This window comes from Novispirillum itersonii subsp. itersonii ATCC 12639, from assembly GCF_000381985.1.
Classification (GTDB): domain Bacteria; phylum Pseudomonadota; class Alphaproteobacteria; order Rhodospirillales; family Rhodospirillaceae; genus Novispirillum; species Novispirillum itersonii.
This window is the reverse complement of sequence record NZ_KB907338.1, coordinates 401,692-457,089: the sequence shown is the minus strand read 5'-3', so window position 1 is coordinate 457,089 and position 55,398 is coordinate 401,692. Positions and strand designations below refer to the sequence as shown.

The following is a 55,398-nucleotide window of genomic DNA, read 5'->3' as shown; positions in this document are numbered from 1 at the left end:
CCCAGCCCGATCACAGCCGCATCGCGGCCCGGATTGGCGGCCTTAACGCCGGTGGTCACACCGTTAAGGGTCTGGTTGGTGACAAAGCCGGTATCACGCAGGTCATGTTCCCACCGCAGGCTGACGTCGGGTTCCAGCTGCACACCGCTGTCGGTGGTGAAGGTCTGGCTGACCTTAAAGCCCAGCCCGGTGCTCAGCGCGTGGTGGGTGGCATCCTCGACCGACAGGTTAAAGCCATCGGCCCCGGTTTCGGTATAGGCATTGCTGTGAATCATGTCATAGCGCAGCGACACCGACGGCTCGACCGTCAGATCGCCCATCTTGGCCCGGTATCCGGCCTCGATGCCGGTGCCGATGTCGATGGCGTTGCTCTTGCTGCTCGCCACCAGCTCTGAAGCGCCATTGACGACCGTGCGGTTGCCTTCAAACATGTTGTAGGTGGCACCGATGTCACCGGTGACAAACCACGGGCCGGGGGTCCAGTCGCCATAGACGCTGGCGTGATAGCTGTCCGCCGTCGTCCCGCCGGAATTCTGCCGCCCGGTGATGTCAGAATAGCCATAGCCGACCGCGACACCGACCCGGGTGCTATCGGTCACCGGCAGATCGGTACCGACCAGCGCCCCGCTGGTCATGCGCTTATAGCCGGGGTTGGTGCTGTTGCCGTAGTTGGTGCTGTAGCCGCCAAAGGCGCGGGCCCACATGCCATGCCGGTCATTCTGATAGCCTTCACCGGTCGACACCCCGTCCTCGCCGCCGTCAGCCGCCGAAGCAACGCCGAACGCGACATCGCTGAAACCGCCGGACTGGTTGAAGCTGAGGGAGTTCAGGCCGCCGGCCGCCTTCGGGGCAATGCTGCCGCCACCGGCGCGCAGCGCACCCAGACGGCTGCTGATCACCTTGCCAAAGGCCCGGCTGACATCAACCGCACTGGTCGGCATATTGGCATTGGGCTTGCCTTCGTTGCTGACCGGCAGCGTGACCGAACAGACCCGGCCATTGATGGCAATACACCCCGGGCCATCAAAGAACAGCGTAACGGTGTAAGGATAGACGCCCGCAGTGGTCTGGTTATACGCCACCAGCACGCTGTAAGTCTGACCGGCCACAAGGTTCAGACCGGAGAAGCTGGAGGTGTTCCCGCCGGAAAAATTGCTGACAAAAAACTGTGAGATCGGCGTTGACGGCGGGAAGGTCGCGGTCGGGGTAAAGGTCCCGTTCAGGAAAAACGTGGTGTTGACCACACCGGTCGTCGTGGACGTCGCGCTGTAAGACCCTGACTTACTTGCCGTGAAAGAATAAAGGGAATAAATCCACTTAAAACTGCTGCTGTAGGACGAGATATTGGTGTTGGTCCCGCTGATGATCGACGGCGCATAGGTCAGCGTGGTCGAAGGGCTGCCGACAAAGCTATAGCTTTCCGCCCCGGCCGGCGCGGCAATGGCCGACAGCGCAAGCACCGGCAGGGAATACACCGTAGACCGCAGCAGCAGCTTCATCCCCAGATCTGACCCCACAGCCTGCGTGATTTTTTTTCATTTCCGTACTTTCAATTAATAAAAACTGATACGCCGCTTCCCTCTGCCTTATTCTTGCCTATAAGCGATTCCAGAGTGAGATAAAAGACTTGAAATAATATGACTTTTATTTTGCACACGAATTAAAGTAATCCATGCTTTAATTCCCTTTAAAATTGCAGGACTTTATTAATTCATTCGATATACGACTTAAGAACTAAGTTGCTTCAGTCCACTGTCAGACCCTTTTAAAGGCCTCCTCCGCATGAGCCCCGCCCTCCGCCGTCTGCCGCCGCTGAATGCCCTGCGCGCCTTTGATGCCGCCGCCCGCAGCCTGACCTTCCGGCAGGCGGCGGAGGAACTGGGGGTAACGCAGGGGGCGGTGGCCCAGCAGGTGCGGGCGCTGGAAGCACAACTGGGCGTACGACTGTTTGACCGCCTGCCGCGCACGCTGGCGCTGACCGAAGCCGGGCGGGCCTATGCCGCCACCCTGCGCCGGGCCTTTGACCTGATTGCCACCGCAACGGCAGAGCTGAAGCCGGAACCGCAGCACCTGACCATCAGCGTCACCCCCAGCTTCGCCAGCCGCTGGCTGATCCCCCGCCTGCCGGCCTTCACCGCCCTGCACCCGGATATTGACCTGCGGATTCTGGCCAGCGACCGGGTCAGCACCTTTCAGGGCGATCAGGTTGATCTGGCGGTGCGCTACGGGCATCCGCCGTTCGCCGCCGGGCTACAGGCAGATCTGCTGTTTGATCAGGCGCTGGTGGCGGTGGCCAGCCCGCTGCTGCTGGCCCGCCTCGGCCCGCCGGATACGGCGGCGGATCTGGCCCGCTACCCGCTGCTGCACGATGCGCATAACGTCTGGCCGCAGATGCTTGATCAGGTGTTCCCCGCCGGGACCCCACCGGCCCCGCACAACATCCGCTTTAACCAGACCGCGCTGGCGATCGAGGCGGCGGTGGCCGGGCAGGGTCTGGCGCTGGCCAGCCACTTTTTTGTCAGCGATGACCTGCGCGACGGTCGCCTGAGCCGGGTGTTTCCCGGGGCTGAGGTGCGGACCGGATCAGACTTTTACGTCATCAGCCCGCGCCGCCCCCGCCACCCGACCCCGGTGGCCGCCGTGCGCCAGTGGCTGCTGGCCGCCGCCGGGCGGGCCTGAGGACCGGGCCAGAAAAAAGGGCCAAAAAAAGGGGCAGCGTCTCCACTGCCCCTTTCCGTCACAGAGTAATCAAGCACAGGTCAACAAAGACCGGCTTATTTTTCAAACCAGATCTCAACGCGGCGGTTCTTACCTTCCGCAACGTTATCCTTGGTCTGCACCGCCAGCGTGGTTTCGCCCAGCGCCTTCAGATCCAGCGCCTTGGTGGCAACGCCCATCTTTGCCAGTTCGGCGGCAACCGCCTTGCTGCGCTTTTCAGACAGCGCCTGATTGGTCTTGGCATTACCGACCGTGTCGGTGTGACCGGCCAGATAGATGTTGATCGGCTTGTCGGCGGCCTGTTCCTTGGCGACATCAGACAGCACCTTCAGCGCGGCCTTATCCAGCGTCGCCTTGCCGGTGGCGAAATAGACCACATAGCGCATGGTCATCTTCGGCTTGGCCATCACCGGCTCCGGCTTCGGCACGCACAGGGCAACCGCCTTGTCGTAGTTGCCTTTGTAGGTGGCGATGTCGTTGGTCTGCCAGCCTTCCTGCAGCTGCTCCATCCAGTGTTCAAACGACACCTGAGCCTTGGCGCAGGCCTCGGGGGCATCCTTCGGGGCCTTGGTGGCCAGCGCGGCCATCAGTTTAGCACGGGCGGCGGTGACGTCGGCGTTGCCGTCCAGCCCGCGTTCCTTCGGCTCCTGCGGGGCCGGGGCCATGCCCATCGCCGAGGCGCGGGCGCGCTCGGTGAAGTACTGCACCGACGACCAGTTGCCTTCATTCTTCTCGAAACGGGCGCTGTCGAGGTAATTGGCCTGCAGGGCGGTGGCAAAGGCATCGCCCGTCCCCTTCATCCCGGCCACCCCGTCGATATCCCAGTTATCAGCGCAGCCGCTGAGGGCGAGAACAGCCGCACCGGCGACAGACCACGCAATGAGTTTTTTCATGATCGGGATTTCCCCTGCTGTTAAGTGTGCCTGATGACAAACGACAGTGCCGGTCGGTGCGCGCTCATCCCCCCCTACGGGGCCCTGCTGACCCACCCACAGCACCCCGGTGCGCCAGCGGTAAAAGGCTACGCCCCTTACCCCACAGCGGAAAGCGGATTGGCCGGTATATCTCTGGGCTGAAATATTTGCGGTCGCGGTCGGCAATCATCCGCCTGCCATCAACCGCAGACCGGCATCTTTCCGCCGGTCCGGGGCCTCTGTTGCGCTGCAAAATCCGGTGCAACCCCGCCAGAACTGTGTCATTTCGCCCTAAAGCGCACTGTTGGCACCGGGTTTGCTGACAGTGCCTTCCCGAGTATGCCCCGCCACAGCACGCCAGCCACAGCAAGCCAGCAACAGCAAGAACGCGGGGACCAACCACACCGGGAGAGGAACCCCATGCCCGAAGCCGCCACCGGCAGCACCGCTGCCACCGCAGACGCCAAAACCGCCACCCCCGCCACCCCGGATGTCACCGTCGCCACCCGCCTGAAGTCGATCTTCGGCGGATCAGTCGGCAATCTGGTGGAATGGTATGACTGGTATGCCTATTCCGCCTTCGCGCTGTATTTCGCCAAGTCCTTCTTCCCCGCCGGGGATGCCACCGCCCAGCTGCTGAATGCCGCCGGGGTGTTTGCCATCGGCTTCATCATGCGCCCGATCGGCGGCTGGCTGATGGGGGTCTATGCCGACCACTTTGGCCGCCGGGCCGCGCTGTCGCTGTCGGTGCTGCTGATGTGCGCCGGGTCGCTGATCATCGCCCTGACCCCCAGCTATGCCACCATCGGCATCTGGGCCCCGGCGCTGCTGGTGTTTGCCCGGCTGGTGCAGGGGATCAGTCTGGGCGGCGAGTACGGCGCCAGCGCCACCTATCTGTCAGAGGTCGCGACCAAAAACAGCCGTGGCTTCTATTCCAGCTTTCAGTACGTCACCCTGATCATGGGGCAGCTGACGGCGCTGGCCGTGCTGCTGGTGCTGCAGTTCTGGCTGCTTGACACCCATCAGCTGGAAAGCTGGGGCTGGCGTATTCCGTTCGTGATCGGGGCCTTCTGTGCCGTGGTGGCCCTGTGGCTGCGCCGGTCGATGGTCGAAAGCGCGCATTTTGAGGCCGCGCGCGAGGCCCGCGCCGCCAGCAAGCCCAGCATGCTCAGCCATATCAAGGGTCTGGCCCGGCATCCGCGCGCCGTTGCCATGGTGGTCGGCCTGACGCTGGGCGGCACCGTCGCCTTTTACACCTACACCATTTATATGCAGAAGTTTCTGGTCAACACCGTTGGCCTGACCAAAGACCAGTCCACCCTGATCTCGGCGGCGGCGCTGTTTCTGTTCATGTGCCTTCAGCCGGTGTTCGGCGCGCTGTCTGACCGCATCGGCCGCCGCCCGCTGCTGATCGCCTTCGGCGTGCTGGGCACCCTGTGCACCGTGCCGCTGCTGACCGCCCTGTCGGGCACCAAAGACCCGGTCACCGCCTTCCTGCTGCTGATGGGCGGTCTGGTGATCGTGTCGGGCTACACCTCGATCAACGCGGTGGTGAAGGCCGAGCTGTTCCCGGCGGAAATCCGGGCGCTGGGCGTGGCCCTGCCCTATGCCGTCACCGTGTCGGTGTTCGGCGGCACCGCCGAATACATCGCCCTTTACTTCAAGTCGATCGGCAGCGAGAGCCTGTTCTTCTGGTATGTCACCGGCTGCATCGCCGTGTCGCTGCTGGTGTACATCGTCGGCCCGGATACCCGGAAGACCTCGCTGATTGACCGGGAAAGCCATTAAGCTCTCCCCCCCCCGATCCCAACCCTGTACATCCCCCCTCCGCCCGGTGTAAGCCAGCGGGGCAGCGGCCCGGAGGCACCCCGCCTGCCGGGCCGCCGCATCTGTTGCCCCACCCCGGTTTCAGGACGTCCCCATGCCAGCCCTGTCATCGCCGTCAGCACCGCCTGCCCGCCCCCGGCGCCGGGGCACCCACGGTCCGGTGGCCCGGGGTCCGGTCTGGCGGCGGGGTCTGGCGGCATGGCTGGCTGTGATCCTGCTGGCCGCCACCGCCGCCTATCTGCTGGCCGACCGTCATGGCCGCCGCCAGACCGAGGCGGTGGCCCGCGACCGCCTTGTCAGCCTGTCGCAGACTTTCCGCACCACCATTGACCATTTTGCCGGGCTGCCCGCCCTGACCGCCGCCGCCGGGCCGGTCACCGCCCTGCTGACCGCGCCGGGCAACCGGAACCGGCAGGACGCCGCCAATGCCTTTCTGGAACGGACCGCCCGCGCCATCGGCGCACAGGCGCTGTTTGTGATGGATCCGTCCGGCATGGCGCTGGCGTCTTCCAACTGGGCGGAGCCGACCACCTATGTCGGCCACGACTACAGCTTCCGCCCCTATTTTCTGGATGCTCTGAACAGCGGACGCGGCCGCTTTTTCGGGGTCGGCGTCACCACCGGCCTGCCCGGCTATTTTCTGTCGGAACAGGTGCCCGGCCCGGCCCCGGACCGGCCACTGGGCGTTCTGGTGCTGAAGGTTGACTTCTCGCTGCTGGAATCAGCCTGGGCAGGCGGCGACACCACCGTGCTGCTGAGTGACGGCGACGGCGTGGTGTTTCTGACCAGCGACCCCGCCCTGCGGTACCGGGCCCTTGACCCGCTGGCCCCGCAGGCGGCGGCCTCTCTGGCGGCAGAGCAGCGCTACGCCAACAACCGCCTTGGCCCGCCGCTGGATCTGGCCCGCGATGTGCCGCCGGGGGCCCGGGTCTCGGCCCCGGTGGATGGCACCCCGTGGACCCTGACCGTCATCGCCCCGTGGCAGAACCGGGGCCCCCTGCCCGCCGCCGCCGCCGCCCTGACCGCACTGGCCGGGCTGGTGCTGGCGCTGCTGACGGTGGTGCAGCGGCAGCGCCGCGCCCGCCAGCAGGCAGAACGGGATACGCTGGCCGCGCTGGAACAGCGGGTGCAGGACCGCACCGCCGCCCTGACCGCCGCCACCGCCCGCCTTGAGGCCGAAATTGAAGACCGCCGCCGGGTCGATGCCGAGCTGCACCGCGCCCGCGACGGGCTGGTACAGTCCGCCAAGCTGGCGGCGATGGGGCGGGCGTTCTCCGGTCTGGCGCACGAGGTCAACCAGCCGCTGGCCGCCCTGCGCACCTATCTGTCCTCCACCCGCCTGCTGATTGACCGGGGCGACAGTGCCGCCGCGCTGGCCAACATCAGCACCATGGACGGGGCCGTCGCCCGGCTGTCAGCCCTGACCGCCGACCTGAAGCACCTGTCACGCCGCAGCGACGACCGGCGGCAGGCCACCGATCTGGTGGCGGTGGCAACCCGGGTTGCCGGTCTGCTGACATTCCGGCTGGCCGATGACGGGGTGGCGCTGGCCCTGCACGCCCCGGCCCCGGTCTGGGCCGCCGCCGATGCCGCCCGGATGGAACAGGTGGTGCTGAACCTGCTGATGAATGCGATTGATGCGGTACAGGGCACCCCGGACCGCACCGTCACCCTGTCAGTGACCGAGCAGGCCGGGCAGGCCCGCATCACGGTGGCAGACCCCGGCCCCGGCCTGCCCGCCGCCGCCGCCGATCACCTGTTCGAGCCGTTTTTCACCACCAAGCCGGTCGGGCTGGGGCTGGGGCTGGCGATCTGCTATGGCATTGTCAGCGACCACGGCGGCACCCTGTCGCATGAGCGGGCGGACCGCCCCGGCGGCGGGGCGGAGACCCGCTTTACCGTCACCCTGCCGGCCCTGCCCCCCGCGTCCCTCACTTCAGCCTCTCTCGCTTCAGCCTCTCCCCCTGTTCCCGCTGCGGAGGATACGCCGTGACCTCTCCCGATCCGTCCTCCTGCGGTCATGTTCTGGTGGTTGATGACGATGCGGTGCTGCTGGCCGGTCTGGCCCAGTGGCTGGGGCTGTCGGGCTTTACCGTCACCGCCGTACCGTCTGCCGCCGCCGCGCGGGAGGCCCTGCGCCACACCCTGCCCGACGCGGTGCTGACCGACCTGCGGATGCCCGGCGAAGACGGCATGGCCCTGCTGGCCGCCCTGCGCACCAGCCATCCCGGCCTGCCGGTGGTGCTGCTGACCGGCCACGGCGATGTGCCGCAGGCGGTGGCGGCGCTGAAACAGGGGGCCTTTGACTTTCTGGAAAAGCCGCACCACCCCGACCGCCTGACCGCCACCCTGCGCAATGCCTGCACCCAGCACCGCCTGACCCGCCGGGTGCAGGATCTGACCGTTCCCCCCGCCACCGACCCGCTGGCGGCCCGCCTTGCCGACGCGCTGTGCGGCCAGTCCGCCGCCATGGTGCGGCTGCGCGCGGCGGTCAAATCCCTGCTGCCCCTGCCGCTGGATGTGCTGCTGCGCGGCGAAACCGGCACCGGAAAAGAGGTGGCCGCCCGCGCCCTGCACGATTTCGGCCCCCGCGCCGACCGGCCCTTTGTCGCCATCAACTGCGCCGCCTTACCCGCCGAGCTGATTGAAAGCGAGCTGTTCGGCCACGAAAGCGGGGCCTTCACCGGCGCGCGTGAGGCCCGGACCGGCAAGTTTGAGGCCGCCAACGGCGGCACCGTCTTTCTGGATGAAATCGAAAGCATGCCGCTGCCCGCACAGGCCAAGCTGCTGCGGGTGTTGCAGGACCGCACGGTGGAACGCATCGGCGGCAACCGGCGGGTGACGCTGGACCTGCGGATCATCAGCGCCGCCAAGGATGACCTGCGCGCCGCCGCCGATGCCGGGCGGTTCCGGGATGATCTGTATTACCGGCTGGCCGGGTTCGAGCTGGATCTGCCGCCGCTGCGGGACCGTGGCGACGATATCCTGCTGCTGTTCACCCGTTTTGCCGCCGCCGCCGCTGCCCGCGCCGGGCTGCCCGCCCCGCCGCCGCCGGGCACCGCCGCCATCACCGCCCTGCTGGCCCACCGCTGGCCCGGCAACGTGCGGGAGCTGCGGGCACAGGCCGAACGTTACGGGCTGGGCTTAGGGCTGGGCTTAGGCCTGAACACCGGCCCGGAGCCTGACACCGCCGCCGGACTGGACGCCCTGATGGACCAGCACGAACGCCGCCTGATCACCGCCGCGCTGGACCGCAGCGGCGGTTCCGTCGCCGGGGCGATGGAGATCCTGCGCCTGCCCCGCCGGACCCTGAACGAGAAAATGCGCCGCCTCGGCATCGACCGTAAAGGCGGGGCCGGGGGATAAGGTCCCCCTGTCAGGCCCCCCCCTGTAAGGCCCCCTCCTGTCAGACCGATGGGGGCTTCAGGGCCAGCAGATCCAGCGCCGCCCTGATCCGGGGGCGCAGATCCCAGCCCGGCAGCGGCTCGCGGTGGCGGATGGCGATCTGGCGCAGCGGCTCGGCAATCACCATCGACAGGATCAGATCCGCCGCCATCGCCGGATCAGCGCAGGCAATCACCCCCCGCGCCTGATGGCGGGCCAGCCAGTCCGCCAGCAGGGCGCGGGACCGCTCCACCCCTGACGTGGTGTATACCGCCAGCAGACCGGCCCGGGCCGGAACATCATTGACCAGCAGCCGGAACAGCCCGACCGCCTCGGCGGTCAGCACCCGCCCGGCGATCAGCATCAGGCCGTCTTCCAGCGCCTGCAACGCCGCGCCGGTCTCCGCCGCTTCCGCCGCAAACGCCTGCGGAAACTCCGCCGTCCAGCCGTCGAGGATCAGGGCCACCAGATCCTCGCGGTTGGCGGCAAAGCGGTAGGCGGTCTTCTTCGCCACATTCGCCTGCCGGGCCACTGCCTCCATCGTCATCGCCGGGTAGCCCTGCGACAGCAGGATCTGTGTCGCCGCCTGCACGACCTTCTGCCGCAGCACCGGCTCCGGCAGGGCCGGACGGCCACGGGGTCTTCCAGAAAGATCTGGGTCGGGGAGATCTGGGGCGGGCAAGGGGGATGGGGGCTGCACAGCATTCTCCGTTTGACAGATCAGCGGCGGGGATGATAGCCGTTATTTAGGAAACGCACAAAGTTTCCTAAATAGGAGACCTCTCATGACTCACTTCTCCCCCACCCCTTCAGACCCCGCCCGCGCCGGAATCGCCTTTGCCGATGACCTGCTGCGACCGGCCCCGCTGCGCCTTGAAGCCGGGATTTCCCGGCTGGACAGCGGGGCGCTGGTGGTGGCGATGCGCACCGACCTGCACGGCTGCAAGGGCCGGATGCTGGAATGGTGGTTCAAGCAGTTTGACACCACCGAACATCTGAAGTGGTGGCACCCGATCGACCATCTGGAGCACCGGGGCTGGGACCGGCACTGGCAGAAGGGCCGCTCTTACATCGGGGCCACCATCCGCGCCGTGGAATCACTGGGGGATATTCCGCCGGTGGCGGCTGTCATCAAATTTCATGACCCGGAAGAGGTGTTTGCCCCGGCGCTGTACCGGCAGGCGGTGGCCGATGGCCATGTCTCAGCCGCCGTTTATGCCCGTATCGGCTTCGGCGATGATGTGCCGCTGACCGAAAGCGGCGACCCCGCCGACCAGATGGTACATGTGGTGCGCGATACCAGCTATGGCGCGGTGCTGCGCAGCCGCTTCATTCTCGGCCAGACCGCGGCAGAGACCGGGCACACCCTGCCCGACGCCATCGGCTTCGGCCTGATGCAGCATTGCTATGCCGAGTTTACGTATCTGTCAAAAGTGCTGCCGTCGCTGTACTGGGCCGACCCGGCCAACCGGGCGGATGTTCCCGTGCTGTGGTGACCCCACCGCCGACGGAACAGGGGCGGCAGGCGCCGGATCAGGCCGGGGCCCCCGGCACGGCCAGCGCCTGCCCGTCTTCCGCCGCAAAGCCGGAGCCAAAGCGTCAGAATCACTTGCCGCTATGATGGTACAGCTCCCAGCTACCCGAGATACCATCCCACAGGGTAAACGACCGGAACCGCCCGGCAGCCCGGGCCTGCTCCATCCAGTCTTCTGCCTCGCCGAGAGTGTCAAAAGCAGCGGAGGCATCGCCCTCTCCATTCGGATCAGCAGGATCAGGGCTGACGAAGCAGGCAAGGCAGAATCGCTTCTCGGTGGTTGTCCAGACATGAGCCATAATCAATCCTCCTTAAAATATAAATAATAGCTGTGAATATAAGGTGTCGTCAGAGGGACAGTACACCTCTTAACAATAGCATTATGAGCCACAAGTCCCCACCCTTGGGGATCTTTTACGGTCACCTCTTATTTAAAATCCGGCACGGCCAGCGCCTGCCCGTCTTCCGCCGCCCGCTGCCCGGCCAGCGCCAGCACCCCGGCTTCCAGCCCCTGCCCCTGCCACGGCGGCATCACCGCCAGATCCAGCACCGACAGCGTGCCCGGCCCGTCCTGCACCACCAGTCGCCCGGCCACATCCCCGGCGACCTCAATCACCCAGACCTCGGCCCCGGCGGCGGCAAACTGGTCGTGCTGCTGATAATATTGCCAGGTCAGAAACTCCGGCCGCTCGGCCTCCGGCATTCCGGCGGCGGCCATCTCCTGCCAGCGGCCAATGATGTACAGGCCGCGCAGCACCCCTTCATCCGCCCGCTCTTCCGGGCGCAGGGTAAAGACGGGGGCGGCGGTCCGGGGCATGCGGCAGGCCTTTGCTGATGCAGAAACACCCCCAGCATGGCCGAAAACCGACCGCCGGAGCAAGCGGAGACCTCCGGGCTTTAATTCAGGCCCCTGTGAGGGGGCGACGCCCACCCGGCCAGCGCCGTACAGCCATCGGTGGCGGCATCCTCTGCCGCCGCCCATGCCCCGGCACGGTCCGCCGTCTGGCGCAGGTGATCCGTCAGGCGTTCCCAGGTGTCTTCCGGGCCGGGGGTGGAATGGGCGTAGTACAGGGGCGGGGCTGACGGCATGGGCGGCGGGGCTTTCACCGAAGACAGGATACAACCTTAAATACGCTATCCTGCCCCTGCCCCCGCCTCAACCACAGTTGATGTGTGATGGCCGTCTCATGCATAAAGTGCGTCCATCCTGATATACAGACGAACCAACAGCGCAGCTCTGGATTCCGTAATGGCCGCTCCGTCCTCCACCCCCTCCATCGAAGATATCCTTGATGCCCGGCTGGCGGATCAGCGGGCGATCCTGCTGCGCGCCCATACCGACCCGGCGTTCCGGCGGGCCCTGCTGGCCAACCCGGCGCGGGCCTTGCGCGATGCGTTCGGGGTCACCCTGCCCCCCGGCCTGACGCTGGATGTGGTGCAGGAAACGCCGTCCCGGTCCGTACTGGTGCTGCCGCTGGAACTCAGCGGCCTGCCGGTGGCGGAACTGTCGGATGATGATCTGGAAGCCGTCGCCGCCGGAGCCGCCGCCAACCTGCGGGCCCCGGTGGAAACCCTGCCCGGCCTGACCAAACGCTGAGCCGCCACCCTCTGTATCCCCCCACACCGGAGCCCCCGTGATGACCACCGACACCCGCGCCAAAGCCGCGCCGCAGACCCAGACCCTGCCCGACGGCGAACTGTCTGACCGCGATCTTGAGGCGGTCTCCGCCGGCAGCCGCGCCAACTGCTCCGAGCCGCTGGACCCCAAAAACGCCAACAACAGCAGCGACTTCCGTAAACGGACCTGAGGCCAGTTAAAACAAAAGCCAGCCCCGCGAGGGGCTGGCCTGATAAAGCGATGCCGGAACAGCGGTCACAGGACCTCCAGTTCCTCCACCTGCGCGCCTTCGGGGTTGTTCATATCCACCCGCAGCAGCGTCTTCCTGCCGTCGGGATCCTCGCGGATCACCAGCTCCGGCTCGGAACAGCGGGCGGCACTATAATAGATCGGGTAGCCCGCCCGCAGCAGGGGGCGGGGCTCTTCCACCGGGGTGGTGTCCAGCTCTTCCTCGATCGGGAACACCCCGTCGTCGCCGTCCTCATCCCACATATCAAACAGATTACTCATGATGCCCCCATCATCCGCGCTGAAACCATCGCCTGAAACCATGGCTGAAACTATCGCCTGAAATCCTCAGTTGATACGGGCTGCACCGCAGGCCGGATCTCTTCCGGCCGGTGGCAGACCGGCCCGGCGCAGATCCCCCCGCCCCCCGGCGGCGGGATCACCGCACACGCAGTGCAGCACTCTCAGGGGTAGAGTGTCAAGACAGGCTGTTCCACTAAAATGAAAGATCCTGTCCGCCCGGTCAGCGGTGGCCGGATCACCGCCGCTGACCGGGCCCATCAGTCGCATGACTGCATATTAAAGCGATAAACGCGGTCAGGCCCCCGCGAACTCGACGATGATCCGGCGGTTCAGCTTGCCCTTCTTCTCCATCTTCACCACCCGTACCGGGCCGATTTCGCCGGTGGCCCGCACATGGGTGCCGCCGCAGGGCTGGAAGTCCACCGCGTCCCCGATCCGAATCACCCGCACCCCTTCCGGCGTCACCGGCGGCTTGACCGACATGGTGCGCACAATGTCAGGGTTAGCCTGTAACTCTTCGCCGCTGATCCATGATGCCGTCACCGGGTGATCGGCGGCGATCAGGGCATTCAGCTTTGCCGTCAGCTCATCCTTATCCGGGGCGGTGTCGAGGTCAAAGTCCAGCCGGGCTTTCTCCGCCGATACGCTGCCGCCGGTGACCGGGGCATCGACCAGCGAACACAGCAGATGCAGGCAGGTATGCAGCCGCATATGGCGGTGGCGGCGGTCCCAGTCGATCCGGCAGGTCAGCGCCGTGCCCACCGGCGGCAGCGCGGCCCCGTCTTCCGGCACATGCACCCAGTCGCCGGTGCCCCGGTCCTTCAGCACGGTGACAACCGCGGTGCTGCCGCCCTGCCAGACCAGCACCCCGCTGTCGCCGGGCTGGCCGCCGCCTTCGACGTAAAACACCGTGCGGTCCAGCACCAGCCCGGTCAGCGGGCCCTTCGGGGTCTCAAGGGTGGCATGGGCCAGCACGGTGGCGGCACATTCCGGCGCATAGGGGTCTTCACGGAACACAGCAACGGTTGCGGTCATCTGGCCTTCCTCCCGGCGATGATGGACACATCAAAACGACTTAACACCTTTTGCGGGAAAATTATCCGCGCTTTACGACTTTGTCCTTGCCGGGGGACAGCATATCCTGTCATCACGGCAGGACGATACTGACTGATCCCCGCCAGCGACGGAGACCCCGGTGCCTCATTCCACCCTTCCTGCCACCGATGCCCCGCCGCTGGATGCCGCCACCCTGATGGACATCATCACCCTGCAGGGCGACATTGCCCGTCTGGGGCCGGAACTGGGATCGGTGATGGCCCTGGTCACCGACCGCATGCTGACCCTGACCGGGGCCAGCGGGGCCGTGATTGAACTGGCCGAAGACGGCCAGATGGTTTACCGCGCCGCATCGGGCATGACACAGGGGCAGCTGGGGCTGCGTCTGGCGGCGGGCAACAGCCTGTCGGGCCAGAGCGTGCGTGACAACAGCATTCTGTGCTGCGATGATTCCGAGACCGACCCCCGCGTCAACCGCGACGCCTGCCGCGCGGTCGGCCTGCGGTCGATGGTGGTCGCCCCGCTGACCCACGGCAGCGCAGACCACCCCGACGTGATCGGGGTGCTGAAGCTGGCCTCGCCCGATGTTGCCGCCTTCACCGACCGCACCACCCACATTCTGCGGCTGGTGTCTGATATGATCTCGGCGGCGATGTTTCATGCCTCGCGGTTTGAGACCAGCCGGTTATACCACATGGCAACCCATGATGCCCTGACCGGCCTGCCCAACCGCGCCCTGTTCCATGACCGGCTGAGGCAGGGGCTGGATCAGGCCCGCCGCACCTCTGCCGCGCTGGGGGTGCTGATTCTGGACATGGACGGCCTGAAGACCATCAACGACACCCACGGTCACGCCGCCGGGGATGCCGCCCTGCGCGCCGCCGCCACCCGCATCCGCGAGGCGGTCAGCAGCTTTGCCGCCGCCGCCGCGTCCCCGACCGTTGCCCGGCTGGGCGGGGATGAGTTCGGCATTCTGTCTGCCCCGCTGGAAGACCCGGCGGTGATACAGGCCAAGGCCGACCGGGTGGCCGAAGCGCTGGAGGCCCCCTTCCACTTCGGCGATACCCCCCTGCCGCTGGGGTGCAGCATCGGGCAGGCGGTGTTCCCGCACGATGCCGACATCCCCGATGCCCTGATCCACACCGCCGACCGGCGGATGTACCAGCACAAGCGCCGCCGCAAGGGCGACACCCGCTAAGACCCGGCGCCTAGGTCGCGTGGCGCCGCGCCCGTTTGGCGTTGTTGCACTTGGGGCAGGCGGGTACCAGATTCAGCAGGTTGTTCAGCGCCAGTTTGTGGGCTGTGCCCCCGCCATAATGCATCTCGATCAGGGTCAGGACCGTCTTGCCGGTATCGGTCAGGCTGTACCGCGCCGTCAGGTTGGCGGTGTGGGCTTTCTCCCCCCACGCCGCCCCGAAGATCCGGGCCTTCACCGGCACCCGCGTCAGCCCGCCATGCAGCCCGAGGATGGCGTTGATCTGGGTGTTTTTATGCCCGTGCGCCATCTGGGTGGTCAGCTGCACCCCGGCCGGCGTGGTAAAACTGTGAAACAGCTTCAGCACACTCAGGCCCGGATACGCCTGCGGCTTATGGTGATCGACCTGTATCAGTTCCTCCGGCAGGATGATGCCGCAGTAATGACAGGGATAAGTGACCAGCCCCGCTGTCGGGCCATTGGCAATTGCCCCGCCTGCCGTCATGAAGGGAACCTGCCGGGTATCCTGATGGTACAGGTACTGCCAGACGCCATTGGTTTTGACATCTTTGTGGTCGTAGAAAAACAGCGCCTCCATCGCCGTCAGCAGGGTAGACGCCCCTGCCTCGCTGATAATCCCCCGGTCGCTGATCCCGTCATTGAACCCGTAATGGGGACCGGCGGCCAGAACCCCCCGCACGATATTGACATGCAGCGGATCCATCCCGACCCGGTCCCCGTTGACGGTCCGCAGGCGCTTGGCAGACCCCGGGCGGGCGTAACTGTTTGCAAGATCGACAGGAGTAACCATCGCTTCCTCCATTGACACCAATGGAGGCTTATATGTCAAAAATCAACCGGTGGTCGCTTTTTGACGCAAAGATCGACCGGCAGAGAGAATTCGCGCCGCCCTTACCCCTGCAACACCTGCCGGAACAGGCTGCTGTCGGCATTGCCGCCGGACAGGATCAGGCCGATCTTCTTCCCCCGGAAGCGGTCAGCATAGCGCAGCAGCGCCGCCAGCGGCACCGCCCCGGCCCCTTCGGCCACATTGTGGGTATCGGTGAAATAATGCCGCATGGCAGCGGCGATCTCGTCATCATTGACGCTCAGCACCCCGGCGGAACGCTGCACCAGCGCGCTGACCACCTGCGGCACCGGGCTGCGGCAGGCCACGCCGTCGGCGATGGTCTCGGCCCGGTCGGAACAGACCACCTGCCCGGCCTGCCATGACAGACCATAGGCCGGGGCCCCGTCCGCCACCACACCGTAAACCTCGGCCTTAACGCCCAGCGCGTCCCGCGCCGCCAGCACCCCACAGACGCCGGAGCCCATGCCGACCGGCACCAGCACCGCATCCAGATCCGGCGCCGCCTCGAACAGTTCCAGCCCATAGGTTGCCACCCCGGCCACCAGCCACGGGTGGAACGACGGGATCTTGTGCAGGCCGCTGTCGCGGGCCATGCGGTCGGCAATCTCCGAGCTTTCCTGCACGTCGCGGCCCTCGATCACCAGCTCGGCCCCCAGTGCCCGCATCAGGGCGTTCTTTTCCGGGCTGTTGCAGGTCGGCACCACGATCACGCAGCGCAGCCCCAGCGCCTGCGCGGCGCGGGCCACCGACTGGCCGTGGTTGCCACGGGTGGCGGTGATGATGCCCGGCAACCCCGGCTGTTCCGCCAGCAGGCGGGCCAGATAGACAATACCGCCCCGCACCTTGAAGGCCCCGGTGGGGTTGTGGTTCTCGTGCTTGACCAGCACCTCGCAGCCGGTGCGGTCATTCAGCAGCGGCCACGACAGCAGCGGCGACGGCTGCACATGCGGGCGCACCAGCCGCATGGCGGCGGCAATCTCGCTCCAGCACGGCAGGCCATGCGGCGGCAGGGGCTCCGCCGGGCGGGTCTGCATCGCCACCGGCGACGGCAGGGGGGAAGAAACGTGCAGGGAAGTCATCACACGGTCACCTTACCTTCAAGATACAGAACAGCGTCGCCAGCAACCTCGGTACGGTCACCGGTGACACGGCAGTACAGGGTGCCGCCACGCGGCGAAACCTGACGGGCGACCAGATCGGCCTTGCCCAGACGTTTGGCCCAGAACGGGGCCAGCACCCGCTGGATGGAGCCGGTCACCGGATCTTCCGGGATGCCGCGCTCCGGCAGAAAATACCGGCAGACGTAATCGCCGGTGCCGGTCAGGGGGTCGGCCCCTTCGGCGGTGACGCAGACCGCCTTGGTGCCCAGCGACCCGATCCGTTCCAGCAGCGGGGTCAGCGCCCGCACCCGGGCCGGGCTGTCCAGCACCACCAGCAGATCGCCTTCGCTCATCCGCTGCACTTCCAGCGCCCGCGCCCCAAGGACCCGGTCAATCCCTTCCGGCACCGTCCGCACCAGCCGGGTGAACGACGGAAAACTCATCACGCTGCGCCCGTCGGGGCCACGCACCACCGTCACATCCCCGACCTCGCGGGTATGAAAGGTGATGGTCTGCGCCGCCGGATCAAGGCGGTTAAAGATCACCCATGCCGACGCCAGCGTGGCATGGCCGCACAGCGGCACCTCCACCGCCGGGGTAAACCAGCGGATGTCATACCCGCCATCGGCGGCAGGCACGAAGAAGGCGGTTTCCGACTGGGCATTTTCCGCCGCCACGGCCTGCATCACCGCATCTTCCGGCCAGGCTGCCAGCGGCATCACCGCTGCGGCATTGCCGCTCAGGCGGGTCTGGGTGAAGGCATCAACGATATACAGCGGCTGATCGGCCAGAACGGCAGTGGTCATCCTGCAAACTCCAAAATAAAACCCTGTTCAGGGAGGCCCCCGGGCCGACTGGGCCATTGAGGCCCCGCGCGACCATTCGCGCGTAAGCCAAGCGGGCGGACGCCCGCGCCCGGCGTGTGAGGGGCTAAACAGACAAGACTAAATTCCCACCTGACAGAGGCCGGTCATAAACGGCACCGCGTATCCGGCAATCTCGATCCGGTCACCCAGATCGCGGCAGTACAGGGTGCCGCCGCGCTTTGACAGCTGCCGCGACACCAGCACATCCCGGCCCAGCCGCTCACGCCAGAACGGCACCAGAAACGTGTGGATCGACCCGGTCACCGGGTCTTCCGGCACGCCCCGCCCCGGCTGGAAGTTCCGGCACACAAAATCACAGCCCCACGGGCCATCGACCCCGCCGGGGGCGGCAGCCGTGACCATCATGCCGTTGCTGAACACCCCGTTGCGGCCCAGCGTCGGAATACGGTCAATCTTCGGGGCGAAATCGCGCACTGCCTCCGGCCCGTCGAGGACCAGCAGAAAGTCCGCCGCCCGCACCGCCCAGACACTCTGCGGGGTCAGCCCGGCCACCGCCTCCAGCTCCGGGAAGGTCTGGGACGGGTGGTATTCCGTCACCGGAAAATCCATCACCAGCCGCGCCGGATCGGCGGCATCGCGGCGCACCGTCAGGTCCCCCATGGTCCGGGTGCGGAAGGTGATGCTCTGCGCCGCCGGATCAAGGTGGTTGAAGATCACCCATGCCGACCCCAGCGTGGCATGGCCGCACAGCGGCACCTCCATCGCCGGAGAAAACCAGCGGATCTCATAATGATCCTCCCGCCGGACGAAAAACGCCGTCTCTGACACGCTGTTCTCAGCGGCAATGCGTTGCATCAGGGTTTCCGGCAGCCACCGGTCCAGCGGCATCACCGCCGCCGGATTGCCCGACAGCACCTCGTTACTGAAGGCATCAACCTGATACAGCGGAACCCCGGACATTGTATTACCTCTTTCTGCAATCTGGCCAGATTGTCTTACGTTACACGCACTTTAAGCCGGTCTTTCTGGGGCAGAACAAAGGACTGCGCACTCCATCCCCGCCAGAACCCGCCTTAATTGCCTTACCTGACAGAGCCTACGTCTTGCAAATTGTCATGGTCAACGGTAACATTGTACGCATGACAATATGGATGCCCGATCTGTCCGCCGCCGCCGGTCCGCACAGCGACCGCCCGCTGGCCACCTATAAGGCGATTGCCGACGCCATCGGCAGCGCCGTGGCCGATGGCACCCTGAAACCCGGCGACCGGCTGCCGACCCACCGCGATCTGGCGTGGCACCTGAAAGTCACCGTCACCACCGTCACCCGCGCCTATCAGGAAGCCCGGCGGCGCGGCCTGATTGATGGCGAGGTCGGGCGCGGCACCTTTGTCCGCGACCCCGAAGACACCATGGCCGCCGCCCCCAACAGCCTGCCCGCCGCCAGCGCCCGCCCGGTGATGGACACCCCGGAAGACGGCGGCCCGGTCAACCTAAGCATCAACTGCCCGCCGCTGACCCTTCAGCGCGAGGCTCTGGCCCACACGCTGGCCGACATCAGCCGCAGCAACATGATGCAGCAGCTGTTATCCTATCAGTACGAGACCGGCATGCGGGAACACCGCGAGGCCGCCGCCGACTGGCTGGGGCGGGTCGGCATCCACGCCACCCCGCATACCGCCCTGCTGACCTGCGGGGCGCAGCATGCCAATTCCATCGCCTTCACCACGCTGGCCCGCCCCGGCGAGGTGATCCTGACCGAGCCGACCACCTACCCCGGCACCAAGTCGATGGCCGCCCAGCACGGCGTGCGGCTGGAGCCGGTGGCGGTGGATGAACACGGCCTGCGCCCCGACGCGCTGGACGAAGCGATCCGCCACCACGCCCCACGGGCGCTGTACACCATGCCGCTGCTGCACAACCCGCTGGCCTACGTCACGCCGGAACACCGCCTGCGCGAGATTGCCGCCGTGCTGGCCCGCCACAGCCTGCCGGTGATTGAGGATGACGTGTATGGCCTGCTGGTGCCCGACCGCCCGCCGCCGCTGAAATGCCTGCTGCCGGACCTGACCATCTATGTCACCGGCACCTCAAAAAGCATGGCCCCGGGCCTGCGGGTCGGCATCATGGCAGTGCCGGAAATGATGTTCAGCCGCATGGCCGCCGGGGTGCGCGCCAGCTGCTGGATGGTGCCGCCGGTGATGGGCGAGGTGATGCGCCGCTGGGTACAGGATGGCGTGGCCGACGCCATCACCGCCGAACTGCGCCGCGATGTGCAGGAACGCCGGGCCGAGGTTGACGCCCTGTTCGCCGAGGCCACCGCCTTCGCCCCGCATGTGGAAACCCCGCAGGGCCACCCTTACAGCTATCATCTGTGGCTGCCGCTGCCCGCACCGTGGCGGGCGGAAAGCTTTGTCGCCACCGCCCAGCGCATGGGGGTGCTGGTGCTGCCGGGCGAAAGCTTTGCCGTCGGCCGCCACCGCCCGCCCCCGGCCATCCGGCTGTGCACCGGCACCGTCGGCGGCCTGACCCGCCTGCGCGACGGCATCCGCCTGCTGGCCCGCGCCGTCACCAGCCAGCCGGAAGACCTGATGGCGATGGTTTAGGGGCAGGGCGTGTCGCTACCGGAAGGCGTCGATCTCCAGCCCGAAGCGCTTCAGCTTGTCGTACAGGGTCTTGCGCGGCACCTGAAGCTCTGCGCTGACAGCGGCGACGTCGCCGTGGTGGCGGCGCATGCTGTCGGCGATCAGGCGGCGTTCAAAGCCATCCACCAGCTCCGCCAGACCGGCCCCGCCCGCGCCGCTGACCGCCGGGGCGCCCCCCGAAACAGCACCCCCTGAAACAGGGCCCCCCGAAACAGCATTCCCGGGCAGCAGCGGCAGGCCGAGGATTGCCCGTTCCGCCAGATTGCCCAGCTCCCGCACGTTGCCGGGCCAGCGGTGGCCCAGCAGCACCTGCCGTTCAGCATCGGACACAAACGGCGGCACCCGGCCCAGCCGGTTTGCCGCCTGCGCCATAAAGTGTTCCAGCAGCAGCGCAATATCCTCTGGCCGGTCCCGCAGCGGCGGAATGGTCAGCGGCACCACATTCAGGCGGTAATACAGATCCTCGCGGAAGGCACCGGTCCGCGCCAGTTCCGCCAGATCGACCTTGGTGGCGGCAACAAAGCGCACATCCAGCGGCACCGGCTTATTCGCCCCCAGCCGTTCGACGCAGCGGTCCTGCAACACCCGCAGCAGCTTGACCTGCAACGGCAGCGGCATGCTTTCGATCTCGTCGAGGAACACCGTGCCGCCGTCGGCGTATTCCAGCTTGCCGATGCGCAGCTTGCCCGCCCCGGTGAAGGCCCCGGCCTCGTGGCCGAACAGCTCGCTCTCGAACATGCTTTCGGGGATCGCCCCACAGTTCAGCGCCACAAAGGGCCGGTCGGCGCGGGCGGAAAAGCGGTGCAGGGCACGGGCGACCACCTCTTTCCCGCTGCCGGTTTCGCCCAGCACCAGCACATCGGCCCCGGTATCGGCCACCTGTAAAATCATCCGCTTCAGCGCCTGCATCGCCGGGGACCGGCCAAGGATCAGGCTGTCGATGCCGCCGTCATCCTCGCCCAGCGCAGACCGCAGGCGGCGCACCTCTGCCGACAGCCGCCGCCGCTCCAGCGCCCGACGGACGGTGGCGGTCAGGCGTTCTGACGCAAACGGCTTTTCGATGAAGTCATAGGCCCCGTCGCGCATTGCCGCCACCGCCATGGTGATGTCACCGTGCCCGGTCATCAGCACCACCGGCAGGTCGGGGTCCAGCCCCTGTGCGGCGCGCAGCAGGTCAAGGCCATCCATGCCCGGCAGCCGCACATCGGTGATCAGCAGATCCGCCGGGGCCGCCTTCAGGGCCGCCAGCGCCGGTTCCGCCGCCGCAAAGGCCAGCACCGGCAGATCGGCCAGTTCCAGCGCCTGCTCGATGCCAAGGCGGACCGCGTCCTCATCCTCAACCAGCAGAATACGCGGTGCGGTGTCAGTCATGGGCGGGCAGGTCGAGTGTGAACATCGCCCCTCCTTCCGGTCGGTTGTCGGCCTTTATCTCTCCGCCATGGTCCTGCACGATCCCGGCGGAAATGACCAGCCCCAATCCCAGTCCCTGCCCCGGCGGCTTGGTGGTGAAAAACGGCTCGAACAGATGTGGCAGGCTGGCGGCGGCAATGCCCGGCCCGCTGTCCAGCACCCGCACCCGCACCCGGCCCCCGTCGCGGGCGGCCTCCAGCCGCACCCACCGCTGTGGCTGGCCGTTGACCGCATCCAGCGCGTTGCCCAGCAGGTTGACCAGCACCTGTTCCAGCCGCACCGGATCAAAACGGACGCACAGGGCCGGGTCGATCGCCGTTTCCACCGTCACCCCCAGCCGCCGGGTTTTCTCGGCCAGCAGGGCCAGACTGTTGCCAGCCGCCACCGCCAGCCGCACCGCCTCGGGCCGGTTCTCCGACCGCCGGGCAAAGCCGCGAAGCTGGGCGGTGATGCGGGCCATCCGCTCGGTCAGATCACCGATCAGGGTCAGGTTTTCCGTCACCCGGTCCGGCTTGCCCCGGGCCAGAAAGGCGGCGGCGTTGTCTGACAGGGTGCGCAGGGCGGCCAGCGGCTGGTTCAGCTCGTGGGCGATGCCGGTCGCCAGTTGCCCCAGCGCCGCCAGCTTGGCCGCCTGTACCAGACCGTCCTGTGCCCGTTGCAGATCACTGTTGGCGGCCACCAGTTCCGCCGTGCGGGCGCTGACCTGCTGCTCCAGATCATGGGCGGCCTGCTGCAGGGCGGCCCGGGTGGCCCGCTCCGCCCGGGCGGTCCGGCGGCGCTGGCGCACCAGCAGGGTCGCCAGCGTCAGCAGCAGCACCGCGACGGCACCGCCGCCCCAGCCCAGATGCCGGGCATGCAGCACCGGGGCCATATCGGTCAGCAGCATCAGGGTCCAGTCGGTGCCGGGCACGGTCCGCGATACCGCCAGCAGCAGCGGGGCCCGCGCCCCGCCGATCCGCAGGGCGGTTGCCTCCTCCTGCGCGGCGGGCACGACAGAAGCCCCGCGCACCACCTCCAGCGCCCGCAGGTCGATGCGGTCATACTGGCGGGTGGCCTCCAGCCGTTCCCGCAGCCCGTCAGACAGCGGATCAAGGGTCCGGAACGCCCAGTCCGGCACCGATGACAGAATGGTCACCCCGTGCCCGTCGCGGACCAGCACCCGGTCGGCGGCCTGACCCCAGGTCCGTTCCATTGCCGCCAGCGAGACCTTGACCACCACCACCCCCACCGCCCCGTCAGGGCCGGGGATCGGGCGGGCGAAATAATAGCCCGGCGCGCCGCTGGTGGTGCCGATGCCATAAAAGCGGCCATAGCCTTTGGTCAGCGCATCCCGGAAATAGGGACGGTAGGCAAAGTTCATATCCACAAAACTGCCCGGCCCGCGCCAGTTGCTGGCGGCATGGGTGGTGCCCTGCGGGTCAATAGCATAGATGGCCGCCGCGCCGGACACCTCGGCCACCTGCTCCAGATAGGCATTGGCCTGCTGCCGCAACGCCTCATCCTGCGGGTGGGCCAGCATCTGACGCAGCGTGGAGGAATAGGCCATCACCGCCGGAAGGGTCTCGTAGCGCGCCAGCTCGCTGCGCAGCCCTTCGACGTAGATATCGCGGCGCGGCCCGGCCTGTTCCAGCAGTTGCGAAACCGCCAGCCGTTCCGCCAGCAGCCCGGTGACCGCCGCCGCCAGCACCGCCAGCACGACCGGGCCGAGCCAGATCAGAAAACGCCGCATCAGAAAAAACAGGGCAGCCCCCTTTGCACAGACAGACCCCCGCCGCCGGGTCTCGTCCGGGGCGGGGGTCTGCAGAACACGGTTATCCCAACCATAAACGACCCACCGGGTCAGGCCAAATCATTCCGCCGGGGCGGGAACCGCCTGCCCGGCCTGAGCCGGAGCCTGAGCCGGGGCCGCAGAGGCAGGAGCAGACACCGCCGCCGTTTCCGTATCCGGGGTCGGGTTGGCCAGCTCGCGCCTCAGGGTTTCCTCGTTCAGCGCACCTTCCCACTTGGCCACCACCAGCGTGGCAACGCCGTTGCCGATCAGGTTGGTCAGGGCCCGGGCCTCGGACATAAAGCGGTCAACGCCGAGAATCAGCGCAATCGACGCCACCGGAATATGCCCGACCGTCGCCAGCGTCGCCGCCAGCACGATAAAGCCCGATCCGGTCACCCCCGCCGCCCCTTTCGAGGTCAGCAGCAGCACCACCAGAATGGACAGCTCCTGCCAGATGGTCAGGTCGGTGTTGGTGGCCTGCGCCAGAAAGATCGCCGCCATCGTCAGATAAATACAGGTGCCATCCAGATTGAAGGAATAGCCGGTCGGCACCACCAGCCCGACGACAGACTTTTCCGCCCCCAGCTTCTCCAGCTTGCCCATCAGGCGCGGCAGCGCACTTTCAGACGAGGACGTCCCCAGCACGATCAGCAGCTCTTCGCGGATGTAGCGGATAAAGCGCCACACCGAAAACCCGGTCAGGCGGGCAACGGTGCCCAGCACCACAAAGATAAACAGCAGGCAGGTGACATAAAAAGCCGCCATCAGCTGCCCCAGCGACAGCAGGGTGCCGACGCCGTATTTACCGATGGTGAAGGCCATTGCGCCAAAGGCCCCGATCGGCGCCACCTTCATCAGCATACCGACGATCTTGAAAAACACGACAGAGGCACTGTCGATCATGTGCAGCAGCGGGCGGCCCCGTTCGCCCATCGCATGCAGGCCGAAGGCAAACAGAATGGCGATAAACAGCACCTGCAGGATCTCGCCGTCAGCAAACGCCCCGACCACGGTGGTCGGGATGATGTGCATCAGGAATTCGACCGTCCCCTGTTCCTGCGCCTTGGCGGTATAGGCGGCAATCGCCTTGGTATCCAGCGTGGCGATGTCCACGTTCATCCCGGATCCCGGCTGCCACAGATTGACCACCAGCAGGCCGATCACCAGCGCCGCCGTGGTCAGCACCTCAAAATAAATCAGCGCCTTCAGGCCGACCCGGCCAACCTTCTTCATGTCTTCCATCCCGGCGATGCCGTGGACGACGGTAAAAAAGATGATCGGGGCGATCAGCATCTTGATCATTTTGATGAAGGCATCGCCCAGCGGCTTCATGGCGGTGCCAAGACCGGGGTAGAAGTGCCCGAGCCCGATACCGACGGCAATCGCCACCAGCACCTGCACATACAGGCTGTTATAGAATTTCTTCGGCTTGGCCACCGCTGCGGTGCCACCGGTCATAGTCTGGGCCACGTCGCCTCTCCCGTTTTTACCGTAGATCCGCCCAGACGGTTCGGGCGGTTTAGCGGCGCTATAGGCATCCGGCGTGCCAACGGCGGGCAGAACAGGCAGCATCAGCTAATGTTTTGAAACAAAAAGGCTTCGCAGGCGCAATAAAATCAGGCTCCGGGCTGGGTTTTTCCGGTTTTCCGGAACCGCGGCGGTGATTATTCCGGAATTTCAGACAGTCGGCAGCATCCCGCACAGGCCCTGATGGATGGCGGCGGCAAGCGCCGGATCCGTTCCGTCCGCCCGCCACAGGCGGATCTGTACCGGCGGCAACGGCGGCAGCCCGGTGGCCTCCGGCAGCGGCTGGCGCAGGCAGCAGGCCGGTAAGGCGGTGACGGCCAGCCCGGCAGCCACCGCCGCTTCCACCGCCGCCACGCCGTCGGCCTCCACCGCGATCTGCCAGCCCAGCCCGGCCCGGTCCAGCGCCGCCAGCATCTGGGTGCGCATCACGCAGCCATCGGGGAACAGCGCCAGCGGCAACGGCCCACCCCCGGCAGACCGGCCCAGCCAGCGCAGCGGCGTTTCCGTCACCGTCAGCCCATCCCCACCCGGCCCGGCCTGCAGGCCCAGCACCAGATCGACCCCGCGCCCCAGCGTCTGCCGCAACAGCCCGGTGGGGCCGGACACCACCCGCAGCAGCACATCCGGCAGGGCCTGCCGCAGCCGTGTCAGCGCGGGCAGCAACAGCGCCCCGGCGACTTCATCCGGTGCCCCGATGCGGATCTGCCGCACCGGCACCGCCGCCCCCCGCACCGCGCGGCGGGCCTGTGCCTCCAGCTCCAGCAGGCGATCGGCGAAAGGGCGGAACCGCTGCCCCGCCACGGTCAGCGTCACCCGGCGGGTGGTGCGCTCCGCCAGTGCCACGCCAAGGGTGTCTTCCAGCCGCTGCATCTGCTGGCTGACGGCGGCCTGTGTGCGGTTCAGGCGCTCTGCAGCCTGCCGGAACGACCCCGCCGCCGCCACCGCCAGAAAGGCCCGCACCAGATCAAGATCCAACGGCTTTTCAGTCATTTTATTATCACTGCGATAAAATTAATCAGATTTTCTTATGTATTGAAACGCCGTATCACCGCAGAGGCAAGCCCTTTTGCGCAGGAGACAGACCATGCCCAGCCCCAGCCCCGACCATCGTGTGTGTTTTGATTTTGCCATCACCTTCAGCAACGGCGGCGGCCTGCAGGGGCAGGACTTCCGGCTGGATATTCCCGGCGATGATATTTCCGACGCGGATCTGGCCGAATACATCGTCCGCGATCTGCGCCTGCTGATGGTGGGCGATGTCAAGATCCTCAACAAACGGATCCTGACCGAAGCCCACAAGCGCCTCAAGGCCCCCTGAAAGATTCAAGAGCAAGGATGTCAGCGAAGGGGACCAAGACAAAACGGGGCGGCCCGGCGGCTGCCCCGTCTGTTTTTTCAGCCTTCAGCCCCGCCGGAGCAGGAGCCTGCCCTCACCCAGCCGCAAGTTTGCGGTCAGTCCGACCGACAACCGTGGTTGAGGCACTGCGCACCGGGGCTTCCGCCAGCACCGCCTTCACCCCGGTATCTTTCTGCCAGCGCGCAATACGGGCAGCAGCGCGATCGGCGGCACCGACCATCAGCTCAATCTGTTTATCCCTCGGCAGTATCGCGGTCATGACAGTCCACTCCAATCTACATAACGTTAGTCTAAGCCTGCCCTCAGGGGCATTCAAGGGCCTTGCCATTTTCAAAAATCCAGATCCGCAACCCCTGATAGGGATCGCAGCGCCCGCCGATATACCCCTTTGAGGTCATCACCATCGCCAGACAATCATATTTCGTCAAAGCCTTGTCAGGCAAATTCGGCTGCATTGTCATCATGGTGATGCGCCGTGGCTGAGCCTTGGACAGCACCATACTCACGGCCTCGCAGATCACTCTAAGGATCATTGCCCGCTGAACCGGATCAGAGATCAGCCTGCGGGTCTCCCTGCCATCCGAGAAATAACGGTCGTCATCATCGCCGCCGCTTTCCACCAGATTAAACACCAGTTCATAACCATCGGGGGCAAAACCGGGCTCCGGAGACAGGCAGACGAAAACAGACAGAACTGCTTTCGTCTCCTCATCTACCGCGACCGGAATCCGGACGATAAATTCTCCATCCAATAATGTCAGTCCGGTGGCAGAAACCTGCCATTCCGGCGTCAGGACTGAAACATATGGCATACCGCACCCCACATCCATGGGATGCGTTCATAAAATAATTCCCGCTGTCATTCAAGACAGCACTGCCCCCTATACCCCCATCAGCTTCCGCACATGGGCGGCAACGCAGGCGGCCAGCGCGACAATGTCGTAGCCCCCTTCCATCACCGACACCACCCGCTCCTCGCAGCAGTCGGCGGCGACCTGCATCAGCTCTTCCGTCGCCCAGACAAAATCGGCGACGGTCAGGCGCATGTTGGCCATCGGGTCACGGCCATGGGCATCAAACCCGGCGGAAATGAACAGGATATCGGGGTTAAAGGCCCGCAGCGCCGGCAGCACCTTTTCCGTCATTGCCGCCCGGAACTCTGCCCCCCCGGCCCCGGCAGGCAGCGGACAGTTGACGATGTTGTTGTACGCCCCGCACTCATCCGCCGCCCCGGTGCCCGGCCACAGCGGGTATTGATGGGTCGAGGCATAAAAGGCGTCTGCATCATCCCAGAAAATATGCTGGGTGCCGTTGCCGTGGTGTACATCCCAGTCCACCACCGCCACCTTCTGCAACCCGTAGACGGCGCGGGCATGATAGGCCCCGACGGCGGCGTTGTTGAAAAAGCAGAAGCCCATCGCCCGGGACCGCTCGGCATGGTGGCCCGGCGGACGGACGGCGACAAAGGCATTGCGCACCTCTTTCCGGGCAACCGCATCAACCGCCGCACAGACCCCCCCGGCAGAGCGCAGCGCCGCCTCGCCGGTTTTCGGCGACAGGGTGGTGTCGCCGTCGATGGAATGGATGCCTTCGCGCGGCACCATATCCATGATCTCTTCAATATAAGACAGCGGATGCACCCGCAGCAGCTGCTCGTGATCGGCATGCGGGGCCTGATCGCGGTGCAGCAGCATAAAGTCTTCGCTCTCCAGCATCCGCATTACGCCCCGCAGGCGGTCGGGATGCTCCGGGTGGTAATCGCCCGGGGCGTGTTCGATACAATCGTGATGGGTAATCAGCAACGTGCTCATGAACGCGGGACGCCTTTCCGGTCTGTCGTTTCCCCCGGCATGCCCGGCCCCGGCAGCCCGTGGTGACACGGCCCCGCCCGGCGGACATTACCTGACTCCGGCGGAGACTCCGGGCCCCCCGGCCAGACGGACCGGCGGACATCCCAATCCCCGCACACCCTAGTACCACCCGGGTCAGCCGCCCCCTGCCTGATGTCGGCAGAATGCCCCACCCCAACGGATGGATTAAGACCGGTCCCGGCTGTTTTTGTTATGATTGCTCCCCTGATCCGGGCAGACTCCCAGTATAGGCCCGCGCCCGGACCTGCGACAGTTTTTTTGCGGGTATTTTTTTACCGGCTCAAAATCGCTGTTTTGATCGGTTTTAATATTGCGTGAGCCTCCCCAACATTGTCAGACAATTAATACGCGAAACCACCCTGACCATCCGGTCAGGCCCCTTCCGGGCAGAAAAATCAATCCCATACCTTAATAGACGGCGTTCATTAAAAGAATGTTCTGCCGTCCTATTCTTCTTTTTCCAATGAAAAGACCATAAATGCGGCGATCTTCCTGAGAACATCCGCCCCGAGATCAAACGATCATATACAAATTTTCTAGTGGATTCCGATATGCCTCTTATAAGATAAGAGACACTCTCAAAACGCGGGATCAACCCGCGCAACAAAATTATGACTCAGAGCAGACAACATGGAAGCAGATCTGGAAACGCTTCAGGACAATGCGCGCCGGGCCAGCGCACTCCTGAAGGCAATGAGCAACGAACACCGGCTGATGGTCCTCTGCCAGCTGGGCGCAGGGGAGAAGTGCGTCGGTGAACTGGAAAAGCTGGTTGGCCTAAGCCAGTCGGCACTGTCGCAGCATCTGGCACGCCTGCGCCGCGACGATCTGGTTAAGACCCGGCGCAGCGCCCAGACGATTTTCTACAGTCTGAAGGGTAAAGAGGCCAGCACGGTCATCAACACCCTCTATGACCTGTACTGCACCCCGGACAGCACCGCCAACAGCAACGCCACCCTTGCCGAAGGCGTCGCCGCCACGGCATAACCGATCCGTTCAGTCTGCCTGACCGGCGGACAGACTCCCTCCTGACAGCCCGCCCCTTCCCCAGGGGGCGGGCTGTTGCGTCTGTACTTTCCGCTTGCGTTGCTCCATATTTCGATTATCGTTGAAATATGGAACAGAAAAACGCCGTCACCGCCCTCGCCGCTCTGGCACAGGACTCCCGCCTGACCGTTTTCCGCCTGCTGGTGCAGGCCGGGCCGGATGGGATGCCCGCCGGAAAAATCGCCGCCGCCAGCGGAATTGCCCCGTCGTCGCTGTCCTTCCACCTGAAGGAACTCAGCCACGCCGGGCTGATCACCGCCCGGCAGGAAGGCCGGTTTGTTATCTACAGCGCCGCATTTGCGGTGATGAACGGGCTGATCGCCTTCCTGACCGAGAACTGCTGCGCCGGTACCCCCTGCGGCACGGCGGAAGCCCCCTGCTGCCCGCCCCCTGAGGGACCGGCCATCAAGAAAGATGAGAGAGAATGAAACGTCTGCACGTCCACGTCACCGTTGCCGACCTCGATCAGTCGGTCCGCTTTTATTCCACCCTGTTCGCCGCTCAGCCGACCGTGCTGAAAGACGACTACGCCAAGTGGATGCTGGAAGACCCCCGCGTCAACTTCGCCATCAGCGCCCGTGGCAACGCCATGCCGGGGCTGGAACATCTTGGCATTCAGGCCGAAACCGCCGACGAACTGACCGACGTCTGGTCCCGCCTGAAAGACGCCGAGGGCCCGGTGCTGGAAGAAGGGGCCACCACCTGCTGTTACGCCCGCTCGGAAAAGGCGTGGATCACCGATCCGTCCGGCCTGCCGTGGGAAACTTTCCTGACCACCGGCGAAAGCACCACCTACGGCGACAGCAGCATGATCCGCCCGTCCGGCGACACGGCGGAAGCCTCCGCCTGCTGCGTGCCGAGCGCCGAAAAGATTGCCGCCGCCGCACAGAAGGCAGAATCCTCCTGCTGCGCCCCGTCCTCCGGCTGCTGCTGACAGAATGGGCGGCCTGACCCTGACCCGGCTGGACGCGGCAGACCTGCCGGATCTGGCCGCCGCCCTGACCGCCGCCGGACTGCCTGCCGATGACATCGGCCTGCCGGGCCGGATGTTCTGGGCCGCCCGCCGCGACGGCGTGCCGGTCGGCTACGGCGGGGTGGAATACTCCGCCGCCAGCCCGCACGACGGCCTGTTACGCTCCGTCGTCATTCTGCCCGCCCGGCGCGGACTGGGGGACGGCAGCGCGCTGATCGCCGCCCTGACAGCAGAGGCCCGCCACACTCTCGGCCTCTGCCGCCTGTGGCTGCTGACCACCACCGCCGACGGCTTCTTCCGCCGCCTTGGTTTTGTCGCCCATGACCGCACCGCCGCCCCGGCAGTGGTGACGGACAGCGCCCAGTTTTCCGCCCTCTGCCCGGCCAGTGCCGTGCTGATGGCCCGCCCCACGGATCCCCCTTCCATGACCAACATCACCATCTATCACAACCCCGCCTGCGGCACGTCGCGCAACACACTGGCCCTGATCCGCAACAGCGGCGTGGAGCCGGAGGTGATTGAATACCTGCTGACCCCGCCCGACCGCGCCACCCTGCGCGACCTGATCGCCCGCATCGGCACCCCGGTGCGCGACGTGATCCGCCAGAAAGGCACCCCTTACGCCGAGCTGGGGCTGGATGACCCGGCGGTGTCGGAGGATGCCCTGATTGACGCGATGGTCACCCACCCGATCCTGATCAACCGGCCGATCGTCGTCACCCCGCTGGGGGTGCGGCTGTGCCGCCCGTCGGAAGCGGTGCTGGATATTCTGCCCGACCCGCAGCAGGGCCCCTTCACCAAGGAAGACGGCGAAGTGGTGATCGACGCCGCCGGAAACCGCGTGACCCCCGGCACCGGAGGCTGATCATGAGCCTGTTTGAACGGTATCTGTCCCTGTGGGTCGGCCTGTGCATCGTCGCCGGGCTGAGCCTTGGCCATCTTTTCCCCGGGGTGTTCCAGACCATCGCCGCGCAGGAGGTGGCGCAGGTCAACCTGCCGGTCGCCGCCCTGATCTGGCTGATGATCGTGCCGATGCTGCTGAAAATCGACTTCAGCGCCCTTGGCCATGTGCGCGAGCACTGGAAAGGCATGACCATCACGCTGGTCATCAACTGGGCGGTCAAGCCGTTCTCGATGGCGCTGCTCGGCTGGCTGTTCATCGCCACCCTGTTCCGCCCGTGGCTGCCCGCCGACCAGATCGACAGCTACATCGCCGGGCTGATCCTGCTGGCCGCCGCCCCCTGCACCGCCATGGTCTTCGTGTGGTCGCGCCTGTGCGGCGGCGAACCCCACTACACCCTGACACAGGTGGCGGTGAACGACCTGATCATGGTCTTCGCCTTCGCCCCGCTGGTCGGGCTGCTGCTCGGCGTTGCCGCCGTCACCGTGCCGTGGGCGACCCTGCTGCTGTCGGTGCTGCTGTATATCGTGCTGCCGGTGGTCGTCGCCCAGCTGTGGCGGCGCGCCCTGCTGCGCCGGGGCGGAGACACCGCCCTTGCCGCCGTGCTGGCCCGCCTGCACCCGGCATCGCTGCTGGCGCTGCTGTCCACACTGGTGCTGCTGTTCGGCTTTCAGGGCGAACAGGTGCTGGCCCAGCCGCTGATCATCGCCCTGCTGGCGGTACCGATCCTGATTCAGGTGTATTTCAACGCCGGTCTGGCCTACTGGCTGTCCCGCCGCTTTGGCGTCGCGTGGTGCGTCGCCGCCCCCGGTGCGCTGATCGGGGCGTCTAACTTCTTCGAACTCGCCGTCGCCGCCGCCATCAGCCTGTTCGGCCTGTCCTCCGGCGCGGCGCTTGCCACCGTCGTCGGCGTGCTGGTGGAAGTGCCGGTGATGCTCTCCGTCGTCAAAATCGTCACCGCCAGCAAGGGGTGGTACGAGCGGCGATAAAGGGTGACGGGGGTGTGGGCTGTTGCGCCTGCTTATGGGCGCTGCCCACACCCGCCAAGGGCCAATGGCCCTTGGATCCCGCCTTCCGGCCCCCGTCAGGCAGGGTTACGCGGGCCGCACCGCCTCGAAGGTGATAACCTCATCATCGTTGCGCGGTGCCCTTTGATGCTGGTAATTGCCCGAGGCCACGACATCGACAAAACCGGCACGCTGCAACGCCATCGAAAACTCATCGACGCCCCACCACCGCAGCTTAAACAAATCCAGCTCCGATGCCACAAGGCCCCCATCCCGCCAGAGCTCATACCGCAGATAGCTTAGTGTGGTCTGCGCGACGTAATCGGTTTCCCCCCGATGATCCGTCAGTGTCAGCAGATCCCCGGCCTCTGTTTTCCACCGCCGAACCGAACTGGCCGGCCCAAAGAAACTGCCGATCGGATCAAGGTCTATCATCAGTTTCGCGCCGGGGGCCATACACGCATAAAACCGGCGGAGCACAGCGATGGCAGATGCCGTCTCGGTGATCAGCTGAAACGACCCCGCCGGGATGATGACGGCGGCAAAGCTTTTGTCATAGGCGAAGTCTTCGAATGTCTGCCGCGTCACGCTGGCAGAAAGGTTCCTCTTCGCGCACGCATCCCGGCAGTACCCCAGCATTTCGTCAGACGCATCGAACCCCTCAACCGGGAAACCGGCCTCGAGCAACGGCACATAAACGCGACCGTTGCCGACAGCAGGCTCCAGAATCAGCCCCTCGGTCCCGCCAAGGCGCTGCTGATAATACTCCACATCGCCGAAGGAACGCCCGACCGGCTTATCCAGAGTATAGACCAACGACGCCAGCGTTCCGTAACGGTTGTTCATTTCAGTCCCGTAAAGATTAAAGTTCGCCGTAAGCGGCACTAACAGTCCTAAGCCTCAAGGATAAAGACCCTTGCATCCTTAAAGACCGTATAAGAGGTGCCCTATACCCTTTGGGGGGTCAAGCCCCCCACCCCTTTGTAAAGGGGAGTCCGACTGGCGACAGGGTTCGGGGGTGTGATCTGTTGTGCCTGTTTATGGGCACTGCCCACACCCGCCAAGGGCCATTGGCCCTTGGATCCGGGGGAAGACTGTTTTCCGAGATGTCCAAATCCTCCAGACGCCCCCATGCGCGAGTCCACTGTACGTTACGTTAATAGTGACATCGTCTATTTGACGTAACGGTTGCCCGTCACGCTGACCGAAACAAAGATAGAAGATGAGAACCATAGAAATTGGACAGAATTACAGGTGCTCCCCGATGTACAGAACCTTCAGGCGGCTCCTCCCAGCGGGCATTGGCCACTCATAATGTATCCTATAGTTAACCTCAAGACGGACTTTTCCGTGATTTGGGCAAAGTATGTCGGCCCCGGTCTCTGGGTCATTGAACGTAAACCGATCCCTGTTCCCATCCCCGACCTCCTGCCCTGAAAACCGACTACGATGCCCACAAACATAAGTATTTATCCAATCATTAACCTCTCTCGAACCATCCCCATGTTTAATCCTTGCCAAAGATAAATCATTCAGAAATTTTAGTATTTCAATAATCGCATCATTTACTGAACGATTATATGGAAGGCACCTCATGTTTCTAATGATCTGATCCCGCGGGATATAAAGATTGGGAAACCGCTCGATAGCTTCATCCACCATCGCGTCCCAGTTACGAGGTCGCGCTAGCGCGGCGCAAAGTCCGCGAATTGCCGCAACGTCCCATTGATTGGGAACATTGACCAACTCAGGCTCGGGCACACCATCGCGCAGGGCTGCAAGTTGGACGTGGGGTTTCTCGAAGGCAGGATTTCCCTCGAAACTGAAAGCTCCCGCATCCTCCCCCCGCCAAAGGCGACGGGCGACGACACCCAACCCCAGACAGGTCACATCCCGGCTATCATGGTAAGCTATCACGGGCACTTCCGGGGCCGACATCATAACCGGCCCTTGCTGGTCCGAAGTCGCAAATGGCCCTTTGGTCAGCCAGCCAAAGACGATCTTCCGAGCATCGGCAGGCAGGGCCGCAACAGCATCGCGGACTGTCTTCCCGTCAGTTATGGGCCAACAGTGGAGCTGCACGGTGCAGTCGATCAGATGTCCGTTATTCCGAATATACATTGCGGCCTTGACCAGCTCCAAGAGCTCTGCAGAAAAGCGCTCAAGGTCAACGTATTGACGGCTGATCGACAGCTCGTTGACAGTCCAAGTAACCATGCTCAAACCCACCCTGCGAGGCTTCCGAGGTCCTTTTCCGCTTGATCGAAAAAGCCGTCCGGCCAGTCGCTGACACCACCGTGAGTGTCCACATAGGCCGAGATCACAGGCGAAGCACCTTTCTCGCCACCGGTGAAGAAGTGCACGGCGACTTGATCGGGGATGAGGATACCATCCTTGACCGCCAGCCGAACCCCATTAAGGACGTGGTCACTGTGGGATTCTAAGATGATCTGGACACCAGCCTTCACCATGGCAGCGATGAAGGTCGCCATTTTCGACTGCGCTCTGGGATGCAGATGGGCTTCGGGACTGTCGATGATTAGCACTTGACCGGGGGCAGCAAGCAGGCCCGCGACCAGAATGGGGAAGGCATAGGTCAGGCCATAGCCGATATTGGCGGGCCGACGCCATTCATCCGTCATAGAGCGGCGCAATTGCAGTTGCACCAATCCGGTCTGTTCCAGAAATCCCGCGTTGACCTGTGCACCAGGGAACAATTCGCTGGCCCAGGCTCCCACTTGCCGACGCAGGGTGGTACCAGCCTCACCTCGATGCCGACGAGCTTCCTCGACCTCTTCGTCAAGGTATTGTGCTAGCCACCACGATGCGAATTGGCCGCACGGGCCGACATCAGCGTGAACTGGCTCGACATCCTCGGGGGACGGGAAGGTGGGGCTCAGTCCGGTGCGCACGGCGCTGATGAAAATGGTCTTCAGGATAGTATCGACCAGACCCATTGCATCTTTGGATATCCCTCCCCGCCATGGAGAAAGGGTTGGCAACTTGATCTCGCGCGTCCCCGTCTCGTCTTCAACGCTCACGGAGGAGATGTCGAGTGCTGTTGCTGTCCGTCGATCCTCTGCCTCGAGGATCCACCTAACCCTGGAGTTGCCAGCCTGAGCCCCCAACATCAGTGTTCGGCTGTCCCCCCGCATGACTTCCGCTGCAGTGCCCAGCTGCGCCAATGGACCGTTAAGAGCGATCCTGCAGCTTTCCGGTGCCGATCTCAACGTCTGGGCCAGCAACAGTAACACTTGGGTGACTGTCGATTTTCCGCCAGCATTAAAGCCTGTAAGCAGCGTCAGCGGTGCGACCGGCAGGGCAAGAGTCTCGAAGCACTTGAAATTACCGAGAAGGATTCGCTCGATCATTATATAATCCCCTTGAGGGCCTCATACACAATGGAAAAACGAGCATGGACCTTTTTGGTACCAGTCGTCGATGTGCTGATCGAACTAACAAATTTCTGATTGTTGACGAGCAAGTCAACAACGACTTTATGAACGCGTCGCTCTTGGCTTTTGGAAAAATCTCTCGAAATATCAGAAAATATAACTGAAAACACGTCAAACAGAGATATATTTATAGAAGAACGCTTTTGCTCTCCATTTCCATCTGCCAACGATTTTCGGAAAGAATGTGCGCCAAAAAGCTTTGAATTTAAAAGCATGGAGCGTTCGAAATCTTGCATTAAATTTTCGAGCTGCTCTTCACTGAGCGTATTCATATGCTCCAATGCTTGCCCCAGAAAGCCATCCATGTCTTCATTTTTATACTGCTCGTACCCTAGCAAACGGAAGGCACAGAAGCGGTTTATCGCTTCGCGGTCGCGCATGATCTCAGCGTCGAACAGATCATGCGTGGCTTGCAGGAACGCCTTGCTTTTAGCTGCCCTACTCAGCCACCGCGTGGCCGGACCGCTGTAAAGGCAATTACGCATTTGCTGACGGCTGAGGGGGACACCACTGTTAACCCGATCAAAAATGTCAAGTTTCGCCCGTTCAGGGGCTTTATGGTCAAGGATGTAGAAGATCAAGGGCGTATCCTGTATGCGCTCCTGCAGGGTCACGGAAAGCTCGTCGAACTTTTTTCCATTAAGGGGGTGCTGCTTACCATCCGCAGTGTCGTGAAATTCCAAAGCGAATTCGTCGCTCATATAGCGGCACAATGTCGTCAGCCGCTGCAATCCGTCCACGACTATGATTTTTCCGTCCACTGCCTCAGCCACATAAAAGACCGGGAGCGGGATGCGCATCAGACAAGACTCAATCAGCCGGGACTGCCTGTCCGTCTTCCAGACGAAGTCGCGCTGGAAATCAGGATCCAGCTGAAAACGCTTTTTCTTGATCCGAATGGCGGTCTCAAAAACGGTTCGCTCTTCGCGACGAACAAACACACTGTCGAGAGGGTATTCCTCTCCCCAGCCGACACTACGCCCGCCGACGTCGTAACCTTCGATATCCTTGTCAGGCTTCTCGCTCATCGTCATGATCACCGTTCATTGATCTTGGTGGTACTGTTAATATCAAGCTAATTCATGGCAAAGCCACGAGGGGCCAAGTCCATGATGGTTGCAACAGCACTTCGGCTGCCACTGCTTCCGCCGCTTCACCTTCCCCTATTACTCCTTGCCCCGAGACGTCCGTATCGCCGTTCTTAAGCCCAGCGACCTGCCTTGAAAATTTCATGCACCCATGAATAGATACCTTTTCATTATACATCCCAAGGGGAAGATTGAGCATGTAAAAACTGCAATCACCTACCAGCTTTCTATGATTTGATTCGGGTCGTTATAGATTTTGGGGTTTTGCAGAAAGACTGTTTTCTTTAACGAGTGTCGGCGCATGTTTTGGAGGAAAGTGGTAACATTAGCGCAACTTATGTCATGTGCCTGATATGTCGTGAAAATGGACCATCTCGAGGTGAAGGAGGCCGAGCCTCCTTCCGGGGCCAGCGGGGCAGAGCCCCGCTTTCCTTTTGCGTCTATCGGGGGCAGAGGCCCGCTTTCTCTTTGCTTGGCAGGCATATAGCCTGCCGGGGGCAGCGCCCCGCCTCACCAGCCCAAACCCTCACCGCACCGCATAATAGCGGTAGGTGCCATCGTCGCCGGTCAGGCGGTCGATGCGGTCCTGCCCGATCAGGAAGTGCAGGTGCGCCAGCACTTCGCCGATGGCGAAGTAGGTCTGGTGGTCGTCCAGCGCGCGGGGGAACATCACCGGCACCAGCTCCATCGCCGTGTGCGGGCGGTCGGCGCAGGCTTCCTCGCAGACGTGCAGGCGGTCGGCGTGGTGGGCCAGCAGGTCGTCGATGCGGGCGTGCAGGCCGTGGAAAGGGCGGCCGTGGCTGGGCAGCACCAGCGCGGAGTCCGGCACCTGATGGCGCAGGATGCGCAGGCTTTCGGTAAACAGCGCCAGCGGGTCGGCCTCGGGTTCCTGCGGCCAGACGCTGATGTTGGGGCTGATGCGCGGCAGCACCTGATCGCCGGAGATCAGCACATCCAGCGCCGGGCAATACAGGCAGGCGTGTTCCGGCGAATGGCCACGCCCGACGATCACCTGCCACAGGTTGTCCCCAATCCACAGGGTCTGTCCATCGGTCAGGCGGCTGATGCGGCGCGGCAGCGGGGCCACGCGCGGGGCGTAGGGGTTCCGGCGCGCCCGCACCTTTTCCAGCTGCTCCGGCGTAAAGCCGAGGGAGCGGTAAAAATCCACCTGCCGCTCGGTAAAGTCGGGGGTCTGGTCCAGCGACAGCATGACCCCAAAGGTCCATTCGCCCAGCGTCGCCCACAGCTCGCAGCGGAAGCGGTCGCACAGCCATCCGGCCAGCCCCATGTGGTCGGGGTGGAAGTGTGTGGAAAACACCCGCGTCACGCTGCGCCCGGCCAGCGGGCCGGTAAAGATGCTCTCCCACAGGGTGCGGGTGTCGGGGGTGGCGACGCCGGTGTCGATCAGGGCAACGCCATCCCCGTCTTCCACCACCCACAGATTGATGTGGTCCAGCGCGAAGGGCAGCGGCATCCGCAGCCACGAAACACCGGGAGCCACCGGAATCAGGGTGCCCGCCGCCGGGTTGTCGGTCCACGGATAGGTCAGCATGCGTCCGGTCTCCCTGCGGGGTGGGGGCAGTCTGGCCCCTGTTTATTAACTCATAAAAATAAAGGGGCGGGGCCGGGGCCTCGCCCCCTTCCATCACATTTACCAGATAAAGCCGCCGACGGTGGCGGTGACGGACAGGCCTTCGCTGTCCAGCAGGGCCTGTACCTTAGCCGGATCGGCAGAAACCCCGTAGGAACAGCCGAGCGTGGCGGCATGGATGCCCCCGGTGACAAACAGGCAGTCCAGCCCGGCATTGGCCGCGCCCTGCACGTCGGTTTCCAGCGAATCCCCGACCACGCAGACCCGGGCCGGATCAACGCCCAGCACCGACAGGCAGGTGTGATACACCGCCGCATCGGGCTTGCCACGGTTGACGACGGTGCCGCCAAGGCGGATGTATTCGTCGGCCATCGCCCCGGCGCACATCACCGGCTGCCCCTGCCGGATCACCAGCTTGTCGGGGTTGGCGCAGATCATCGGCAGGCGGCGGGCGGCCCCGGCGGCGAGGATCTCGCGGTACAGATCCAGCCCGTGGGTCAGCTCGGTCGGGCCGGTGTTGACGATAAAGGCGGCGTCTTCCAGCGCCACGCGGCGCACCGGCACCTCGTCGAACACCGACAGGTCACGGTCCGGCCCGATGTGATAGCAGGTATCACCCAGCCCGGCGAAAAACGGGTCACGGCGGGCAATCAGGTCAAGGCGCATGGCCTCGCCCGATGACATCACCTCGCCATACAGGTCGCGGGGGATGCCCATTCCGGCCAGATGGTCGATCAGCACGCCGGGGCGGCGCGGGGCATTGGACAGCAGCATGGTCTTCTTCCCCGCCGCCTTCAGGGCGCGCAGGGTGTCGGCGGAGTGCGGGAAGGCGGCGAAACCGTCGTGAATCACCCCCCACAGATCAAGGATGAAGGCATCATAATCCCCGGCGATCTCGCGGACGGAGGACAGGGACCGGAACGGAACGGCAGACATCGAAGATCCCTCTCTCAACGGTGATCGGCGCCGACGGCATCGGCAATACTGGCGAAGCCGTCACGCTCCAGCAGGGTCAGCAGACCGGCCTTGATCTCCTGCACCAGCGACGGGCCGCCGTAGATCAGCGCGGTATACAGCTGCACCAGCGTCGCCCCGGCGCGGATCTTGGCATAGGCATCAGCGGCGGAGGCGATCCCCCCCACCCCGATCAGCGGCAGGCTGGCGCCGGTGCGCTTCGCCATCCGGCCCAGCAGGGCGGTGGACATGGCGTAAACCGGCCGCCCGGACAGGCCGCCGGTCTCGCGGCGGCTGGCGCCTTTCAGGGTCTCCGGGCGGGTGATGGTGGTGTTGGAGACGACCAGCCCGTCCAGACGCCCGCCGCTGTGTTCCGACAGGGCGACGGCGGCAATATCCTCTTCATCCTCGGCGGTCATGTCGGGGGCGATCTTCAGCAGCAGCGGCGTCTGCGCCCCGGTTTTCCGCAGGGCGGCATGGGTGCGCTGGATGATTTCCACCAGCGGGCCGCGCCCCTGCAACGCCCGCAGGCCCGGCGTGTTGGGGCTGGAGACGTTGATGACCAGAAAATCGGCCAGCGGCGCAAAGGCGGCGGCCCCTTTTTCATAGTCGCTGGCGGCGTCCTCGGTATCCTTGTTCTTACCGAGATTGACGCCCAGCAGACCGGGGCCGGAGCGGTCACGCGCCGCCAGCCGGGCCCGCACCACGTCCAGCCCGTCGTTGTTAAAGCCCATGCGGTTGATCACCGCGCCGTCTTCCGGCAGGCGGAACACGCGGGGGCGCGGGTTGCCGGGCTGCGGGCGCGGGGTGACGCCGCCGACCTCGACAAAGCCGAACCCAAGGCCCAGCAGGGCGTCGGCGGCCTCGGCATTCTTGTCAAACCCGGCGGCCAGCCCGACCGGATTGGCAAAGGTACGGCCCCACAGGCTGACGGCAAGGCGCGGATCCGCCGGGGTGCGGTCACGCCCGGCCAGCCCGCACTTCAGGGCTTTCAGGCCCATGCGGTGGGCGGTTTCGGGGTCCATGCGGCGCAGCAGCGGCCCGGCGAGAACGTAGGGGTCAAACATGGCGGCTGCCTCCTTGCTGAATCAAATAAACCCGTCCACACCCAGCCCGTCGGGGAAGCGGTAATCCCCGTTGGCATCGCGCGGCACGGCATCGGCGGCCATCACCGCTTCCAGCGGCAGCGGGCCGTACAGATGCGGGTAGAGGTTGCCTTTGGTCGATGCCTCCATCTTCACCGGGCTTTTCAGGGCGTCGCGGTCAACGGTCAGCACCATCAGATCATCCAGCCCCGGATACCAGCGCCCGGCGGTACCGGCCACCTGCTCGGCGGTGGACAGATGAATGAAGCCGTCGGCGCGGTCGGTGTCAGAGCCGGTGAACTCTCCGGCAGCAGCGGCGGCTTTCCAGTCAGCGGCGCGGATCAGGCGGAACAGCAGCTTGGGGGCGGCGGTCTGTGTCATCGGGCGGGGGTCCCCTTCAATCACCGGCTCATCAATCCGGGGGTCATCAGTCGGCGCGGACCCTACCTGATTATGGCAGACAGGCAAAGACCCCAGTATGCGGCATACCGGTATGCACCCTGTCGGGCAGGCGGGCACAGGCCGGTCATCTTCTGTTCAGACTGGATCCTCTTTATTTCATAAACAAACCGTCATGTAAAAACTGATGCAGGTTGCCTGAATGTCTGACTCTCCCCTGCCCTGCCCCTGTGGATCCGGCCTTCCCGGTGATGCCTGCTGCGGCCCGCTGCTGGCGGGGCAGCCCGCCGCGACGGCAGAAGCCCTGATGCGGTCCCGCTATACCGCCTTCACCCATGGCGACATTGCCTATCTGCAGCGGACGATGGCCCCCGACATCCAGATGGACTTTGACCCGGTGGAAACCGCGCGGATCGCCGGGGAAGCCGACTGGCTGGGGCTGGAGGTGCGGGCCGTCAGCGCCGCTGACGCCGATACCGCAACGGTGGAATACATCGCCAGCTTCCGCCTGAACGGTCAGAAGCGGATTCATCACGAACGCGCCGAGTTCCGCCGGGACTCCGGGGCCGGATGGCTGGTCTGCGGCGGCGAGGTCAACCCCAAAGGCGAAACGGTCCGCAACACCGCCCCCGGGCGGAATGACCCGTGTTCCTGCGGATCGGGGAAGAAATATAAAAAGTGCTGCGGCGGGTAAAACCGCCTGAGGCGAAACGCCGGGCCCTCTGGCGGAAAGGTCTGAAAAATTCATCATTTTCAATGCACCGCCTGCGGTAAATGCTGCCACGGCCTGCTGCCCCTGCTGCTGGACGAAGCGCTGGAGCACGCCGGGCGGCTTCCGCTGGCCATGCTGTGGACCGTGGTGCCCCCCGGCAGCCGGTCCGCCGGGCTGGTGGCCCGGCTGGGGGCCAGCGTGACCATCGGGCGGAAGAAAGCGCTGCCGGTGGAAATTACCGCCGTCGCCTGGCTGCCGGAGACCACCCCCTGCCCGGAGCTGACGCCCGATGGCCTGTGCGGCATCCACAGCGCCAAGCCGCAGCGCTGCCGGACCATGCCGTTCTATGCCGGGCGGGAAGAAGCCGATCAGGCCCCGTTCCTGCTGCCGCGCCCCGGCTGGCAGTGCGACATTTCCCGCACGGCTCCGGCAGTTTACGACGGCGGGGTGGTTCTCGACCGGGCCGACTTCGATACTGAACGGCAGCGTCTGGAACAGCAGGCTGACACCATCCGCGCCTATGCCACCCGGCTGGTGTCACAGTCCGCCCCGCTGGTGCGGGATCTGGAGGTGCTGGGCAAGCGCCCCGGCGGCGGGCGTCTGGCGCTGGCCTTTACCGGCATCCTGCCGCGTCTGGGCGGCGACACCGCCGCCTTTGCCCGGCAACAGGTGCCGGTGCTGCGCGCCATGGCGGCCCTGACCGCAGAAACACCGGAACACCGGCGCTTCCACACGTATTATGCCTCCACCCTGCGGGCGCTGGAACCTTTTGTTCCGGCTTGATTCCGGTTAAGGCGCGGCCCCCTGTCTTCCGGCAGGGTCTTGCGGTAATGCGGAACCCTCCTTACGCTTAAGAGTTACGGTTCCGTATGTCCTCATCCGGCGGAGTTCTGGCGCGTGATTGATCCCTTTGGCCGCAAAGTCACCTATCTGCGCGTCTCCGTGACGGACCGCTGCGACCTGCGCTGTACCTACTGCATGGCCGAGGAGATGACCTTTCTGCCCAAGGCCGACCTGCTGTCGCTGGAAGAGCTGGAGCAGGTCTGCGGGGCCTTTATCGACGCCGGAGTGGAAAAGCTGCGCATCACCGGCGGCGAGCCACTGGTGCGTAAAAACGTCATGACCCTGTTCCGTGCGCTGGGCAACCGCCTGAACGGCGGCGGCCTGCAGGAACTGACGCTGACCACCAACGGCACCCAGCTGGCCCGCTTCGCCGCCGAGCTGGCGGACTGTGGCCTGAGGCGGATCAACGTCTCGCTCGATACCCTGCGCCCCGACCGGTTCCGCACCATCACCCGCTGGGGCGATATCGACGCCGTGCATAAGGGGCTGAAAGCGGCACAGGCCGCCGGGCTGGCGGTGAAAATTAACACCGTCGCCCTGCGCGGCTTTAATGATGATGAATTCGACACGCTGGTGCGCTGGTGCGGCGAGGAAGGGTTTGACCTGACCTTCATCGAAACCATGCCGATGGGCAGCGTTGACGGCCGCCCTGACAGCTATCTGCCGCTGACCGCCGTGCGCCGCGATCTGGAAAGCCGCTGGACCCTGACCGACAGCCTCTATCAGACCGGCGGCCCGGCCCGGTATGTGACGGTGGCGGAAACCGGGCAGCGGATCGGCTTTATCACCCCGCTGACGCACAATTTCTGCGAATCCTGCAACCGGGTGCGGCTGACCTGCACCGGCATGCTGTATATGTGTCTGGGGCAGGATGACAGCGCCGACCTGCGCAGGGTGCTGCGCAGCGACCCCACCCGCCTGCCGGAGGCGATCGCCGAGGCCATTGGCCGCAAGCCGAAAGGCCACGACTTTTTCGAAGACCGCCTGAACCGCCCTGCCGTCGCCCGCCACATGAGCGTCACCGGCGGCTGACCCTGTTCCGGCAGCCGGACCCTAAGAAAACCCCCCACCCGGTTCCCCGGGCGGGGGTTTTTAACAGACCTTAAATCGGGGCCGGGGCCGGGGTGCCGTTATGCACGCTCGGCGAGGTGATCACGTTACTGGCGGTGGTGTTCATATAGGTGACGATGTTACCCGGATCGTCGTAGCGGTCGCGTTCCTGAATGCTGCGCGACGGCGCACCGAAGGAGAAGCGCACGCCGACCATCACATAGCCCGGCCCCTGATTGCTCATGCCGGTATCAACGAGGTAGGAAATGTTGCTGTCATCCTGCAGGCGGAACTCGCTGCCCAGCTGCACATAACGGATGTTCGACGCCCCACCGACGGAGGACGCCAGCGCCACGTTGGGGGTGGCATAATAAATGCCGCCGACCGAGGCATAACCGGTGCTGTCACCGTGGGAGTTCTGCACCCCGGCGGACGGCAGGACCGAGAAGTTGCCGAGATAGAATTCGCTTTCCACACCGTAGCGGTAGATCACCGTCTCGGCATCTTCATGCGGGCCGTTCAGCTTTGACCACATCCCGGTCACGCCCAGCAGCATGCTTTCCGGGTCACGGTAAAAGGCGTGACCGGCCAGACCGCCCCGGTTGTCGCGGTCGGCGTTGCCGAAGGCGGCATCCATCTGGAACCCGAAATCATGGCCCATCGGCACGGTCGCGGTAGCCCCCGCCACCACCGCCGGGCCACCGGACAGGGCACCGGCGCTCAGGTCAGCCTTGACGTTGGGGGCCGAAACCGCCGGGGCATCCCCGGCAACCGCCGGAGCGGCAAAAGCAAGCACCGGCAGCAGCGCGGCCAGAACAGTCAGCTTCTTCATGGTTAAAACTCTCTCTCCACACCCGCCGCAGGCAGGCGGCAGGCCCAGTTCATCCACAATCCCACCCCGGCACGGGCCGGTACGGAAATCATCACCCCACATACAGAATATCTGAGTAACACAGCCCCGGTCCCTGTCCAGCCTCTTAAGAGGGGAAACCGGTGCTTTTTCCCGCACACTCCGCACAGAGAAACAGCGGATGCAGAGACACCCTCAGCGCCGCAGAAACGCCGCAGCCCCACACAGCCCGGCGGAAAACACCCCGCACAGCCGATCCGCCAGCGCCGCGCCGTCGACCCCGGCCTGCGGGCGGAATCCGGCGCTCCAGTCTACCCGGCAGTCAAACACCCCGGTCTCCCGCACCGTCAGGGCCGCCGAATAGTCCTGCACCGGCAGCGGGCCGCTGACGAGGGTATAGTGATAGCTGCGGGCGGCCTCATCCCGGGCGGTGCAGTGTTCTATAATCTCCGCCCCGTCGGCCAGCGTCACCCGCCGCCGGGCCGGATCACCGGGCAGCAGCGGGCTGGACAGAACGCCGGGGTGCCAGTCGGCAAGGGCGGAAAACCCGCCGATCCGCTGCCAGACATCTGCGGCAGGAATCGGCAGGGGCAGGCAGGTATGAACGCGGATCATCAGACTTTCCCTTCCGGTTTCAGTGCCCCCGGGGCGGAGGCCTCGACAGCGCCACTCTGCCCCGCTAGGGTTCAGTCCGTCCAAGTCTGTTTCTGACCATTTTAAGACCGGTAAGGACTGATCTATGCCATCCCCCCCGGATCTGACCCTGCTGCGCGCCTTTACGGTGACTGCCGAGGAAGCCACGGTCGGCCGTGCCGCCGCCCGCCTGCACATTACCCAGTCGCCGTTAAGCCGCCAGTTGCAGCGGCTGGAGGCTGATCTCGGCTTTGCGCTGTTTCACCGGGTGCGTAAACGGCTGATCCTGACGGCGGAAGGACGCCAGTTTCTGCCACAGGCCCGCGCCCTGCTGGAGCAGGCGGACCGGCTTGCCGCCGCAGCCACCCGTCTGAAACGCGGGGACGATCTGCCGCTGACGGTCGGCTATGTGCAGGCGGCACTGCACAGCGGCCTGCTGCCCGATGCCCTGCGGCAGTGGCAGACCCTGACCGGCGGCAGCGGTGCGGTACGGCTGCGGCTCCTGCGGTCACACGAACAGGCGACGGCGCTGGAACGGGGGGAACTTGACCTCGGGCTGGTCCACAGTCTGCCCGATGGCCCCGGCTTCGCCCACCGGCTGCTGGGAACGGACCCGATCCGGCTGGCCCTGCCCGCCGGTCATCCCGGCGCACTCCCGGCGGTGCCGGTGGCGGCTGACCTTGACGGCCAGCCGTGGATCGCACTGGACCGTGCCCTGAATCCGGCCTTCCGCCGTCAGTTCATTGACGCCTGCCGCGACTGGGGCTTCCGGCCCGACATCCGGTATGAAACGGCGGATGTACCGACCGCGCTGTCGCTGGTTGCCGCTGGCCTCGGCTGTGCGCTGGTGCACGCCGGGGCAACCCGCTGGGGGGTTCCCGACGGGGTGGTGCTGCGCCCCCTGCCCGGTTTTCCCATCACCCTGACCACCTATGCGCTGTGGCGGCAGGATACGCCGTCAGCCGCCGCCGCCCGTCTGCTGGCCCTGCTGCCCGACCCCGGCGGCCCCCTGCCCGCTCACGGCGGGGCCCAGCCCTGAGAAAACCCCTATCGGAGACAGAACAACCCGCTCTATACTCCGCGCCAAGTTCAGTCTTCAACGTGCGGTGTCATGGACCCCGAGAACATCTGCTTCACCGCCGCCGATACCCCGACGGCGCAGGAAGCCCTGACCAAGCTGCGGCACCGCTACGGGCATACCCCGGCGGAACGGGCCGACGTGATTGTGGCCCTGGGCGGAGACGGCTTTATGCTGGAAACGCTGCACCGCCACATGATCCTCGATAAGCCGATCTACGGCATGAACCGGGGGACGGTCGGCTTTCTGCTGAACACCTACCTCGAAGATGATCTGCCGCGCCGTCTGGCCCGGGCACAGGCCGTCACCCTGCACCCGCTGCGGATGCAGGCGACCACCAGCACCGGCGACAGCATCATCGCGCTGGCAATCAACGAAGTGTCGATGCTGCGCCAGACCCGTCAGGCTGCCAAGCTGAAGATCCGCGTTGATGGCCGCACCCGCATGGCAGAGCTGATCTGCGACGGGGCGCTGGTGTGTTCCGCCGCCGGATCAACCGCCTATAACCTGTCGGCGCACGGCCCGATCCTGCCGATGGGGTCGAACGTGATGGCGCTGACCCCGATCTCAGCCTTCCGTCCCCGGCGCTGGCGCGGGGCAATCCTGCCGCATACCGCGAAACTGGATTTCGAGGTGCTGGAAGGCGAAAAGCGCCCGGTCTCGGCAGTGGCGGATTACACCGAAGTGCGCAATGTGACCCGGGTGGAGGTGACGGAAGACCGCACCGTCACCCTGCGCCTGCTGTTTGACCCGGAACATAATCTGGAAGAGCGGATTCTGTCAGAACAGTTTAACGGCTGATCCGTGGCCCGTGCCTGAAACGGCGGACCGGCCTGCATAAGGACACGTACCATGACCTCTTTCTGGTTTCTCTGGGCTGGCCTGAACGGGGCCCTTTCGGTGGCGCTGGCGGCCTACGCCTCGCACGGGATGGCCGGGTCAGGCGAGTACATCCTCAGCCTGATGGACAAGGCGACCCAGCAGCAGGGCCTGCACGCGGTGGCGCTGGCGGTGACCGCCGCCCTGCTGCACTGGAAGCCGTCGCGGCTGCTGCACGGGGCCGCTGCCCTGTTTGCGGTGGGGATGCTGCTGTTCTGCGGAACGCTGTACGGGCTGGCGTTCGGGGTGCTGGGCAGTGCCGCACTGGCCCCGGTCGGCGGCACCGGGCTGATCACCGGCTGGCTGCTTCTGGGGATCGCCGGGGCGCTGACGGCGCGGCACCGCGCCTGACCAGAGTAAACGGGGCCAAAATAAACGGGGCCAGATCAACCGGATAAAAATCAACCGGAAATTGATAAGCACCTTCCCGCTTTGCGGCAGTGGTAAAATCCCCTATGCTGACCATCCCGCCGGGTAAACCCCGGCCCTCCCCTTCCCCTGCGGACGGAGCCGTACCCTGCCCATGGCCAAGACCGTTCTGATTGTCGAAGACAACGACCTGAATCTGAAGCTGTTCCGCGACCTTCTGGAAGCCAGCGGCTATCAGACGCTGCAAAGCAAGGACGGGATGGATGGCCTGCGTCTGGTGCGCGATCACAAGCCCGATCTGGTGCTGATGGATATTCAGCTGCCGGAAATCTCCGGCCTCGAAATCACCCGGATGATCAAGGCAGATCCCGAGATACGGCACATCCCGGTGCTGGCCGTCACCGCCTTTGCGATGAAGGGCGACGAGGAAAAAATCCGGGACGGTGGCTGCGACGGTTACATCGCCAAGCCGATCTCGGTGGCATCCTTCCTGCAGACGGTCCAGTCCTTTCTGGGTGAAGCCTGACCCCTGAGCAGGCCGGGCCTGTGACAGGGGCGGGCATCCCTGCCCCCCTTCACCGGCTGCCGCGCACGTAATCCCCCAGAAAGCCCCGGACTTCCGCCAACGCCGCCGCCAGCCCCACCCGCTGCACGGAAACCCCGGCCGGGAACGCCCCGTGCAGGCGGGTCGGCATCATCGGGTCCAGCATCACAAACACGCCATGATCCCCGGCACGGCGCACCAGCCGCCCGAAAGCCTGCTTCAGCCGCAGGCGGGTCAGCATGTCATCATAGGCGCGGCCATTAAAGGCCTCGCGGCGGGCCCGGTGCAGGATATCGGGGCGCGGCCACGGCACACGGTCGAACACCAGCAGCCGCAGGGAATGACCGGGTACATCCACCCCGTCACGCATGGCATCAGTGCCCAGAAGACAGGCATCGTGATCAGCGCGGAAAATATCGACCAGCGTTGCGGTATCCATGCCGTCAACATGCTGGGCATACAGCGGAATCCCCTGATCCTCCAGCGGCGCGGCAATCCGGTCGCGCACCGCCCGCAGGCGGGAAATCGCGGTGAACAGCCCCAGCCCGCCGCCACCGGCAGCCAGAAACAGCTCGCGGTATGCCGCTGCGACCTGATCAAGGTCATCTTTGCGCACATCCGTCACCACCAGCACCTTGGTCTGGGCCGGATAATCAAACGGCGAGGCCATCGCCGCCCGCAGGGCCGGAACCGGCAGATGACTGGCCCCGGTGCGGCCTTCAGCCGCCTTCCAGTCCGCATCCGGGTCGCCGGTCCCGTCGCGCAGGGTGGCTGACGCCACCACCACGCCGTGGGTGCTGTCGGCCATCACCCCGGCCAGCGGTCGGGTCGGATCCACCCAGTGACGGTGCATGCCGGTGTCAATGTCGCGGCCTTCGATCCGGTCCACCGCGAACCAGTCGACATACTGTTCCGGCGTCTCCTGCTGCAATGCCTCCAGCATCGACCGCCACGCCAGCAGCGGCTGCACCGCCCGCCGGTCAAGGCTGCGGGCCAGACTGTCCAGCCGCAGGCGGGTGGCCCCGTCGCTTTCACCGGCCTCGTCATCCAGCACCTTGCCAATCACCCGGATCAGCTCCCGCACCGGGGCCAGCAGGCCATCAAACGCGTGTTCCAGCTCGGCGGCGGTTTCCAGCAGGCCGGGCACCGGGTGAGCGGTCTCGGTTTCCAGCGAATAGGGGGTGCCCGCATCCTTCGAGCGGGCATAGACCTGCTGCCGTGCCAGCAGCAGAAACCGCTCGGTCGGGCCGTTGGGGGCACCTTCGGTCAGGCGGTTCAGCCAGCCCGGCCCCGGCAGACAGCGGGCGGCGGCCAGCGCCGCATCCAGCGCATCCAGTGCATCAACGTTATCCGCCAGCACTTCCTCGGCCCGGCGCTTCAGGCCCCGGGCGCGGGACCGCCCGGTTTCTTCCGACCCCAGAAGCCAGCGCCGCAGCTCGGCAGCCTCCTGCCCGGTCAGATGGGCGGAAAAGGCACTGTCGGCGGCATCAAACAGATGGTGGCCTTCGTCAAACACATAGCGGGTGGCAATCTGCGGCCCCTCTTCCCCGCCGCCCAGCGTGCCCCCGTGGGCCAGCACCAGCATCGCCAGCGCATGGTTGGCGACCACGATCCGCGCCCGCCGGGCCTTGCGGACCGACCGTTCAATGTAGCAGCGGGTGTAATGCGGACAGGCGGCGAACACACATTCCCCCCGCCGGTCGGTCAGGCCGATGGTCTGCGCCCGCCCGACCAGATCAGACAGCCAGCCGGGAAAATCGCCGCCGACCATGTCGCCATCGCGGGTGGCCAGCGCCCAGCGCGCCATCAGCCCCAGCGGCACCGCCAGCGCCGGGGTGTGCGACAGGCGGTTGATCGCCTCTTCCAGATTCAGCAGGCACAGATAATTCTCGCGCCCCTTGCGCACCACCACCTTACGGGCCTTTTCCGCCGGATCGGGGTGCAGGCGCGACAGCTCGGCATCCAGCTGGCGTTGCAGATTGCGGGTGTAGGTGGAAATCCACACCGCACCCTCGTTCTTTTCCGCCCACACACTGGCCGGAGCAATATAGCCCAGCGTCTTGCCGACCCCGGTCCCGGCCTCGGCCAGCACCACATGCGGCTCGCCCTCGACATGGCGGGGGGCAAAGGCGGCAGAACAGGCCGAGGCAAAGTCAGCCTGCTGCGGGCGGTCTTCGGCGGTGGTGCCAAGAAGCTGGCCCAGCCGGCTCCGCGCCTCCGCCGGGTCAACCGGGGCATTGCCGGGCGGGCTTTCCGGCGCGTGTTCAGAAAATTCCGGCAGGTGTTCCCACACCCGCATCCCCGACAGCACGCGGTGGCTGTGCGGCATTTCGCCCTGCTCACCCCACGCTGCCAGCACCGACGGCCCCCACGGCCAGCCGCCCCGGGTCATCGCCCAGGCGACGCCGCGCCCCTTGCCCTGCGACCAGCGGGCTTCCTGCGGCAGCTCCTGCAGCAGGCGGCGCACCACCTGCACCAGCGTCTGGGCACAGTCTTCCGGCGACACCGGGGCATCCAGCCCGCAGGCTACCGCCAGCCCGCCAATGGTTGGCAGACAGAACTGGGCGGGCCGCACAAAAGCGAACAGCTCCAGCACATCATAGGCCATAAACGGCGGCACCCGCAGCCGCGCCGCCACGTTGGGCAGGTGGCAGACCATTGGCCGTTCGCCCCGCAGACGGCGGGCGGCCTCGGGCAGGGCCAGGGTCTCCAGCTCGCCATCCGGGGTCAGGATCACGGCCTGACGCGCGCCGGTCACCACGACGGGCACGGCGGGAATCAGAAGCTGAAAAGACGGCGGCAGAGCAGAAGTCGGCATGGGCCGGACCATAACCGGAATGCCGGGCCTTGTCACGCCCCCGGTGTTCCTGAGGTGTTCTTTTTCAGTCCCCCATTCTGCCCCCGGCACAGGCCGCGTCCTGACCGATCCCGGCCAGAGATCGGGAAGATCATGTCCTGACCGATTGATGCCGTGATAAGACAGGGGCCACCCCCGTCCGTCTGTCCGGTTACCCGCCCATGCCTGCTGCCCCTGCCCGCCCCGCCCTGTTGCCCCTGCTGCCGCTGCTGACCGAGCGCTTTTCCGACGTGCCGCTGGCCCTGTCGCTGGGGCAGGAAGGCCACCTGCAACTGGCGGCACTGGCGGCGGCGGCAGTCTGGCAGGGGATTCCGGCCAGCGCCCCGACCGTCCCCGCCGGAGGCGGGCACCCGGCCCGGCGGATGCTGCGGCTTGACCTTGAGACCCGGGTGGTCTGGTGTCATGGCGGGCGCATCGTCACCGGCCCCGCCGGGGCTGAGCCCGCCGCCTGCCGCCCGCTGAACGGGGATGCCGCCCGCATCACCGCCCATAAACCGACGCTGAACCGCCTGCTGGCAACGCAGGGCTTTTCCACCCCCGCCGGTCAGGAGTTTGCCGCCACAGACCGCGATGCCGCCCTGCGCTGGGCGCAGGATCTGGGCGGCCCGGTCTGTGTCAAGCCGCCGTCCGGCAGCCTCGGCTGGGGGGTGACGCCCGGCCTGCGGGAGGGGGCCGCCCTGACCGCCGCCTTCGACACCGTCGCCGGGCGCTGCGGCAGCGTGCTGCTGGAACAGCACGTCGCCGGGGCGGCACCGCTGCCCGCCGATGCCACCGTGCGCATCATGTGGGTGGCCCCCGATCATGTCACCCTGCGGATGGACCGGCCCGCGCATCTGACCGGCGACGGTCAGCGCCCGGTGTCAGCCCTGCTGGCTGACCGCAACGCCCGCCGCGCCGCCCGCACCGGCCAGCCGCCGATTCTGCCGGATGCTGCCCTGCTGGCCCTGCTGGCGGAGCAGCACCTTACCCCCGCCGCCGTCCCCGCCGCCGGACAGTTGGTGGCCCTGCGCCGGGTGTCCAACGCCTCTCAGGGCGGGGACAGCCATACCGACCTGCCGGACATCCACCCCTCCTACGCCGCTGAGGTGATCCGCCTGTTCCGCAGCCTTCCCGGGGCCCGCGCCGGGGCTGCCGACCTGATTCTGGCCGAGCCCATGGCCCCTTGCCGCCCCGGCAATCACTGGATTCTTGATGTCAACCTGTCGCCGGGCATCGTTCAGTATCACTTTCCATGGGGTGGCCCGCCCCGCGACGTCGCCGCCGCGCTGATACGCCTGATCGGGATGCTGGCCGGGGACTGACCGGCACCGCCGTCAGTGCGGGGGTGCCGCCGCGGCACCGCTATGCGCCGCCATCTGCGCCAGTTTCTCGCGCACGTCCAGCATATCGCGCCATGCCAGCCGCTTCTGTACCGGGGACCGCAGCAGATACGCCGGATGGAAGGTGGCAATGGCCGGAACCGGGTGCGACAGGCCGGGGGTCTGATAGGCCCGCCAGCGGCCGCGCAGGCGGGTAATCCCTTCGTTGACGGCAAACAGCGCCTTGGCCGACAGGCCGCCGACCAGCAGCATCACCTGCGGCTGAACCAGCTCGATATGCCGGATCAGGAACGGCAGGCACACCGCCACCTCCACATCGGTCGGCACCCGGTTGCCGGGGGGCCGCCACGGCAGAACGTTGGTGATGTAATACTCTTCCCGCCCGGTGATGCCGATGCTGGCCAGCATCTTATCCAGCAGCTGCCCGCTTTCGCCGACAAAGGGCCTGCCGATCCGGTCTTCGTCCCGGCCCGGCGCTTCGCCGATCACTAGCAGCGGGGCTTTCGGGTTGCCGTCGGCAAACACCGTGGTGGTGGCGGTGATCTTCAGCGGGCAGCCGTCAAAGGCCTCCACCGCCGCCTTCAGCTCGGCCAGCGTGCGGCAGCCCTGCGCGATGTGGGTGGCATTGCCAAGGGCCTGATGCGGGTCCGCCGCCAGCGCCGGGGTGCTGGGCCGCACCGCCGCCGCCGGAAAACTGACCGGCGGCATCGGCACCTGCACCGCGCTGGCCCGAGAGCCGGGGACAGCCCCCGCAGCGCCGGGGGACGCAGCCGGGCGGGCGGCGGCCTGGGCCGCACTCTGGGCTGCACTTTGGGCATAGCGGTCCACCGGGGCCCCGGCGATACATTCATCGACCCCGGCATCCAGATACCACTGCAACAGCGCCCCATCCCCGGCAAAACCGAAGGCGGCGGCGTCAAACTCAGCGGCGGAAACGGACGGATACGACACGGGGACCAGACATCCTGCACCGGAAGGGGACGGGGGAAAAAACCTGTCCTGCCGTCTTATCACAGGCAGCGGGGGGTGTGCCACCGGCCTTTCCGCCGCTATCACGGCAGAAAATGGGACCCATAACCTTACGTCAGGCTTTTCTGGAAAGCGTCACGCAATTATGCTGGCGACCGTGTATGCACTGCACACAGTCTGGGAAGGCCGGGCCAGGGCCTTCGTTGACACCCTGAAGACGCACCCATAACCCTTGCGCGAAGAGAGAGAGAGTATGGAACGGGAGTCGATGGAATTTGATGTTGTGATCGTTGGCGGGGGCCCGTCCGGCCTCAGCGCGGCGATCCGCCTCAAGCAACTGGCCCAGGCCGATGGTGCCGACATTTCGGTCTGCGTGATCGAAAAGGGATCGGAAATCGGGGCACACATCCTGTCCGGCGCGGTGATCGAGCCCCGCGCCCTGAACGAGCTGATCCCGGACTGGAAGGAAAAGGGTGCGCCCCTGCACACCCCGGCCACCGATGACAACTTCCTGTTCCTGACGGAAAGCAAGGCTTTCAAACTGCCGACGCCGCCGCAGATGCACGGCGCGGGCAACTACATCGTTTCGCTGGGCAACGTCACCCGCTGGCTGGGCCAGCAGGCGGAAGAGCTGGGCGTGGAGATCTACCCCGGTTTCGCCGGGGCCGAGGTGCTGTACGACGAAACCGGCGCCGTGCGCGGCGTTGCCACCGGTGACATGGGCCTGACCCGCGAAGGCGAACAGGGCCCGATGTACCAGCCGGGGATGGAGCTGCTGGCCAAGCAGACCATCTTCGCCGAAGGCTGCCGCGGCTCGCTGGCCAAGCAGCTGACCGATAAGTACGGCCTGCGTGACGGCGTTGACCCGCAGACCTACGGCATCGGCATCAAGGAACTGTGGGAAGTCGAGCCGTCGAAGCATCAGCCGGGCAAGGTGGTCCATACCATCGGCTGGCCGATGAAGACCGACACTTACGGCGGGTCGTTCCTCTATCATCTGGAAAACAATCAGGTCGCCGTCGGCTTTGTGATCGGGCTGGACTATGCCAATCCGCACCTGTCGCCGTTCGATGAGTTCCAGCGCTTCAAGACCCACCCGGAAATCCGCAAGACCTTTGAAGGCGGCCGCCGCATCGCCTATGGCGCCCGGGCGCTGAACGAAGGCGGCTTCCAGTCGATTCCCAAGCTGACCTTCCCGGGCGGCGTGACCATCGGCTGCTCCGCCGGGTTCCTCAACGTGCCGAAGATCAAGGGCACCCACACCGCCATGAAGTCCGGCATGGTCGCCGCCGAAGCGATCTTCGAGGCCCTGAAGGCCGAGGCCGCCGCCGGGAAGGAAGTCACCGCCTACTCCGACATGATGAAAAAGTCGTGGGTGTGGCAGGAACTGCACGAAGTGCGCAACATCCGCCCGTCGTTCCATAAGGGGCTGCTGTTCGGGCTGGGCTATTCCGCGCTGTCGACCTATGTCTTCAAGGGCAAGGAGCCGTGGACCTTCCGCAACCACGACGACCATACCTGCCTGCGTCCGGCGGCGGAAATGCCGAAGATCGACTACCCGAAGCCCGATGGCGTGGTCAGCTTCGACAAGCTGTCCTCGGTGTTCCTGTCCTCGACCAACCACGAGGAAGATCAGCCCTGCCACCTGACCCTGAAGAACAAAGATGTGCCGGTGGCGGTCAACCTGAAGGTTTTTGACGGCCCGGAACAGCGTTTCTGTCCGGCCGGTGTGTATGAATATGTTGACGATGCCGCGACGAACGGTAAACGTCTTCAGATCAACGCGCAGAACTGCGTGCACTGTAAGACTTGCGATATCAAGGATCCGACCCAGAATATAAACTGGGTTGTCCCGCAGGGGGGCGAAGGGCCGAACTACCCCAACATGTAAGGCCTGCCCCGTTCATACTTAAGCAAGAGGTTGACTGGTCGAGTGAGCGCGCATCTGTCTTTCCGTCGCCGGGGCACTGCCCCCACCCTCATTCGGCCCACCTCTGCCGGTTCCCGACCGGGGCCCGGCACACCGCTGTCACGGCTGGCGCTGCTTCTGGCGCTGGCCGTGCTGCCTTCCGCCTGCGGCGGGGCATCGGGCAGCGAAACCGTCACCGATACCGGGGCGGCAGGGATTTCCTCTCCGGTGCAGGTGGCTGCCGCCAGCGACCCGGTGCGGATGACCCAGCACCCCTATACCTCGGTCTACGGGCGCTATCTGGCCGGGCGTCAGGCCCAGTTCAACGATGACACCGCCGGGGCCGCCGACAATTACACCGCCGCCCTGCAGAAAGACCCCGACAACCCGCTGCTGATCCGCCGCGCCTGGTTCTTCCTGCTGGTGGAAGGCCGGACCGAGGAGGCGCTGGCGCTGGCCCGCAAGGCGATGGTGCTGGACCCCGACTCCACGGTGTCGCCGCTGGTGGTGGCGGTCGGGCTGGCCAATGACGCCCACTGGACCGAGGCCCTGATCACCCTGAAGGATCTGGAGCCGGTCGGCCTGAACAGCTTCCTGCTGCCGCTGACCCGGGCGTGGATCCTGCAGGGGCAGGACAAGGCCGAAGCCGCCGTCAAGGCACTGGACAGCATGAAGGACCAGCCGCATCTGGCCCCGCTGTACCACTTCCACGCCGGTATGATCTATGACC

General features: G+C 65.4%; 56 protein-coding genes (2 of these 56 cut by a window edge). 25 read left to right on the top strand and 31 right to left on the bottom strand.

Annotated elements, in window-relative coordinates; translation table 11 throughout:
* Nucleotides 1–1,499 carry the 5' portion of an autotransporter family protein gene (locus G365_RS0105365; RefSeq protein WP_155976124.1) on the bottom strand. The gene continues 112 nt to the left of window position 1, outside the view, so the window shows 1,499 of its 1,611 coding nt (coding positions 1–1,499); the start codon lies at nt 1,497–1,499; its stop codon lies beyond the left edge, outside the window.
* Nucleotides 1,500–1,782: 283 nt separating this feature from the next.
* On the opposite strand from G365_RS0105365, the gene gcvA reads away from it, so the two are divergent.
* Nucleotides 1,783–2,679, top strand: a complete 897-nt coding sequence (gene gcvA, locus G365_RS0105360; RefSeq protein WP_019644481.1) for a transcriptional regulator GcvA — start codon at nt 1,783–1,785, stop codon at nt 2,677–2,679.
* 95 nt (nt 2,680–2,774) lie between these two features.
* Here gcvA and G365_RS20445 read toward each other — a convergent pair whose 3' ends face one another.
* A complete protein-coding gene (locus G365_RS20445) occupies nt 2,775–3,611 on the bottom strand; it encodes an OmpA family protein (RefSeq protein WP_019644480.1) in 837 nt (278 codons plus the stop codon).
* Nucleotides 3,612–4,052: 441 nt separating this feature from the next.
* Here G365_RS20445 and G365_RS0105350 point away from each other — a divergent pair, with 441 nt between their 5' ends.
* From G365_RS0105350 to G365_RS0105340, 3 genes are all read left to right on the top strand, one after another.
* Complete coding sequence (locus G365_RS0105350) at nt 4,053–5,420, top strand: MFS transporter (RefSeq protein WP_019644479.1); 1,368 nt, start codon at nt 4,053–4,055, stop codon at nt 5,418–5,420.
* 133 nt (nt 5,421–5,553) lie between these two features.
* The gene (locus G365_RS20440) at nt 5,554–7,452 is read left to right on the top strand and encodes a sensor histidine kinase (protein ID WP_019644478.1); all 1,899 of its coding nucleotides are present in this window, start codon (nt 5,554–5,556) and stop codon (nt 7,450–7,452) included.
* Complete coding sequence (locus tag G365_RS0105340; RefSeq protein ID WP_019644477.1) at nt 7,449–8,825, top strand: sigma-54-dependent transcriptional regulator; 1,377 nt, start codon at nt 7,449–7,451, stop codon at nt 8,823–8,825. Before G365_RS20440 ends, G365_RS0105340 begins: the two co-directional genes overlap by 4 nt.
* A 40-nt stretch (nt 8,826–8,865) precedes the next feature.
* Here the strand turns inward: G365_RS0105340 and G365_RS0105335 are convergent, their stop codons facing one another.
* On the bottom strand, nt 8,866–9,453 hold the full coding sequence (locus G365_RS0105335; protein WP_019644476.1) for a TetR/AcrR family transcriptional regulator: 588 nt from the start codon (nt 9,451–9,453) through the stop codon (nt 8,866–8,868).
* A 175-nt stretch (nt 9,454–9,628) separates the two neighbouring features.
* Between G365_RS0105335 and G365_RS0105330 the strand changes: the two genes are divergently transcribed.
* A complete protein-coding gene (locus tag G365_RS0105330) occupies nt 9,629–10,339 on the top strand; it encodes a DAPG hydrolase family protein (protein WP_019644475.1) in 711 nt (236 codons plus the stop codon).
* Nucleotides 10,340–10,448: 109 nt separating this feature from the next.
* Here the strand turns inward: G365_RS0105330 and G365_RS0105325 are convergent, their stop codons facing one another.
* The 3 genes from G365_RS0105325 to G365_RS0105315 all read right to left on the bottom strand — a co-directional run bounded on the left by G365_RS0105325 (nt 10,449) and on the right by G365_RS0105315 (nt 11,466).
* Nucleotides 10,449–10,676 (bottom strand): hypothetical protein, encoded by a 228-nt coding sequence (locus G365_RS0105325; RefSeq protein ID WP_019644474.1) that lies wholly within the window; start codon nt 10,674–10,676, stop codon nt 10,449–10,451.
* Between the two features lie 128 nt (nt 10,677–10,804).
* Nucleotides 10,805–11,194, bottom strand: coding sequence for a GNAT family N-acetyltransferase (locus G365_RS0105320; RefSeq protein ID WP_019644473.1), 390 nt, complete (start codon nt 11,192–11,194; stop codon nt 10,805–10,807).
* Nucleotides 11,195–11,274: 80 nt separating this feature from the next.
* On the bottom strand, nt 11,275–11,466 hold the full coding sequence (locus G365_RS0105315) for a hypothetical protein (protein ID WP_155976123.1): 192 nt from the start codon (nt 11,464–11,466) through the stop codon (nt 11,275–11,277).
* Between the two features lie 160 nt (nt 11,467–11,626).
* Between G365_RS0105315 and G365_RS0105310 the strand changes: the two genes are divergently transcribed.
* Together G365_RS0105310 and G365_RS23770 are read left to right on the top strand one after the other, a co-directional pair.
* Nucleotides 11,627–11,974, top strand: a complete 348-nt coding sequence (locus tag G365_RS0105310; protein ID WP_019644471.1) for an NHLP leader peptide family RiPP precursor — start codon at nt 11,627–11,629, stop codon at nt 11,972–11,974.
* 40 nt (nt 11,975–12,014) lie between these two features.
* Nucleotides 12,015–12,185, top strand: a complete 171-nt coding sequence (locus tag G365_RS23770; protein ID WP_019644470.1) for a hypothetical protein — start codon at nt 12,015–12,017, stop codon at nt 12,183–12,185.
* A 65-nt stretch (nt 12,186–12,250) separates the two neighbouring features.
* Here G365_RS23770 and G365_RS0105300 read toward each other — a convergent pair whose 3' ends face one another.
* Entirely contained in the window at nt 12,251–12,505 is a 255-nt protein-coding gene (locus G365_RS0105300) for a hypothetical protein (protein WP_155976122.1), read from the bottom strand.
* Nucleotides 12,506–12,820: 315 nt separating this feature from the next.
* A complete protein-coding gene (locus G365_RS0105295; RefSeq protein ID WP_019644468.1) occupies nt 12,821–13,561 on the bottom strand; it encodes an alanyl-tRNA editing protein in 741 nt (246 codons plus the stop codon).
* A gap of 160 nt (nt 13,562–13,721) precedes the next feature.
* Between G365_RS0105295 and G365_RS0105290 the strand changes: the two genes are divergently transcribed.
* The gene (locus G365_RS0105290) at nt 13,722–14,780 is read left to right on the top strand and encodes a diguanylate cyclase domain-containing protein (RefSeq protein ID WP_019644467.1); all 1,059 of its coding nucleotides are present in this window, start codon (nt 13,722–13,724) and stop codon (nt 14,778–14,780) included.
* Between the two features lie 10 nt (nt 14,781–14,790).
* Here G365_RS0105290 and G365_RS0105285 read toward each other — a convergent pair whose 3' ends face one another.
* From G365_RS0105285 to G365_RS0105270, 4 genes are all read right to left on the bottom strand, one after another.
* Complete coding sequence (locus tag G365_RS0105285; protein WP_019644466.1) at nt 14,791–15,588, bottom strand: hypothetical protein; 798 nt, start codon at nt 15,586–15,588, stop codon at nt 14,791–14,793.
* Between the two features lie 101 nt (nt 15,589–15,689).
* Entirely contained in the window at nt 15,690–16,727 is a 1,038-nt protein-coding gene (locus G365_RS0105280) for a threonine dehydratase (RefSeq protein WP_019644465.1), read from the bottom strand.
* Nucleotides 16,727–17,554, bottom strand: a complete 828-nt coding sequence (locus G365_RS0105275) for a PhzF family phenazine biosynthesis protein (protein WP_019644464.1) — start codon at nt 17,552–17,554, stop codon at nt 16,727–16,729. Before G365_RS0105275 ends, G365_RS0105280 begins: the two co-directional genes overlap by 1 nt.
* A 138-nt stretch (nt 17,555–17,692) precedes the next feature.
* Nucleotides 17,693–18,535, bottom strand: coding sequence for a PhzF family phenazine biosynthesis protein (locus G365_RS0105270; protein ID WP_019644463.1), 843 nt, complete (start codon nt 18,533–18,535; stop codon nt 17,693–17,695).
* 191 nt (nt 18,536–18,726) lie between these two features.
* On the opposite strand from G365_RS0105270, the gene G365_RS0105265 reads away from it, so the two are divergent.
* Nucleotides 18,727–20,181, top strand: a complete 1,455-nt coding sequence (locus tag G365_RS0105265; RefSeq protein WP_019644462.1) for an aminotransferase-like domain-containing protein — start codon at nt 18,727–18,729, stop codon at nt 20,179–20,181.
* 15 nt (nt 20,182–20,196) lie between these two features.
* Here G365_RS0105265 and G365_RS0105260 read toward each other — a convergent pair whose 3' ends face one another.
* From G365_RS0105260 to G365_RS20435, 4 genes are all read right to left on the bottom strand, one after another.
* A complete protein-coding gene (locus G365_RS0105260; RefSeq protein ID WP_019644461.1) occupies nt 20,197–21,591 on the bottom strand; it encodes a sigma-54-dependent transcriptional regulator in 1,395 nt (464 codons plus the stop codon).
* The gene (locus G365_RS0105255) at nt 21,584–23,359 is read right to left on the bottom strand and encodes an ATP-binding protein (protein WP_019644460.1); all 1,776 of its coding nucleotides are present in this window, start codon (nt 23,357–23,359) and stop codon (nt 21,584–21,586) included. Before G365_RS0105255 ends, G365_RS0105260 begins: the two co-directional genes overlap by 8 nt.
* Before the next feature lie 120 nt (nt 23,360–23,479).
* Nucleotides 23,480–24,859, bottom strand: coding sequence for a dicarboxylate/amino acid:cation symporter (locus G365_RS0105250; RefSeq protein WP_019644459.1), 1,380 nt, complete (start codon nt 24,857–24,859; stop codon nt 23,480–23,482).
* Between the two features lie 219 nt (nt 24,860–25,078).
* Complete coding sequence (locus tag G365_RS20435) at nt 25,079–25,918, bottom strand: LysR family transcriptional regulator (RefSeq protein ID WP_019644458.1); 840 nt, start codon at nt 25,916–25,918, stop codon at nt 25,079–25,081.
* A gap of 94 nt (nt 25,919–26,012) precedes the next feature.
* Between G365_RS20435 and G365_RS0105240 the strand changes: the two genes are divergently transcribed.
* Nucleotides 26,013–26,246 carry a hypothetical protein gene (locus G365_RS0105240; protein WP_019644457.1) on the top strand — a complete coding sequence of 78 codons (234 nt, stop codon included), beginning with the start codon at nt 26,013–26,015 and terminating at the stop codon, nt 26,244–26,246.
* A gap of 112 nt (nt 26,247–26,358) precedes the next feature.
* Here G365_RS0105240 and G365_RS0105235 read toward each other — a convergent pair whose 3' ends face one another.
* The 3 genes from G365_RS0105235 to G365_RS0105225 all read right to left on the bottom strand — a co-directional run bounded on the left by G365_RS0105235 (nt 26,359) and on the right by G365_RS0105225 (nt 28,096).
* Nucleotides 26,359–26,544: a hypothetical protein gene (locus tag G365_RS0105235; RefSeq protein ID WP_019644456.1), complete on the bottom strand. Its 186-nt coding sequence runs from the start codon at nt 26,542–26,544 to the stop codon at nt 26,359–26,361.
* Between the two features lie 43 nt (nt 26,545–26,587).
* Nucleotides 26,588–27,097, bottom strand: a complete 510-nt coding sequence (locus G365_RS0105230; RefSeq protein ID WP_155976121.1) for a hypothetical protein — start codon at nt 27,095–27,097, stop codon at nt 26,588–26,590.
* Nucleotides 27,098–27,166: 69 nt separating this feature from the next.
* The gene (locus G365_RS0105225) at nt 27,167–28,096 is read right to left on the bottom strand and encodes a histone deacetylase family protein (RefSeq protein ID WP_019644454.1); all 930 of its coding nucleotides are present in this window, start codon (nt 28,094–28,096) and stop codon (nt 27,167–27,169) included.
* Between the two features lie 690 nt (nt 28,097–28,786).
* Here G365_RS0105225 and G365_RS0105220 point away from each other — a divergent pair.
* The 5 genes from G365_RS0105220 to arsB all read left to right on the top strand — a co-directional run bounded on the left by G365_RS0105220 (nt 28,787) and on the right by arsB (nt 32,066).
* Nucleotides 28,787–29,143 (top strand): ArsR/SmtB family transcription factor, encoded by a 357-nt coding sequence (locus tag G365_RS0105220; RefSeq protein ID WP_019644453.1) that lies wholly within the window; start codon nt 28,787–28,789, stop codon nt 29,141–29,143.
* 128 nt (nt 29,144–29,271) lie between these two features.
* Nucleotides 29,272–29,631: an ArsR/SmtB family transcription factor gene (locus tag G365_RS0105215; protein ID WP_019644452.1), complete on the top strand. Its 360-nt coding sequence runs from the start codon at nt 29,272–29,274 to the stop codon at nt 29,629–29,631.
* On the top strand, nt 29,628–30,137 hold the full coding sequence (locus G365_RS0105210; protein ID WP_019644451.1) for an ArsI/CadI family heavy metal resistance metalloenzyme: 510 nt from the start codon (nt 29,628–29,630) through the stop codon (nt 30,135–30,137). Before G365_RS0105215 ends, G365_RS0105210 begins: the two co-directional genes overlap by 4 nt.
* 4 nt (nt 30,138–30,141) lie before the next feature.
* Nucleotides 30,142–31,041, top strand: a complete 900-nt coding sequence (arsC, locus tag G365_RS24625; RefSeq protein ID WP_019644450.1) for an arsenate reductase (glutaredoxin) — start codon at nt 30,142–30,144, stop codon at nt 31,039–31,041.
* 2 nt (nt 31,042–31,043) lie between these two features.
* Nucleotides 31,044–32,066 carry an ACR3 family arsenite efflux transporter gene (gene arsB, locus G365_RS0105200; RefSeq protein ID WP_019644449.1) on the top strand — a complete coding sequence of 341 codons (1,023 nt, stop codon included), beginning with the start codon at nt 31,044–31,046 and terminating at the stop codon, nt 32,064–32,066.
* Nucleotides 32,067–32,171: 105 nt separating this feature from the next.
* On the opposite strand, the gene G365_RS0105195 is transcribed toward arsB, so the two are convergent.
* From G365_RS0105195 to G365_RS0105160, 8 genes are all read right to left on the bottom strand, one after another.
* Nucleotides 32,172–32,930 (bottom strand): class I SAM-dependent methyltransferase, encoded by a 759-nt coding sequence (locus G365_RS0105195; protein WP_019644448.1) that lies wholly within the window; start codon nt 32,928–32,930, stop codon nt 32,172–32,174.
* Nucleotides 32,931–33,332: 402 nt separating this feature from the next.
* Nucleotides 33,333–34,301: a hypothetical protein gene (locus tag G365_RS0105190; protein WP_019644447.1), complete on the bottom strand. Its 969-nt coding sequence runs from the start codon at nt 34,299–34,301 to the stop codon at nt 33,333–33,335.
* Nucleotides 34,302–34,303: 2 nt separating this feature from the next.
* Complete coding sequence (locus tag G365_RS0105185) at nt 34,304–35,455, bottom strand: AAA family ATPase (protein ID WP_019644446.1); 1,152 nt, start codon at nt 35,453–35,455, stop codon at nt 34,304–34,306.
* Entirely contained in the window at nt 35,455–36,573 is a 1,119-nt protein-coding gene (locus G365_RS0105180) for a DUF262 domain-containing protein (protein ID WP_019644445.1), read from the bottom strand. The genes G365_RS0105185 and G365_RS0105180 overlap by 1 nt, the downstream gene beginning before the upstream one ends.
* Nucleotides 36,574–37,153: 580 nt before the next feature.
* Nucleotides 37,154–38,179 carry an MBL fold metallo-hydrolase gene (locus G365_RS0105175; protein ID WP_019644444.1) on the bottom strand — a complete coding sequence of 342 codons (1,026 nt, stop codon included), beginning with the start codon at nt 38,177–38,179 and terminating at the stop codon, nt 37,154–37,156.
* Between the two features lie 99 nt (nt 38,180–38,278).
* Nucleotides 38,279–39,154 (bottom strand): TIGR01459 family HAD-type hydrolase, encoded by an 876-nt coding sequence (locus G365_RS0105170; RefSeq protein WP_019644443.1) that lies wholly within the window; start codon nt 39,152–39,154, stop codon nt 38,279–38,281.
* A 14-nt stretch (nt 39,155–39,168) separates the two neighbouring features.
* Nucleotides 39,169–40,239 carry a quinone-dependent dihydroorotate dehydrogenase gene (locus G365_RS0105165; protein ID WP_019644442.1) on the bottom strand — a complete coding sequence of 357 codons (1,071 nt, stop codon included), beginning with the start codon at nt 40,237–40,239 and terminating at the stop codon, nt 39,169–39,171.
* Nucleotides 40,240–40,260: 21 nt separating this feature from the next.
* Nucleotides 40,261–40,638 (bottom strand): DUF952 domain-containing protein, encoded by a 378-nt coding sequence (locus tag G365_RS0105160; RefSeq protein WP_026345106.1) that lies wholly within the window; start codon nt 40,636–40,638, stop codon nt 40,261–40,263.
* 220 nt (nt 40,639–40,858) lie between these two features.
* Here G365_RS0105160 and G365_RS0105155 point away from each other — a divergent pair, with 220 nt between their 5' ends.
* The 3 genes from G365_RS0105155 (at nt 40,859) to moaA (ending at nt 43,243) form a co-directional block, all read left to right on the top strand.
* Nucleotides 40,859–41,350: a YchJ family protein gene (locus G365_RS0105155; RefSeq protein WP_019644440.1), complete on the top strand. Its 492-nt coding sequence runs from the start codon at nt 40,859–40,861 to the stop codon at nt 41,348–41,350.
* Between the two features lie 48 nt (nt 41,351–41,398).
* Complete coding sequence (locus G365_RS0105150) at nt 41,399–42,151, top strand: YkgJ family cysteine cluster protein (protein ID WP_026345105.1); 753 nt, start codon at nt 41,399–41,401, stop codon at nt 42,149–42,151.
* A 114-nt stretch (nt 42,152–42,265) separates the two neighbouring features.
* A complete protein-coding gene (gene moaA, locus G365_RS0105145) occupies nt 42,266–43,243 on the top strand; it encodes a GTP 3',8-cyclase MoaA (RefSeq protein WP_019644438.1) in 978 nt (325 codons plus the stop codon).
* 70 nt (nt 43,244–43,313) lie between these two features.
* On the opposite strand, the gene G365_RS0105140 is transcribed toward moaA, so the two are convergent.
* The gene (locus G365_RS0105140) at nt 43,314–44,093 is read right to left on the bottom strand and encodes a hypothetical protein (RefSeq protein WP_019644437.1); all 780 of its coding nucleotides are present in this window, start codon (nt 44,091–44,093) and stop codon (nt 43,314–43,316) included.
* A gap of 213 nt (nt 44,094–44,306) precedes the next feature.
* Complete coding sequence (locus tag G365_RS20430) at nt 44,307–44,726, bottom strand: SRPBCC family protein (protein ID WP_019644436.1); 420 nt, start codon at nt 44,724–44,726, stop codon at nt 44,307–44,309.
* 124 nt (nt 44,727–44,850) lie between these two features.
* Here G365_RS20430 and G365_RS20425 point away from each other — a divergent pair, with 124 nt between their 5' ends.
* From G365_RS20425 to G365_RS0105115, 4 genes are all read left to right on the top strand, one after another.
* Nucleotides 44,851–45,783: a LysR family transcriptional regulator gene (locus G365_RS20425; protein ID WP_019644435.1), complete on the top strand. Its 933-nt coding sequence runs from the start codon at nt 44,851–44,853 to the stop codon at nt 45,781–45,783.
* A gap of 72 nt (nt 45,784–45,855) precedes the next feature.
* Nucleotides 45,856–46,623: an NAD kinase gene (locus G365_RS0105125; protein WP_019644434.1), complete on the top strand. Its 768-nt coding sequence runs from the start codon at nt 45,856–45,858 to the stop codon at nt 46,621–46,623.
* 51 nt (nt 46,624–46,674) lie between these two features.
* Nucleotides 46,675–47,052: a DUF423 domain-containing protein gene (locus tag G365_RS0105120; RefSeq protein ID WP_019644433.1), complete on the top strand. Its 378-nt coding sequence runs from the start codon at nt 46,675–46,677 to the stop codon at nt 47,050–47,052.
* A 172-nt stretch (nt 47,053–47,224) separates the two neighbouring features.
* On the top strand, nt 47,225–47,596 hold the full coding sequence (locus G365_RS0105115) for a response regulator (RefSeq protein ID WP_019644432.1): 372 nt from the start codon (nt 47,225–47,227) through the stop codon (nt 47,594–47,596).
* 49 nt (nt 47,597–47,645) lie between these two features.
* Here G365_RS0105115 and G365_RS0105110 read toward each other — a convergent pair whose 3' ends face one another.
* Nucleotides 47,646–50,432 (bottom strand): ATP-dependent DNA helicase, encoded by a 2,787-nt coding sequence (locus G365_RS0105110; protein WP_043741648.1) that lies wholly within the window; start codon nt 50,430–50,432, stop codon nt 47,646–47,648.
* Between the two features lie 200 nt (nt 50,433–50,632).
* Between G365_RS0105110 and G365_RS0105105 the strand changes: the two genes are divergently transcribed.
* Nucleotides 50,633–51,772, top strand: coding sequence for a hypothetical protein (locus G365_RS0105105; RefSeq protein WP_019644430.1), 1,140 nt, complete (start codon nt 50,633–50,635; stop codon nt 51,770–51,772).
* Nucleotides 51,773–51,784: 12 nt separating this feature from the next.
* Here the strand turns inward: G365_RS0105105 and G365_RS0105100 are convergent, their stop codons facing one another.
* A complete protein-coding gene (locus tag G365_RS0105100; RefSeq protein WP_019644429.1) occupies nt 51,785–52,741 on the bottom strand; it encodes a uracil-DNA glycosylase in 957 nt (318 codons plus the stop codon).
* Between the two features lie 271 nt (nt 52,742–53,012).
* On the opposite strand from G365_RS0105100, the gene G365_RS0105095 reads away from it, so the two are divergent.
* Nucleotides 53,013–54,650 (top strand): electron transfer flavoprotein-ubiquinone oxidoreductase, encoded by a 1,638-nt coding sequence (locus tag G365_RS0105095; protein WP_019644428.1) that lies wholly within the window; start codon nt 53,013–53,015, stop codon nt 54,648–54,650.
* A 42-nt stretch (nt 54,651–54,692) separates the two neighbouring features.
* Nucleotides 54,693–55,398: the 5' portion of a tetratricopeptide repeat protein gene (locus G365_RS20420; RefSeq protein ID WP_019644427.1), read on the top strand. The gene runs 1,154 nt beyond the window's last position; 706 of the gene's 1,860 nt are visible here — the first part of the coding sequence; the start codon lies at nt 54,693–54,695; the stop codon falls past the right edge of the window.

Excerpts from the sequence above, each read along its gene's own strand:
- gcvA (WP_019644481.1), top strand. The coding sequence starts at position 1,783 with ATGAGCCCCGCCCTCCGCCGTCTGCCGCCGCTGAATGCCCTGCGCGCC.
- G365_RS20445 (WP_019644480.1), bottom strand. The coding sequence starts at position 3,611 with ATGAAAAAACTCATTGCGTGGTCTGTCGCCGGTGCGGCTGTTCTCGCC.
- G365_RS0105350 (WP_019644479.1), top strand. The coding sequence starts at position 4,053 with ATGCCCGAAGCCGCCACCGGCAGCACCGCTGCCACCGCAGACGCCAAA.
- G365_RS20440 (WP_019644478.1), top strand. The coding sequence starts at position 5,554 with ATGCCAGCCCTGTCATCGCCGTCAGCACCGCCTGCCCGCCCCCGGCGC.
- G365_RS0105330 (WP_019644475.1), top strand. The coding sequence starts at position 9,629 with ATGACTCACTTCTCCCCCACCCCTTCAGACCCCGCCCGCGCCGGAATC.
- G365_RS0105325 (WP_019644474.1), bottom strand. The coding sequence starts at position 10,676 with ATGGCTCATGTCTGGACAACCACCGAGAAGCGATTCTGCCTTGCCTGC.
- G365_RS0105320 (WP_019644473.1), bottom strand. The coding sequence starts at position 11,194 with ATGCCCCGGACCGCCGCCCCCGTCTTTACCCTGCGCCCGGAAGAGCGG.
- G365_RS0105315 (WP_155976123.1), bottom strand. The coding sequence starts at position 11,466 with ATGCCGTCAGCCCCGCCCCTGTACTACGCCCATTCCACCCCCGGCCCG.
- G365_RS0105310 (WP_019644471.1), top strand. The coding sequence starts at position 11,627 with ATGGCCGCTCCGTCCTCCACCCCCTCCATCGAAGATATCCTTGATGCC.
- G365_RS23770 (WP_019644470.1), top strand. The coding sequence starts at position 12,015 with ATGACCACCGACACCCGCGCCAAAGCCGCGCCGCAGACCCAGACCCTG.
- G365_RS0105300 (WP_155976122.1), bottom strand. The coding sequence starts at position 12,505 with ATGAGTAATCTGTTTGATATGTGGGATGAGGACGGCGACGACGGGGTG.
- G365_RS0105295 (WP_019644468.1), bottom strand. The coding sequence starts at position 13,561 with ATGACCGCAACCGTTGCTGTGTTCCGTGAAGACCCCTATGCGCCGGAA.
- G365_RS0105285 (WP_019644466.1), bottom strand. The coding sequence starts at position 15,588 with ATGGTTACTCCTGTCGATCTTGCAAACAGTTACGCCCGCCCGGGGTCT.
- G365_RS0105280 (WP_019644465.1), bottom strand. The coding sequence starts at position 16,727 with ATGACTTCCCTGCACGTTTCTTCCCCCCTGCCGTCGCCGGTGGCGATG.
- G365_RS0105275 (WP_019644464.1), bottom strand. The coding sequence starts at position 17,554 with ATGACCACTGCCGTTCTGGCCGATCAGCCGCTGTATATCGTTGATGCC.
- G365_RS0105270 (WP_019644463.1), bottom strand. The coding sequence starts at position 18,535 with ATGTCCGGGGTTCCGCTGTATCAGGTTGATGCCTTCAGTAACGAGGTG.
- G365_RS0105265 (WP_019644462.1), top strand. The coding sequence starts at position 18,727 with ATGCCCGATCTGTCCGCCGCCGCCGGTCCGCACAGCGACCGCCCGCTG.
- G365_RS0105260 (WP_019644461.1), bottom strand. The coding sequence starts at position 21,591 with ATGACTGACACCGCACCGCGTATTCTGCTGGTTGAGGATGAGGACGCG.
- G365_RS0105255 (WP_019644460.1), bottom strand. The coding sequence starts at position 23,359 with ATGCGGCGTTTTCTGATCTGGCTCGGCCCGGTCGTGCTGGCGGTGCTG.
- G365_RS0105250 (WP_019644459.1), bottom strand. The coding sequence starts at position 24,859 with ATGACCGGTGGCACCGCAGCGGTGGCCAAGCCGAAGAAATTCTATAAC.
- G365_RS20435 (WP_019644458.1), bottom strand. The coding sequence starts at position 25,918 with ATGACTGAAAAGCCGTTGGATCTTGATCTGGTGCGGGCCTTTCTGGCG.
- G365_RS0105240 (WP_019644457.1), top strand. The coding sequence starts at position 26,013 with ATGCCCAGCCCCAGCCCCGACCATCGTGTGTGTTTTGATTTTGCCATC.
- G365_RS0105235 (WP_019644456.1), bottom strand. The coding sequence starts at position 26,544 with ATGACCGCGATACTGCCGAGGGATAAACAGATTGAGCTGATGGTCGGT.
- G365_RS0105230 (WP_155976121.1), bottom strand. The coding sequence starts at position 27,097 with ATGCCATATGTTTCAGTCCTGACGCCGGAATGGCAGGTTTCTGCCACC.
- G365_RS0105225 (WP_019644454.1), bottom strand. The coding sequence starts at position 28,096 with ATGAGCACGTTGCTGATTACCCATCACGATTGTATCGAACACGCCCCG.
- G365_RS0105220 (WP_019644453.1), top strand. The coding sequence starts at position 28,787 with ATGGAAGCAGATCTGGAAACGCTTCAGGACAATGCGCGCCGGGCCAGC.
- G365_RS0105215 (WP_019644452.1), top strand. The coding sequence starts at position 29,272 with ATGGAACAGAAAAACGCCGTCACCGCCCTCGCCGCTCTGGCACAGGAC.
- G365_RS0105210 (WP_019644451.1), top strand. The coding sequence starts at position 29,628 with ATGAAACGTCTGCACGTCCACGTCACCGTTGCCGACCTCGATCAGTCG.
- arsC (WP_019644450.1), top strand. The coding sequence starts at position 30,142 with ATGGGCGGCCTGACCCTGACCCGGCTGGACGCGGCAGACCTGCCGGAT.
- arsB (WP_019644449.1), top strand. The coding sequence starts at position 31,044 with ATGAGCCTGTTTGAACGGTATCTGTCCCTGTGGGTCGGCCTGTGCATC.
- G365_RS0105195 (WP_019644448.1), bottom strand. The coding sequence starts at position 32,930 with ATGAACAACCGTTACGGAACGCTGGCGTCGTTGGTCTATACTCTGGAT.
- G365_RS0105190 (WP_019644447.1), bottom strand. The coding sequence starts at position 34,301 with ATGGTTACTTGGACTGTCAACGAGCTGTCGATCAGCCGTCAATACGTT.
- G365_RS0105185 (WP_019644446.1), bottom strand. The coding sequence starts at position 35,455 with ATGATCGAGCGAATCCTTCTCGGTAATTTCAAGTGCTTCGAGACTCTT.
- G365_RS0105180 (WP_019644445.1), bottom strand. The coding sequence starts at position 36,573 with ATGACGATGAGCGAGAAGCCTGACAAGGATATCGAAGGTTACGACGTC.
- G365_RS0105175 (WP_019644444.1), bottom strand. The coding sequence starts at position 38,179 with ATGCTGACCTATCCGTGGACCGACAACCCGGCGGCGGGCACCCTGATT.
- G365_RS0105170 (WP_019644443.1), bottom strand. The coding sequence starts at position 39,154 with ATGTCTGCCGTTCCGTTCCGGTCCCTGTCCTCCGTCCGCGAGATCGCC.
- G365_RS0105165 (WP_019644442.1), bottom strand. The coding sequence starts at position 40,239 with ATGTTTGACCCCTACGTTCTCGCCGGGCCGCTGCTGCGCCGCATGGAC.
- G365_RS0105160 (WP_026345106.1), bottom strand. The coding sequence starts at position 40,638 with ATGACACAGACCGCCGCCCCCAAGCTGCTGTTCCGCCTGATCCGCGCC.
- G365_RS0105155 (WP_019644440.1), top strand. The coding sequence starts at position 40,859 with ATGTCTGACTCTCCCCTGCCCTGCCCCTGTGGATCCGGCCTTCCCGGT.
- G365_RS0105140 (WP_019644437.1), bottom strand. The coding sequence starts at position 44,093 with ATGAAGAAGCTGACTGTTCTGGCCGCGCTGCTGCCGGTGCTTGCTTTT.
- G365_RS20430 (WP_019644436.1), bottom strand. The coding sequence starts at position 44,726 with ATGATCCGCGTTCATACCTGCCTGCCCCTGCCGATTCCTGCCGCAGAT.
- G365_RS20425 (WP_019644435.1), top strand. The coding sequence starts at position 44,851 with ATGCCATCCCCCCCGGATCTGACCCTGCTGCGCGCCTTTACGGTGACT.
- G365_RS0105125 (WP_019644434.1), top strand. The coding sequence starts at position 45,856 with ATGGACCCCGAGAACATCTGCTTCACCGCCGCCGATACCCCGACGGCG.
- G365_RS0105120 (WP_019644433.1), top strand. The coding sequence starts at position 46,675 with ATGACCTCTTTCTGGTTTCTCTGGGCTGGCCTGAACGGGGCCCTTTCG.
- G365_RS0105115 (WP_019644432.1), top strand. The coding sequence starts at position 47,225 with ATGGCCAAGACCGTTCTGATTGTCGAAGACAACGACCTGAATCTGAAG.
- G365_RS0105110 (WP_043741648.1), bottom strand. The coding sequence starts at position 50,432 with ATGCCGACTTCTGCTCTGCCGCCGTCTTTTCAGCTTCTGATTCCCGCC.
- G365_RS0105105 (WP_019644430.1), top strand. The coding sequence starts at position 50,633 with ATGCCTGCTGCCCCTGCCCGCCCCGCCCTGTTGCCCCTGCTGCCGCTG.
- G365_RS0105095 (WP_019644428.1), top strand. The coding sequence starts at position 53,013 with ATGGAACGGGAGTCGATGGAATTTGATGTTGTGATCGTTGGCGGGGGC.